Source organism: Vibrio sp. 1F253 (genome assembly GCF_041439295.1).
GTDB lineage: Bacteria > Pseudomonadota > Gammaproteobacteria > Enterobacterales > Vibrionaceae > Vibrio > Vibrio tasmaniensis_A.
On sequence record NZ_JBGONU010000008.1, the window covers coordinates 1 to 57,671 of the forward strand.

48 protein-coding genes, 1 tRNA gene and 1 pseudogene (1 of these 50 running past the window's edge) are annotated in these 57,671 nt (G+C 44.7%); 31 read left to right on the forward strand and 19 right to left on the reverse strand.

The genetic code is table 11. The annotated features are described in order from the left end of the window. Positions 1–77: 77 nt before the first annotated feature. From ACED28_RS06125 to luxS, 10 genes are all read left to right on the forward strand, one after another. Positions 78–154: transfer RNA gene (locus tag ACED28_RS06125), tRNA-Arg, on the forward strand. A 375-nt stretch (positions 155–529) separates the two neighbouring features. Next, positions 530–787: an oxaloacetate decarboxylase subunit gamma gene (locus ACED28_RS06130; RefSeq protein ID WP_371709495.1), complete on the forward strand. Its 258-nt coding sequence runs from the start codon at positions 530–532 to the stop codon at positions 785–787. Positions 788–818: 31 nt separating this feature from the next. After that, a complete protein-coding gene (oadA, locus tag ACED28_RS06135; protein ID WP_371709496.1) occupies positions 819–2,603 on the forward strand; it encodes a sodium-extruding oxaloacetate decarboxylase subunit alpha in 1,785 nt (594 codons plus the stop codon). 9 nt (positions 2,604–2,612) lie between these two features. Continuing rightward, positions 2,613–3,743 (forward strand): sodium ion-translocating decarboxylase subunit beta, encoded by a 1,131-nt coding sequence (locus ACED28_RS06140; RefSeq protein WP_009847617.1) that lies wholly within the window; start codon positions 2,613–2,615, stop codon positions 3,741–3,743. A gap of 173 nt (positions 3,744–3,916) precedes the next feature. Then, entirely contained in the window at positions 3,917–4,870 is a 954-nt protein-coding gene (locus tag ACED28_RS06145; protein ID WP_371709497.1) for an NADP-dependent oxidoreductase, read from the forward strand. A gap of 6 nt (positions 4,871–4,876) precedes the next feature. Continuing rightward, the gene (locus tag ACED28_RS06150; protein WP_017097357.1) at positions 4,877–5,338 is read left to right on the forward strand and encodes a YqaA family protein; all 462 of its coding nucleotides are present in this window, start codon (positions 4,877–4,879) and stop codon (positions 5,336–5,338) included. 9 nt (positions 5,339–5,347) lie between these two features. Further along, positions 5,348–8,206 carry a M16 family metallopeptidase gene (locus ACED28_RS06155; protein ID WP_371709498.1) on the forward strand — a complete coding sequence of 953 codons (2,859 nt, stop codon included), beginning with the start codon at positions 5,348–5,350 and terminating at the stop codon, positions 8,204–8,206. Between the two features lie 99 nt (positions 8,207–8,305). After that, positions 8,306–9,874, forward strand: a complete 1,569-nt coding sequence (gene gshA / locus ACED28_RS06160; protein WP_371709499.1) for a glutamate--cysteine ligase — start codon at positions 8,306–8,308, stop codon at positions 9,872–9,874. A 10-nt stretch (positions 9,875–9,884) separates the two neighbouring features. Then, positions 9,885–10,535 carry a hypothetical protein gene (locus ACED28_RS06165; protein ID WP_083994557.1) on the forward strand — a complete coding sequence of 217 codons (651 nt, stop codon included), beginning with the start codon at positions 9,885–9,887 and terminating at the stop codon, positions 10,533–10,535. A gap of 24 nt (positions 10,536–10,559) precedes the next feature. Continuing rightward, a complete protein-coding gene (gene luxS, locus ACED28_RS06170) occupies positions 10,560–11,078 on the forward strand; it encodes an S-ribosylhomocysteine lyase (protein ID WP_009847612.1) in 519 nt (172 codons plus the stop codon). A 323-nt stretch (positions 11,079–11,401) separates the two neighbouring features. Here luxS and ACED28_RS06175 read toward each other — a convergent pair whose 3' ends face one another. Both ACED28_RS06175 and ACED28_RS06180 read right to left on the reverse strand, forming a co-directional pair. Further along, entirely contained in the window at positions 11,402–12,673 is a 1,272-nt protein-coding gene (locus ACED28_RS06175) for an HlyC/CorC family transporter (protein WP_371709500.1), read from the reverse strand. 127 nt (positions 12,674–12,800) lie between these two features. Then, a complete protein-coding gene (locus tag ACED28_RS06180; RefSeq protein ID WP_065678058.1) occupies positions 12,801–13,595 on the reverse strand; it encodes an inner membrane protein YpjD in 795 nt (264 codons plus the stop codon). A gap of 200 nt (positions 13,596–13,795) precedes the next feature. Between ACED28_RS06180 and ffh the strand changes: the two genes are divergently transcribed. The 5 genes from ffh (at position 13,796) to rplS (ending at position 17,412) form a co-directional block, all read left to right on the forward strand. After that, a complete protein-coding gene (gene ffh / locus ACED28_RS06185) occupies positions 13,796–15,190 on the forward strand; it encodes a signal recognition particle protein (RefSeq protein ID WP_004735506.1) in 1,395 nt (464 codons plus the stop codon). Positions 15,191–15,402: 212 nt separating this feature from the next. Next, positions 15,403–15,651, forward strand: a complete 249-nt coding sequence (rpsP, locus tag ACED28_RS06190) for a 30S ribosomal protein S16 (RefSeq protein WP_004735508.1) — start codon at positions 15,403–15,405, stop codon at positions 15,649–15,651. Between the two features lie 26 nt (positions 15,652–15,677). Further along, positions 15,678–16,232 carry a ribosome maturation factor RimM gene (rimM, locus tag ACED28_RS06195; protein ID WP_009847609.1) on the forward strand — a complete coding sequence of 185 codons (555 nt, stop codon included), beginning with the start codon at positions 15,678–15,680 and terminating at the stop codon, positions 16,230–16,232. A gap of 26 nt (positions 16,233–16,258) precedes the next feature. After that, on the forward strand, positions 16,259–16,999 hold the full coding sequence (gene trmD, locus ACED28_RS06200; RefSeq protein WP_004735512.1) for a tRNA (guanosine(37)-N1)-methyltransferase TrmD: 741 nt from the start codon (positions 16,259–16,261) through the stop codon (positions 16,997–16,999). 59 nt (positions 17,000–17,058) lie between these two features. After that, the gene (gene rplS / locus ACED28_RS06205; protein ID WP_009847607.1) at positions 17,059–17,412 is read left to right on the forward strand and encodes a 50S ribosomal protein L19; all 354 of its coding nucleotides are present in this window, start codon (positions 17,059–17,061) and stop codon (positions 17,410–17,412) included. Between the two features lie 308 nt (positions 17,413–17,720). On the opposite strand, the gene yacG is transcribed toward rplS, so the two are convergent. The 8 genes from yacG to nadC all read right to left on the reverse strand — a co-directional run bounded on the left by yacG (position 17,721) and on the right by nadC (position 24,968). Next, positions 17,721–17,918, reverse strand: a complete 198-nt coding sequence (yacG, locus tag ACED28_RS06210) for a DNA gyrase inhibitor YacG (protein ID WP_017056605.1) — start codon at positions 17,916–17,918, stop codon at positions 17,721–17,723. 244 nt (positions 17,919–18,162) lie between these two features. Continuing rightward, positions 18,163–18,903: a cell division protein ZapD gene (zapD, locus tag ACED28_RS06215; protein WP_371709501.1), complete on the reverse strand. Its 741-nt coding sequence runs from the start codon at positions 18,901–18,903 to the stop codon at positions 18,163–18,165. Positions 18,904–18,929: 26 nt separating this feature from the next. After that, positions 18,930–19,544 carry a dephospho-CoA kinase gene (coaE, locus tag ACED28_RS06220; protein ID WP_371709502.1) on the reverse strand — a complete coding sequence of 205 codons (615 nt, stop codon included), beginning with the start codon at positions 19,542–19,544 and terminating at the stop codon, positions 18,930–18,932. A gap of 2 nt (positions 19,545–19,546) precedes the next feature. Further along, positions 19,547–20,416: an A24 family peptidase gene (locus ACED28_RS06225; RefSeq protein ID WP_086048774.1), complete on the reverse strand. Its 870-nt coding sequence runs from the start codon at positions 20,414–20,416 to the stop codon at positions 19,547–19,549. A 68-nt stretch (positions 20,417–20,484) separates the two neighbouring features. Then, positions 20,485–21,711 carry a type II secretion system F family protein gene (locus ACED28_RS06230; RefSeq protein ID WP_017097337.1) on the reverse strand — a complete coding sequence of 409 codons (1,227 nt, stop codon included), beginning with the start codon at positions 21,709–21,711 and terminating at the stop codon, positions 20,485–20,487. Positions 21,712–21,726: 15 nt separating this feature from the next. Then, entirely contained in the window at positions 21,727–23,412 is a 1,686-nt protein-coding gene (pilB, locus tag ACED28_RS06235) for a type IV-A pilus assembly ATPase PilB (protein WP_371709503.1), read from the reverse strand. 5 nt (positions 23,413–23,417) lie between these two features. After that, entirely contained in the window at positions 23,418–23,822 is a 405-nt protein-coding gene (locus ACED28_RS06240; RefSeq protein WP_371709504.1) for a pilin, read from the reverse strand. Positions 23,823–24,077: 255 nt separating this feature from the next. Further along, complete coding sequence (gene nadC, locus ACED28_RS06245) at positions 24,078–24,968, reverse strand: carboxylating nicotinate-nucleotide diphosphorylase (RefSeq protein WP_371709505.1); 891 nt, start codon at positions 24,966–24,968, stop codon at positions 24,078–24,080. Positions 24,969–25,051: 83 nt separating this feature from the next. Here nadC and ampD point away from each other — a divergent pair. The 5 genes and pseudogenes from ampD (at position 25,052) to lpdA (ending at position 33,216) form a co-directional block, all read left to right on the forward strand. Continuing rightward, a pseudogene (gene ampD, locus ACED28_RS06250) lies at positions 25,052–25,652 on the forward strand (1,6-anhydro-N-acetylmuramyl-L-alanine amidase AmpD). A gap of 481 nt (positions 25,653–26,133) precedes the next feature. Further along, complete coding sequence (gene pdhR / locus ACED28_RS06255) at positions 26,134–26,895, forward strand: pyruvate dehydrogenase complex transcriptional repressor PdhR (protein ID WP_029225519.1); 762 nt, start codon at positions 26,134–26,136, stop codon at positions 26,893–26,895. Positions 26,896–26,957: 62 nt separating this feature from the next. Then, positions 26,958–29,621, forward strand: a complete 2,664-nt coding sequence (gene aceE, locus ACED28_RS06260; protein ID WP_017101226.1) for a pyruvate dehydrogenase (acetyl-transferring), homodimeric type — start codon at positions 26,958–26,960, stop codon at positions 29,619–29,621. A 26-nt stretch (positions 29,622–29,647) separates the two neighbouring features. After that, positions 29,648–31,546: a pyruvate dehydrogenase complex dihydrolipoyllysine-residue acetyltransferase gene (gene aceF / locus ACED28_RS06265; RefSeq protein WP_371709506.1), complete on the forward strand. Its 1,899-nt coding sequence runs from the start codon at positions 29,648–29,650 to the stop codon at positions 31,544–31,546. A 242-nt stretch (positions 31,547–31,788) separates the two neighbouring features. After that, a complete protein-coding gene (gene lpdA / locus ACED28_RS06270; RefSeq protein WP_017106891.1) occupies positions 31,789–33,216 on the forward strand; it encodes a dihydrolipoyl dehydrogenase in 1,428 nt (475 codons plus the stop codon). A 437-nt stretch (positions 33,217–33,653) separates the two neighbouring features. Here the strand turns inward: lpdA and ACED28_RS06275 are convergent, their stop codons facing one another. Continuing rightward, positions 33,654–34,259 carry a LuxR/HapR/OpaR family quorum-sensing transcriptional regulator gene (locus tag ACED28_RS06275; RefSeq protein ID WP_012604737.1) on the reverse strand — a complete coding sequence of 202 codons (606 nt, stop codon included), beginning with the start codon at positions 34,257–34,259 and terminating at the stop codon, positions 33,654–33,656. A 337-nt stretch (positions 34,260–34,596) separates the two neighbouring features. Here ACED28_RS06275 and hpt point away from each other — a divergent pair, with 337 nt between their 5' ends. Beyond that, positions 34,597–35,127 (forward strand): hypoxanthine phosphoribosyltransferase, encoded by a 531-nt coding sequence (gene hpt, locus ACED28_RS06280; protein WP_009847591.1) that lies wholly within the window; start codon positions 34,597–34,599, stop codon positions 35,125–35,127. A gap of 95 nt (positions 35,128–35,222) precedes the next feature. Here the strand turns inward: hpt and can are convergent, their stop codons facing one another. Beyond that, a complete protein-coding gene (gene can / locus ACED28_RS06285; protein ID WP_009847590.1) occupies positions 35,223–35,882 on the reverse strand; it encodes a carbonate dehydratase in 660 nt (219 codons plus the stop codon). Positions 35,883–36,168: 286 nt separating this feature from the next. Between can and ACED28_RS06290 the strand changes: the two genes are divergently transcribed. The 3 genes from ACED28_RS06290 to ACED28_RS06300 all read left to right on the forward strand — a co-directional run bounded on the left by ACED28_RS06290 (position 36,169) and on the right by ACED28_RS06300 (position 39,812). Then, the gene (locus ACED28_RS06290; RefSeq protein WP_029223085.1) at positions 36,169–37,800 is read left to right on the forward strand and encodes a SulP family inorganic anion transporter; all 1,632 of its coding nucleotides are present in this window, start codon (positions 36,169–36,171) and stop codon (positions 37,798–37,800) included. Positions 37,801–38,122: 322 nt separating this feature from the next. Further along, a complete protein-coding gene (locus ACED28_RS06295) occupies positions 38,123–39,040 on the forward strand; it encodes an ABC transporter ATP-binding protein (protein ID WP_009847588.1) in 918 nt (305 codons plus the stop codon). A gap of 1 nt (position 39,041) precedes the next feature. Continuing rightward, positions 39,042–39,812 (forward strand): ABC transporter permease, encoded by a 771-nt coding sequence (locus tag ACED28_RS06300; protein WP_009847587.1) that lies wholly within the window; start codon positions 39,042–39,044, stop codon positions 39,810–39,812. Positions 39,813–39,982: 170 nt separating this feature from the next. Here ACED28_RS06300 and panC read toward each other — a convergent pair whose 3' ends face one another. The 7 genes from panC to sfsA all read right to left on the reverse strand — a co-directional run bounded on the left by panC (position 39,983) and on the right by sfsA (position 46,084). Continuing rightward, positions 39,983–40,873 (reverse strand): pantoate--beta-alanine ligase, encoded by an 891-nt coding sequence (panC, locus tag ACED28_RS06305; protein WP_009847586.1) that lies wholly within the window; start codon positions 40,871–40,873, stop codon positions 39,983–39,985. 8 nt (positions 40,874–40,881) lie between these two features. Next, on the reverse strand, positions 40,882–41,676 hold the full coding sequence (gene panB, locus ACED28_RS06310) for a 3-methyl-2-oxobutanoate hydroxymethyltransferase (RefSeq protein ID WP_009847585.1): 795 nt from the start codon (positions 41,674–41,676) through the stop codon (positions 40,882–40,884). Positions 41,677–41,698: 22 nt separating this feature from the next. Further along, entirely contained in the window at positions 41,699–42,184 is a 486-nt protein-coding gene (gene folK, locus ACED28_RS06315) for a 2-amino-4-hydroxy-6-hydroxymethyldihydropteridine diphosphokinase (RefSeq protein ID WP_009847584.1), read from the reverse strand. Then, positions 42,181–43,536, reverse strand: a complete 1,356-nt coding sequence (pcnB, locus tag ACED28_RS06320; protein WP_371709507.1) for a polynucleotide adenylyltransferase PcnB — start codon at positions 43,534–43,536, stop codon at positions 42,181–42,183. The genes folK and pcnB overlap by 4 nt, the downstream gene beginning before the upstream one ends. Positions 43,537–43,692: 156 nt before the next feature. After that, on the reverse strand, positions 43,693–44,595 hold the full coding sequence (gluQRS, locus tag ACED28_RS06325; protein ID WP_009847582.1) for a tRNA glutamyl-Q(34) synthetase GluQRS: 903 nt from the start codon (positions 44,593–44,595) through the stop codon (positions 43,693–43,695). A gap of 148 nt (positions 44,596–44,743) precedes the next feature. After that, a complete protein-coding gene (gene dksA, locus ACED28_RS06330) occupies positions 44,744–45,190 on the reverse strand; it encodes an RNA polymerase-binding protein DksA (protein WP_009847581.1) in 447 nt (148 codons plus the stop codon). Positions 45,191–45,325: 135 nt separating this feature from the next. Beyond that, positions 45,326–46,084, reverse strand: coding sequence for a DNA/RNA nuclease SfsA (sfsA, locus tag ACED28_RS06335; protein WP_009847580.1), 759 nt, complete (start codon positions 46,082–46,084; stop codon positions 45,326–45,328). Positions 46,085–46,178: 94 nt separating this feature from the next. On the opposite strand from sfsA, the gene hrpB reads away from it, so the two are divergent. From hrpB to ACED28_RS06370, 7 genes are all read left to right on the forward strand, one after another. Further along, positions 46,179–48,617, forward strand: coding sequence for an ATP-dependent helicase HrpB (hrpB, locus tag ACED28_RS06340; RefSeq protein ID WP_371709532.1), 2,439 nt, complete (start codon positions 46,179–46,181; stop codon positions 48,615–48,617). Next, a complete protein-coding gene (gene mrcB, locus ACED28_RS06345; RefSeq protein WP_371709508.1) occupies positions 48,614–51,013 on the forward strand; it encodes a penicillin-binding protein 1B in 2,400 nt (799 codons plus the stop codon). Before hrpB ends, mrcB begins: the two co-directional genes overlap by 4 nt. A 38-nt stretch (positions 51,014–51,051) precedes the next feature. Then, entirely contained in the window at positions 51,052–53,391 is a 2,340-nt protein-coding gene (locus tag ACED28_RS06350) for a patatin-like phospholipase family protein (protein ID WP_371709509.1), read from the forward strand. A 272-nt stretch (positions 53,392–53,663) separates the two neighbouring features. Beyond that, entirely contained in the window at positions 53,664–56,252 is a 2,589-nt protein-coding gene (acnB, locus tag ACED28_RS06355) for a bifunctional aconitate hydratase 2/2-methylisocitrate dehydratase (protein WP_029223086.1), read from the forward strand. A gap of 282 nt (positions 56,253–56,534) precedes the next feature. Beyond that, on the forward strand, positions 56,535–56,903 hold the full coding sequence (locus ACED28_RS06360) for a YacL family protein (RefSeq protein WP_371709510.1): 369 nt from the start codon (positions 56,535–56,537) through the stop codon (positions 56,901–56,903). Positions 56,904–57,142: 239 nt separating this feature from the next. Then, positions 57,143–57,481 carry a P-II family nitrogen regulator gene (glnK, locus tag ACED28_RS06365; RefSeq protein WP_004738200.1) on the forward strand — a complete coding sequence of 113 codons (339 nt, stop codon included), beginning with the start codon at positions 57,143–57,145 and terminating at the stop codon, positions 57,479–57,481. 27 nt (positions 57,482–57,508) lie between these two features. Further along, positions 57,509–57,671, forward strand: the 5' end (the start) of a protein-coding gene (locus ACED28_RS06370; RefSeq protein WP_122045983.1) for an ammonium transporter. Its footprint extends 1,067 nt past the window's final position; the window shows 163 of its 1,230 coding nt (coding positions 1–163); its start codon is at positions 57,509–57,511; its stop codon lies off the right edge, out of view.

The window sequence follows — 57,671 nt, forward strand, 5'->3', positions numbered from 1 at the left end:
CGCACCACTATTTAGGGTTTTCATTAATCCTGATGTTGAATGTTTAGTTTTAACTTATGCTCAATATCAAAACCGTTGCGCCCTTAGCTCAGCTGGATAGAGTACCTGGCTACGAACCAGGCGGTCGGAGGTTCGAATCCTCCAGGGCGCACCACATTATTAGAGAAAGCCTCGTTTTTACGAGGCTTTTTTTATGTTTGCTATAAGTTTGTTGCAACAATGTTAAGTTTGTGGTGTTTTTAACTTGTTGTATTTAAAGTAATTCTTGATTGCTTCTTTGTTATTCCACCTTTCTCATATCTATTCTCAGAAAAGCCCCGTTTAAGTCACAGTTTAAATATCTAAAAATGACTCATTTGACAGATTTATGTGATCTGATAGGCGAATAATTAACCTTATGTGTGCGTTATCCGTAACAGAACCTTAAACAAAATTGACAAACTTTTACCAATCGAGATAATCCATGGGTCGGGATCACTATTCGCTGAAATCCTGTACGTATGTCAGGATGACGAAGAAAGGAAGCAACATGACTAATATTGGAAGCCTGCTAGGAGATGCGGCGACTCTAATGATAACGGGGATGTCCGTTGTCTTTATTTTCTTAACTATTCTAGTTTACCTCGTTCGGTTGATGTCAAAACTGGTACCAGAAGAAGTACCGGAGCCGATCGCAGCACCTAAAAAAATTCAAAAATCACAAGCAAACCCTTCAGCTGTTAGTCCACAGGTAGTGGCAGCAATTTCGGCCGCGGTTCATCAATACCGTGCGTCTACTGCTAAGTAGCATTTAAAGGATTAAAAAGGAGTTTATGAGCATGTCTAAACCACTAGCTATCACAGATGTGGTACTTCGTGACGCGCACCAGTCACTATTTGCTACTCGTATGCGTATCGAAGATATGCTGCCAATTGCGGCAGAACTGGATAAAGTCGGTTACTGGTCACTTGAGACTTGGGGCGGCGCAACGTTTGATTCGTGCATCCGTTTTCTTGGAGAAGATCCGTGGGAACGTTTACGAGAGCTGAAAAAAGCGATGCCCAACACACCAATGCAGATGCTACTGCGTGGTCAAAATTTATTGGGTTACCGTCACTACGCGGATGATGTAGTAGAAAAGTTTGTTGAACGTGCCCATAGTAACGGCATGGACGTATTCCGTATTTTTGATGCGATGAATGACGTACGTAACTTTGAAACCGCAGTGAAAGCAACGATTGATGTTGGCGGCCACGCTCAAGGTACGTTGTCTTACACAACCAGTCCGGTTCACAACTCAGATACGTGGGTTGATTTGGCTAAGCGCCTAGAGGATCTAGGTTGTCATTCACTATGCATCAAAGATATGTCAGGTTTATTAAAGCCCTATGAAGCGGAAGAGCTAATCACTCGCATCAAAGCGTCTTGTGATGTGCCTCTAGCGCTGCATAGCCACGCGACAACGGGTCTATCAACCGCTACAGCCGTTAAAGCTGTTGAAGCGGGTATTGATATTCTAGACACCGCAATCTCTTCTATGAGCTGTACTTACGGCCATACACCAACCGAAACGGTTGTTGCTATGCTAGAAGGCACAGAGCGCGACACGAATCTCAAACTAGACCAAATCGAACCAATCGCGGCTTACTTCCGTGATGTACGTAAAAAGTATGCGAAATGGGAAGGCCAGCTAAAAGGTGTCGACTCTCGAATCTTGATCGCTCAAGTTCCTGGCGGCATGTTAACCAACATGGAAGGCCAGCTTAAAGAGCAAGGCGCTGCCGATCGCATGGATGAAGTTCTAGAAGAGATCCCACGCGTACGTAAAGAGTTGGGTTACATTCCTTTGGTAACACCTACTTCTCAGATTGTCGGTACTCAAGCGGTTATCAACGTTCTAACGGGTGAGCGCTACAAGAGCATCACTAAAGAGACTGCGGGTCTACTGAAAGGCGAATACGGTCAAGCTCCTGCTGAGGTTGATGCTGAACTGCAAGCGAAAGTGTTAGATGGTGCTGAGCCAATCACGTGTCGTCCTGCTGATTTACTTAAGTCTGAAATGGATACGTTAACGACTGACCTTTTAGAAAAAGCGAAATCAGATGGTATTTCACTCGCTGAAGATACCGTTGATGATGTACTGACGTACGCACTATTCCCACAAGTGGGTCTTAAGTTCCTTAAAAACCGTCACAACCCTGAAGCGTTTGAACCTGTACCAACGGCTGAAGCTGCAACTCCTGTTACGGCTGCACCACAACCTGCTGCTGGCGGCATTGAGAGCTACAGCGTGAAGGTTGATGGTCAAGTTTATGATGTTGAAGTTGGCCCTCAAGGTGAACTGACATCGGTATCTCCATCAGCGAAACCAGCACAAGCGGCTCAAGCAGCACCTGCTGCGGCTTCTGATGCAGAAGCGATTCCAGCTCCATTAGCCGGCAACATCTTTAAAGTCATCGTTCAGGCGGGTGCTGAAGTGGCCGAAGGTGATGTTCTGCTGATCCTAGAAGCGATGAAAATGGAAACGGAAGTACGAGCTGCTCGCAGTGGTATCGTTCAAGAATTGAATGTTAAAGAAGGCGATGCAGTTACTGTTGGCGCTCCACTACTAAGCTTAGCGTAAGGGAGTACCATGGAAGGATTGATGACCTTATGGTCTGAAACAGGGATTGCTAACTTTGAGTTCGGCCAGATCTGTATGATGTTGGTTGGTTGCTCACTGTTGTTTTTGGCAATTCGCAAAGGGTTTGAACCTTTACTGCTGTTACCTATTGGTTTTGGTGCTGTATTAGCCAATATTCCAAATGCTGGATTCACGGATCCCGGCGGTTTGCTTTACTACGTTTACTACATTGGTATTGAAACTGGCATTTTCCCACTGCTGATCTTTATGGGTGTTGGAGCGATGACGGACTTTGGTGCGTTGATTGCTAACCCTAAAACACTGTGGCTCGGGGCTGCTGCTCAGTTTGGTATATTCGCAACGCTATTTGGCGCGATCTTGCTGAACTATGTACCAGGAATGGAGTTCTCAATGGCAGATGCTTCGTCAATTGCGATCATTGGTGGTGCCGATGGCCCAACCGCGATCTTTTTGGCGAGTAAGTTATCTCCTGATCTATTAGGTGCGATTGCGGTAGCGGCGTATAGCTACATGGCTTTAGTTCCTATTATTCAGCCACCAATCATGAAAGCGTTAACGTCTCCTGAAGAGCGCCAAATTAAGATGGCTCAACTTCGTCATGTAAGCAAAGCTGAGAAGATCCTTTTCCCGCTAGCTGTACTGCTGATGACGATTTTGTTCCTACCTTCAGCAACCCCTCTAGTAGGTATGTTCTGTTTGGGTAACTTAATGCGCGAAGCGGGTGTGGTTGATCGTCTTTCAAAAACAGCCCAAAACGAACTGATTAACGTTGTGACTATTTTCCTTGGCCTAGGTGTTGGCTCTAAGCTTCAAGCAGACACGTTCTTGAACTTAGAGACGTTAGGTATCCTTGGGTTAGGTGCGGTGGCGTTTAGTATTGGTACGGCTGGTGGTGTATTGATGGCGAAGCTGCTGAACCGCTTCTCGAAAGAAGACATTAACCCACTGATTGGCGCCGCTGGTGTATCAGCGGTTCCGATGGCGGCTCGTGTTGTGAATAAGGTTGGACTTGAGGCAAACCCTCAGAACTTCCTGTTGATGCATGCGATGGGTCCGAACGTAGCGGGTGTACTTGGTAGTGCCGTTGCTGCGGGTATCCTATTAGCTCTCGTAGGTTAATGAGTTACTTGGCTATGCTGCTCGTTACGTTAATTGGTCGTCAATTTACGCATGAGCGGTTAACTTCGCCTTATTAAATGGTTTATAGTCAAAGGGATGCTTTCGCATCCCTTTCTTTTTATTAATTAGGGTGCTTATTCATCAGGGCTTCTATCAATCAAGGAAATGTGGAAATGGAAAATAAACAGATTGCGATTACTCAATTCGGCGGCGTCGAAAACCTCAGTATTCAAACCAGTACTATTCCTGAGCCTAAGGCCGGAGAAGTGGTGGTTAAAGTTTCCTTTTCAGGCGTTAATCCTATTGATGTGAAAACCCGTGCTGGCCTTGGTTGGGCGGCAGCACAAAACAAAGACAACCTTCCTTGGGTTCCTGGTTACGATATTTCAGGGCAAATTGTCACGCTAGGCGAACAGGCAGAGCGTTTTACTGTTGGTGATAACGTAGCCGGCTTTATTGGTTTTCCACTGCAAGGTGGCGGTTATAGCCAGTATGTGTGTGTTCCAGAGGTCGCATTAAGTATGGTCCCAGACTCGGTTGCGTTAGAAGCGGCTGCAGCTTTACCACTCGCTAGCCAAACCGCAGCACAAGCGCTTAACAAAGCGGAAGTGAAAGAGAGCGATCGCGTACTCATCTTAGCGGGTGCTGGCGGCGTTGGTCATCTTGCGGTTCAAATCGCAGTGGCTGCAAAAGCTGAGGTCTACACGACCTGCAGCGAGGCCAACCTTGATTACCTTGCTACGTTAGGCGCTCATGCGATTAACTATAAATTTGCGCCAGCATCGGAAAGAGTCTCTGATGTTGATGTACTGATTGATTTAGTGGGGGGTGATACCGCGCTTGATGCGTTGAAGTGTTTGAAAGATGGTGCGAGAGTGGTAACGGTGCCTACGCTGTCTGCTGAATTAATTTGCGAGAAAGCGACATTATTGGGTTTCACTGCTTCAGGTATGCTCGTTGAGCCAAATCCAGAGCAAATGGACACTATGCTTTACATGGTTAGCGTAGGATTGCTCAAAACAGAAATTCAAACTATCTACCCGTTAGATGAAGCACAGTCGGCGCATCTACAAGTAGAAACCGGACACACCAGAGGCAAGGTACTACTTAAAATGCAAGAAGGTTAATATGCAGTGCTAGAGTTCTTTAATTCTCTTTTTGAAAACATAGCGTTGTGGTTTTCTGACTCGGCGCTGTGGGTGCTCTTCATTAGTGGCTTCTTGAGTGCCACATTGTTACCAGGGGGCTCAGAAGCAAGCCTTGTGGCAGCATTGAGCTTAGAACAGTTCTCAACATCATCAATCATTCTTCTGGCGACACTCGGTAATACTTTAGGCGGGCTGACCAACTATTGGATTGGTTTGTGGCTGCCTAATCGAACTCAATCTGAAAAGCATGGTCATAAGGCTATGGCTTGGCTGAGCCGCTATGGCTATTGGACACTGCTATTCAGTTGGTTGCCGATCATTGGTGACCCTTTGTGCTTAGCCGCGGGTTGGTTAAGAATGAAATTTATTCCTAGCGTTATTTTGATAGCGATTGGCAAAGCCGCTCGCTACAGCTTACTTGCTGCTATCTACTTCGGTTTTTTCTAAGGAGAACCTATGAAAAAGGTTTTACTTGGTACATTTTCTCTTATCGCCATTGCAGGCTGTTCTTACAATGTACCTAGCTCTACACCCTTCTTTTCCTCGTTACCTGAAGGTGTCACTCTGTTAGAAGAGGTTAAGCCTTCTAAAGATAAAGTGGTGATCCCTTACACCAAATATCAGCTTGAAAACGGCCTGACAGTTATTCTTTCCCCTGATGATTCTGATCCTCTTGTACATGTGGATGTTACCTATCATGTCGGCTCAGCTCGTGAAGAAATAGGCAAATCGGGCTTTGCTCATTTCTTCGAACACATGATGTTCCAAGGCTCTGAGAACGTCGGTGACCAGCAGCACTTTAAGATCATTACCGAGGCGGGTGGCTCGTTAAACGGCACGACTAACCGTGATCGTACTAACTACTTTGAAACCGTTCCATCTAACCAACTTGAGAAAATGTTGTGGTTAGAATCAGACCGAATGGGTTTTTTATTGGATGCGGTTTCTCAGAAGAAATTCGAAGTTCAAAGAGGCACGGTTAAAAACGAACGTGCTCAAAGTTATGAAAACCGTCCTTATGGCTTGATGTGGGAACGCATGGGTGAAGCGCTTTACCCTGAAGGTCACCCTTACTCATGGCAACCAATCGGTTATGTGGAAGATCTAGACCGTGTTGATGTGAATGACCTTAAGGCGTTCTTCCTACGTTGGTACGGCCCAAATAATGCGGTACTGACTATCGGTGGTGATATCGACGTTGATGACACGCTAGAGTGGGTTAATCAGTACTTTGGCCCAATCCCTCAAGGTCCGGAAGTTAAGGCTGCTGAGAAGCAACCAGCTGTTCTAACAGAAGATAAGTACATCACCTTAGAAGACAACGTTCGTCAGCCGATGGTGCTTGTTGGTTGGCCAACAACCTACCGCGGTGAAGATACGCAAGCTTCACTGAATGCGCTGTCTAACGTGTTAGGTTCAGGGACCAACAGTTATCTGTACCAAAACCTCGTAAAAACGCAAAAAGCGGTGAGTGCAGGCTCTTTCCACGATTGTGCAGAGCTCGCTTGTACTATGTATGTCTATGCGATGGGTGACTCAGGTGAAAAGGGGGATTTGACGGTTCTAAATAAAGAACTGATGGGAACCCTAGAACAATTTTCGAAAGGCGGTGTGGAACAAGATCGTCTAGATCAAATTACCGGCATGGCTGAAGCGAATGCGGTGTTTGCACTGCAAAGTGTTAGAGGCAAGGTTTCACAGCTCGCGTCAAATCAAACCTTCTATGGCCAGCCTGATCGTATTGAATCACAACTCGATCAAATCCGAGCTGTTACCCCTGAAAGCGTAAGCAAGGCGTATCAAGATTTTATCGAAGGTAAGCACAAGGTTACCTTGAGTGTGGTTCCTAAGAAAAAACTCGACTTAGCGGTTCGCGAGGCTACATTTAGCACTCCTGCTCGTACCCTTCCTGAATACAGCAAAGTGACAGAAGAACAATTGGATTTCAGAAAGGCACCGAACACATTTGATCGCAGCGTGATGCCTGAAGTGAACTTTGGTGTTGAAGCGACCATGCCTGAGCTGTATCGCATGCATTTTGCTAATGGTACTGACTTGATTGGTACTGTGACTAGCGAAACGCCGACAGTGCAGCTACAAATTCAACTCCCTGCGGGTGAGCGCTATGTTGGTAAAGGTCAAGAGGGTTTGGCGAACCTAACTGCATCGATGATGGAAGAAGGTTCGACTAAACGAACGGTTGAAGAGTTGCAGGCTACCTTAGATAAGCTTGGTAGTAGCGTTAGCATTAGTGCTGGCAGCTATACCACAGATATTTCAGTCTCGACGTTAGAGAAAAACCTGCCTCAAACCTTAGCGATCGTGCAAGAAGTTCTATTCGAGCCTAAGTTTGATGTTCAAGATTTCGAACGCGTTAAGAGTCAGATGTTAGAAGGCGTAGTGTATCAGCATCAACAACCGAGTTGGATGGCTTCTCAAGCAACCCGAGAGGTGTTGTTCGGTAGCAGTATTTTTGGTCGAGCGAGTGATGGCACCAAGGATTCTCTAGAATCGTTAACTCTAGACGATGTAAAACTGTTTTACAGTCAGCACTATACTCCTGAGGGAGCTAATATTGTTATTGTAGGGGACATCACGAAGGAGGAGGTTGGAAAGCAGCTTCAGTTCTTTGAAGAATGGCAAGGTGACGCTGCACCACTCACTCGTCCACAGATCATCAAGGAGCTTTCGGGCCAGAACTTGTACTTAGTGGATAAGCCGGGAGCACCACAAAGTATTGTACGCTTAGTTCGTAAAGGGTTACCGTTTGATGCGACCGGTGAATTGTATTTAAGTCAATTGGCTAACTTTAATTTAGCCGGTAACTTCAATAGCCGCATCAACCAGAACCTGCGTGAAGACAAAGCCTACACTTACGGTGCAAGCGGTTACTTTGCGAGTACGCGTGAAACTGGTGCGGTAGTGTTTAGTGCTCAAGTTAGAGCCAATGCGACGGTTCCATCAATTCAAGAGTTTATTGCTGAGCTAAATGAATTTAGTCAGAGTGGATTAACTGACGAAGAGGTGAAATTTATGCGCCTTGCCGTCGGTCAACAAGATGCGCTTAAATACGAAACACCAAGTCAAAAGGCTGGATTGTTGAGTAATATTGTTACGCTGAGCCTTGATGAAGACTACCTACAGCAGCGCAACCAGATAGTAGAAACGGTTTCAAAAGAGACTTTAAATGAGCTATCGAAGAAATGGTTTGACCCGAATGATTATCAAATAATTGTTGTTGGTGACGCGACTTCGCTGCGCCCTCAATTAGAAAAGTTAGATATTCCAATAGAAGAGCTTGAAATCATTCGTTAGAGTACACATTAAAGGGGGAGGGAAGAGATTCTACTTTTCTCCTCCAACCTAATTTATGATAGTTCTAATAAGAACAATATAAGATAAGTGAACAGAATTTTGACTGATTTTGCTGCGCGACTAAAGCAAGTTGCAACCAACCCTAAGACCTTCTCTCAATTTGGTCGTGGTGTTGAAAGGGAAACATTGCGCTACACGGAAGATGGGCATCTTGCTACTGGGCCGCACCCTAAGGCTTTAGGATCTGCGTTGATGAACGAATGGGTAACGACCGATTTCTCTGAGTCGCTACTGGAGTTTATCACGCCTGTTTTTAACGACGTTCCGACGCTTTTGAATCAGTTGTCTGATATCCATCACTTCACTCAAACCAAGTTAGACGGCGAAAAGCTGTGGCCACTCTCTATGCCTTGTTATGTGGGGAGTGAAGATTACATTCAGCTTGCGCAATACGGTACTTCTAACAACGGTAAGATGAAGACGCTATATCGTGAAGGCCTAAAGCGTCGCTACGGTAGTCTGATGCAGATTATTTCGGGTGTTCATTTCAACTTCTCTTTCCCAGAAAGCTTTTGGGACAGTCTGTTTGGAGAGCAAACCGAAGAAGCGCGTTGCGAAGCTAAATCAGATGCGTACTTCGGTTTGATTCGTAATTACTACCGCTTTGGTTGGTTAATCCCATACTTCTTCGGTGCTTCACCTGCGCTATGTTCTTCTTTTATCAAAGGAAGAGAAACCAACCTACCTTTTGAAAAGGTTGGAGAAACACTGTATCTACCCAAAGCAACGGCATTGCGCTTGAGTGACCTTGGTTACACCAACAGTGCGCAAAGTGTACTGAAGATTGGCTTCAACAGCCTAGACCAATACCTTGAAGGTTTGAACCAAGCGATTCGTACGCCATCGGAAGAGTTTGCTGAGATTGGCACTAAGGTTGATGGGGAATACCGTCAGCTAAATAGCAACGTACTGCAAATTGAGAATGAGCTTTATGCTCCAATCCGTCCTAAGCGTGTGGCGAAAAGTGGCGAGAAACCATCTGAAGCACTGGCTCGTGCTGGCGTTGAGTACATCGAGGTTCGCTCTTTAGACGTAAACCCATTCAGTTCAATTGGTATCAATGAACAGCAAGTTCGCTTCTTAGATTTATTCCTAACGTGGAGCGTGTTATCAGACTCTGCTGAAATGGATAACTGCGAGCTTGAATGCTGGCGCGATAACTGGAATAAGGTGATCTTAGAAGGTCGTCAGGTTGGTTTAGAGCTCAAGATTGGTTGTGATGGCGAAAGACTGTCCCTGCAAGACTGGGCTAAAAATGTATTCAAAGATCTTCGAGTTATCGCTGAGTTGATGGATGCTGAGCAAGGTGGTCGTGCATACCAAGAAACGTGCGATACGCTTGAAGCCTGGATTGATAACCCAGAGTTGACCATTTCTGGCCAGTTATTAGAAGAGACCAAGAAATTGGGTGGTTTGGGTAAAGTGGGTTGTGCGTTAGGAAAAACGTATGCTCAACAACACAAGGCACACCAATATAAAGTTTATTCTGCTGAGTTAATGGAAGCGGAAGTTCAACGCTCTGTCATTGCTCAACAGCAAAGTGAAGAAGCGAGCACTCAAGATTTTGATAGTTTCTTAACGGACTATTTTTCATATTTAAAAGCATAGCGAGACTTTGGTGGAAAGGAAGCAAACCTTATTAGGTCAGTCTACTCATGTGGGTGGAAAATGGTTACCTGTCGTGACTGTTGGTATTGTCTCTAGCCTATTGGTTGGATGTGCGACGCCTCCTCCTAAGCAGCAAAATAATATATGCAGCATCTTCAGAGAGCACCCTTCTTGGTATGAAGATGCGGTCGATATGCAAGATGAGTGGGGCACACCGATTAACGTCGCGATGGCTTTTGTTAAACAAGAGAGCAGCTTTCGACATGATGCGCGTCCACCAAAAGATTATATTCTTGGCTTTATACCGTGGGGAAGAGTCAGTAGTGCCTACGGCTATGCACAAGCTCAAGACCCTGCTTGGGAAGACTTTCAAAAAGCGACCAATAATGGTGGTTCGAGAACCAATTTTGATGATGCATTGATGTTCATTGGTTGGTACACCAGCGAGACGCGCCGTCAGTTAGGGATCTCATTATGGGACCCGTATAACCAATATCTGGCTTATCATGAAGGTCGTGGTGGCTATAAACGCAAATCATACAACAGCAAACCATCGTTGATTAAGGTGGCTCGCAAAGTCGAACAGCAAGCAAAAGATTATGGATGGCAACTTAAACAGTGCCGAAAAGAACTAGAAGACAATCGAAGTTGGTTTTTTTAAAGCCAATCGTCATGGAGAATAGCAATGCCTTTATTAGATAGTTTTACTGTTGATCATACGCGCATGAACGCACCTGCAGTTCGTGTTGCTAAAACAATGCAAACCCCAAAAGGGGATACCATTACGGTATTTGACCTGCGTTTTACTGCGCCAAACAAAGATATCCTATCTGAGAGAGGTATTCATACTCTCGAGCACCTATACGCTGGGTTCATGCGTGCTCACCTCAATGGCTCTGCGGTTGAGATCATTGATATTTCGCCTATGGGTTGTCGTACCGGTTTCTATATGAGCTTGATTGGTACGCCTTCAGAGCAGCAAGTGGCTGAAGCTTGGTTAGCGGCTATGCAAGACGTACTGAAAGTTGAGAACCAGAATAAGATCCCTGAGTTGAACGAATACCAGTGTGGTACTGCGGCAATGCATTCCTTAGATGAAGCTAAAGAGATTGCGAATGCAATCATCGCTACCGGTATTTCAGTAAACAAAAATGATGAACTGGCATTGCCAGAGTCGATGCTTCAAGAGCTTAAAATCGACTAATCACTTTTCTTTACTTTAGATGCGCTTCACTCTAGATACATTTCAATCTAGAGGCAGAGCGAGTTAGATACTAAAAGGCCCGGTTCAATGAGCCGGGCCTTTTGTTGTAGAGGGACTTAGTTGGTAACTCAGTTGGTTATACCAATCGTAGTAAATAACTGGTCACCCTAGCTTGCTAAAACGCTCGATAACTACGTTAGAATTTTTGATTGTAGAATAACTACTTATCGAAAAATTCTGCCTTGTTCTCAAGCCTTTTCCCTACGCTATTTTTGATCACTTACTTACTGTGATTGGTATTACTCTCATCTAATGAGTCGCCTCTATCCGGTTACGATCTGCGGAAACACACGCACCAGCTTGATGCGATTCTCTTCGAGCTCAACAATTTCCATTGGATGGCTGGCAACCTGAACACTCAGGTGACTCTCTGGAATATCTTCAAGATGCTCCAGTATCAAACCATTAAGTGTTCTTGGTCCATCGGTAGGCAGTGCCCACTGCAAACCTTTGTTGATATCTCGGATATTAGCGCTGCCTTCAATCAAGAAGCTACCATCGCTTTGCGGTGTGATCTCTTCAGATAAACTTGGTGCGATTGAAGTCGTAAATTCGCCCACGATCTCTTCGAGAATATCTTCGAGGGTAACCAAACCGTTAATATCGCCATACTCATCAACAATCAAACCGATACGCTGTTTGTTGCGTTGGAATTTAAGCAGTTGGGTGTTAAGCGGTGTCGCTTCCGGAATAAAGTAGATCTCATCTGCAGCACGCAGCAGGGTCTCTTTATTGAATTCGTTCTTTTCGAGCATCAAGCGATAAGCTTCACGTAGCCTCAGCATGCCAACTACTTCATCTATCTGATCACGGTACAACACGATGCGACCATGAGGTGAATGAGTGAGCTGACGCACGATCGATTTCCAATCATCATTGATGTCGATGCCGGTGATCTCGTTACGTGGCACCATTATGTCATTCACGGTGACGTGTTCTAAATCGAGAATAGACACCAACATATCTTGGTGACGCTGTGGTATTAGGCTACCCGCTTCATTTACTACGGTTCTGAGTTCTTCTGAGCTTAGATGATCGGTTGCATCATGGTTAGCTTTAACGCCTAAGATACGAATGAAGCCATTGGTAATAAAGTTGACCAAGATAACCAATGGAGATAGCACCTTCATCAGTATTATTAATAGAATACTGCTGGCGTAAGAAACTCGTTCAGGGAAAAGAGAAGCGATGGTTTTTGGTGTAACCTCAGCAAACACGAGGATCACTAGGGTCAGGGCTCCGGTTGCGATTGCAACACCGATATCGCCGTAGATACGCATACCAAGAATAGTCGCGATCGCGGATGCAAGAATATTGACGAGATTGTTGCCGATGAGAATAAGGCCAATCAATCTGTCTGGGCGACTTAGAAGTTTTTCTACGCGTTTGGCACCTTTATGACCCGTATTGGCCAAGTGCTTTAAACGGTAGCGGTTCAAGGACATCATGCCCGTTTCGGAACCAGAGAAATAACCAGAAATTACAATGAGACACGCGAGTAGCGCAAATAAGATACCCGTTGATATGTCGTCCAAAACTATTCTTTTCCTTTTTGTGTATCTTGATTAATTTATGACCGAACATGGTCGAGATGTCAATTGAATGTATCGTACTCAATATTTTAAAGGCAAGGTGTGTGAGACCTTGCCTTCATTATACAGACTAATTCAGGATTATTTCCTGAACGAAGCGGCTACCGAAGTAAGCTAATGTGAGCATGGTGGCACCCGCAAGGGCAAACCATGTGACTTTTTGCCCACGCCAACCTTTCTGATAGTGACCCCAAAGAAGGATGGAATAGATAACCCAAGCTATAAAAGACAATACTGCTTTATGTGCTTTACCTTGAGCAAACATATCTTGTACGAAGATAAGTCCAGTTAATAAAGTACCTGTTAACAAACCATTACCGATTAAAATGATCTTGAAAAGCTGTCTTTCCACCATCATTAAAGGAGGTAGGTTAGGGTTTATCACTAACGCTTTTTTCTTTTTAAGTTTGTGATCTAGCCACGCGAGTTGCATAGCGTATAGCGCACCGATGGTAAGTGTCGCGTATGAGAACAGAGCTAAAGATATGTGTAGCAACAGCTTTGGGTCATTCTCTAAGTGTTTGATGAAGGTGCTAGGAAGAAAAGTGGCAGCCATTAGATTTAGAGCAGCGAAGCTATAAACAACAGGTAAGATGAACCACAAACGTGTTTTGAGCATAGCACCGCTCATGACCACAGATATGATTAAACTGATTAAAGAAGCAACGTTTAAGATACTGAGGTTTTGACCACTGGCATTAAAGATTAAATCGCCAAGCAACCAAGCATGGAAAGCTAAAGCAAGTAATGCGCTGATAAACACCGTTTTTACACGGATTCCTGTTTGGTGCACGAGACCTGGAATGATCGTGAAAATCGCCATTGTATAAAGAAAGGCTGCTGCGATCGCAATAAGACTGTCCATGGTATCCATTTAAATGATTACTAATTGGCGAATTATACCTCGCATCGCTCTTTGGGGCTATGGTGAACCTCATTCAATTCCAAGTGAATAATGTCTCACATCACATGCGTGGATGATTAACGCTCCACAACGGGTATGACTCTAATCCGCGCTAATGTATACTCACAGTAATAGTCGCAGTTTTGAGCGAAGAGAAAACTATGTTTGATAATTTAACGGATCGTCTATCCAAAACGCTGAAAAACATCAGCGGTAAAGGTCGCCTGACCGAAGACAATATTAAAGAGACGCTGCGTGAAGTACGTATGGCGCTACTTGAAGCCGACGTTGCACTGCCAGTTGTCCGCGATTTTGTTAAGCGCGTAAAAGAAGGCGCTGTGGGTGTCGAGGTTTCTAAATCTCTAACACCTGGTCAAGAATTCATTAAGATCGTTCAAGCTGAACTTGAAGCTGTGATGGGAGAGTCTAACGAGGCTCTTGACCTAGCAGCACAACCGCCAGCAGTTATCTTAATGGCAGGTCTACAAGGTGCGGGTAAAACCACATCGGTAGGTAAGCTATCTAAGCTCCTGACTGAGCGTGATAAGAAGAAAGTTTTGGTTGTGTCTGCCGACGTTTACCGTCCGGCCGCGATCAAACAGCTTGAAACCTTAGCAAGCGATGTGGGTGTCGACTTCTTCCCATCTTCAGCTGACCAAAAGCCTCTTGATATTGCAAACGCTGCAATCGACCACGCGAAGAAGAAATTCTACGATGTGCTAATTGTCGATACTGCCGGTCGTTTGGCTATCGATGAAGAGATGATGGGTGAAATCAAAGAGCTTCATACTGCCATTAAACCAGTAGAGACGCTGTTCGTTGTTGATGCTATGACAGGTCAAGATGCTGCGAATACTGCAAAAGCCTTTGGCGATACGCTACCACTAACCGGTGTTATCTTAACGAAAGTGGATGGTGACGCGCGTGGTGGTGCTGCACTGTCTGTTCGTCACATCACAGGTAAGCCGATTAAATTCTTAGGTGTTGGTGAAAAGACTGACGCATTAGAACCATTCCACCCAGATCGTGTTGCTTCTCGCATCCTAGGTATGGGCGACGTACTGTCGCTTATTGAAGATCTACAGAAAAACGTTGATACCGAAAAAGCAGAGAAGCTGGCTAAGAAGTTCAAAGAGAAGAAAGGCTTTGACCTTGAAGACTTCCGTGAGCAACTTGGTCAGATGAAAAACATGGGCGGCATGATGGGCATGATGGATAAGCTTCCAGGCATGTCTCAACTACCAGACAACGTTAAAGATAAAGTTGATGACAAGATGTTCAAGCAAATGGAAGCGATCATCAACTCTATGACAATGAAAGAGCGTCAGCGCCCAGACCTAATCAAAGGCTCACGCAAAAAGCGTATTGCTGCAGGTTCTGGTACGCAAGTACAAGATGTAAACCGTATGCTTAAACAGTTCACTCAAATGCAGAAGATGATGAAGAAAATGCAGAAAGGTGGAATGAAAGGCATGATGCGCAACATGCAAGGCATGATGGGCGGCGGTGGAGGTATGGGCGGAATGGGTGGTGGTTTTAACCCGTTTGGCCGATAATCTACAAATGTAAGCTTTAGCTACGTTACTTTTCATAGTGTTAGCCGTGTCACAGAAAGTGAGCGGTGGCTATGTTGGTGAAAAAATAGCTAAAGCCCTTGCATTGCCCCGGAATAAGAGTAAAATTCCGGGGCTTTAATTTGGCACGAGACCCCAAGCTATTTACTTATACTTGGGGTTAATTATTTTATTAAGAAAGCAAAGAGGACGACATGGTAACCATTCGTTTGGCACGTCACGGTGCAAAGAAGCGCCCATTTTATCAAATCGTAGTTGCGGATAGCCGTAACTCTGTAACTGGCCGTTTCATCGAGAAAGTAGGTTTCTTTAACCCTACTGCTCAAGGTCAAGAAGAAGGTCTACGTCTAGACCTAGATCGTGTTAACCACTGGGTTGGTCAAGGCGCATCTCTATCTGACCGCGTAGCTAAGCTAGTTAAAGACGCTCAAAAAGCGGCTTAATTCTTTTTTAAAAAGAGAAATAGCTTATGTCGATGAAGGGTAAAGAAACGATGAGCGAGCAAAACGAAAGAATTGTTATGGGTAAACTTGGGTCTACCTATGGTATTCGTGGCTGGCTTAAAGTGTTCTCCTACACAGACAATGCTGAAAGCATATTTGATTACAGTCCTTGGTATTTAAAGCTAAAGGGCGAGTGGGTTGAGTATAAAGTTGAAAGCTGGAAACGTCATGGTCAAGGCTATGTATGTAAGCTAGCGGGATTAGATGTACGTGAAGACGCGCAACTGATGACCAACTTTGAAATTGCTATTGACCCTGCTTCATTACCTGAATTGTCAGAAGATGAATTCTACTGGCGCGAATTGTTCGGTATGCAAGTTTTTACCACTAAAGGTTACAACCTTGGTGAGGTCACTGACCTATTAGAAACTGGCTCGAACGATGTTCTAGTAATCAAAGCAAATCTTAAAGATGCTTTTGGCCAAAAGGAACGGTTAATCCCGTACCTTGAAGAGCAAGTGATCAAGAAAGTTGATCGCGAAGCTCGCCGGATCGAAGTTGACTGGGATCCTGGATTCTAACTCCAAATTACAGAGCGAGAGAACACATGTGGGTTGGCATTATTAGCCTTTTTCCTGAAATGTTCCGTTCTGTTACTGATTTTGGAGTAACAGGTCAAGCGGTTAAAAAAGGTCTTTTATCTATTGAGACATGGAATCCTCGCGATTTCACTCATGATAAACATCGCACTGTTGATGATAGACCTTACGGTGGTGGTCCTGGCATGTTAATGATGGTTCAGCCTTTGCGCGATGCTATCCAAACAGCCAAGCAAGCAGCACCGGGAAAGACGAAAGTAATCTATCTTTCACCTCAAGGTCGTAAACTCGACCAGAAAGGTGTTGAAGAGTTGGCAACAAACGAGAACTTGCTTCTTATTTGTGGCCGCTATGAAGGGGTAGATGAGCGCATTATTCAATCTGAAGTCGACGAAGAATGGTCGATTGGCGATTTTGTGATGACGGGTGGCGAACTGCCAGCCATGACGTTGATTGATTCAGTCTCTCGGTTTGTTCCGGGTGTACTTGGAGATTTCGCATCAGCAGAAGAAGATTCTTTTGCAAATGGTTTGCTAGATTGTCCCCATTATACGCGCCCTGAGGTGCTAGACGATAAAGATGTGCCATCGGTACTCAAGTCTGGAAACCATAAGGACATTCGTCGCTGGCGATTGAAACAATCGTTGGGCCGAACTTGGCTAAGAAGACCAGAACTCCTGGAAAACCTAGCTCTGACTGACGAACAGGAACAATTACTGGCTGAATTCATTAAAGAGCAACGCTCTTAACGAAAAGCAAGCAGTAACCTATTAAATTTAGTATCAGTTTATTCTAGGAATTTATACAAATGAGCAACATCATCAAGGCTCTTGAAGAAGAGCAACTAAAATCAGACCTTCCTAAATTCGCACCAGGTGACACTGTTGTAGTTAAGGTTAAGGTAAAAGAAGGTGACCGTGAGCGTCTACAGGCTTTCGAAGGCGTTGTAATCGCTATTCGTAACCGTGGTCTACACTCTGCATTCACAGTTCGTAAGATCTCGAACGGTGAAGGCGTAGAGCGTGCGTTCCAAACTCACTCTCCAATGGTTGATAGCATCGAAGTTAAACGCCGTGGTGCAGTACGTCGTGCCAAGTTGTACTACCTACGTGAGCGTTCTGGTAAGTCAGCTCGTATTAAAGAGAAGCTTACTAAGAAGTAATTCTTTTTGCATTCTATCGATAAAAGCGGAGCCATTTGGCTCCGCTTTTTTGTGTCTGCTATTTAGAGTCTCACAGGTAAGAGATCTCCAACTTGCTCGTTCCTCACTCTTGAGGATGACGAATGACAAGCCTTGATAGGCAGTCGAACCACTGGGGAGTTTTTTGTTACGGGCAACCAGAGCTGTCATTCCCTAGACTGACGAAGGAAGGAGTAGGAAATCTCTACTCATACCATTTTACCGGCAATAAAAAAGGATTGCCGTAAACGCCAACCCTTCAAAATTTACTCGCTACTCGCTACTCGCGCCTAGTGTGGGTCTTCCGACCAACCATCGCTATCCGACATGTCTGGAGCACCAGCGATGCTGTTCTCTTCGTCAGCCCATTCCCCGAAATCAATCATCTGACATTGCTTGCTGCAAAACGGGCGGTGCGGGCTTTGTTCGCCCCATTCAACGTCAGTGTTACATTGAGGGCATTTAACGATGGTGATTTTCTTCGACATAGTGATTCTTAATTTGAAGGTGTAGTAATACCAATCGTAGCAAATAACTGGTCATCCTAGCTTGTTAAAACGCTCGATAACTTCGTTAGAAATTTTGATTGTAGAATAACTACTTATCGAAAATTTCTGTCTTGTTCTCAAGCATTTTTCCTACGCTATTTATGAACACTTACTTACTGTGATTGGCATAAGAAATAGTTTAGGCTCGAGTGAAGGCTTAAGCCAAACTATAAAAGGAAATTAATTAGCTGCAGACAGCCAATTCAAATTCGATGTCTTGTGTGCAGGCTTGCCCAGTTTCAAAGCTCATAAACTTAATGGCGAAGCGATTTTTATGCCCTGAGATCATGGGGTAGGCGCCATATTGCATCGGGATTGAAAGACGAAGGATATTTGCTTCTTCAGCATCACTCTGGAAGAAACCTGTACGAGCGATCTGATCCTTAAAGTGACCTGTCTCTCTGGTGAGCTTCAACCATAGTGTTAGTGCTTCATACAGAGGCTGTAGGCTATCCATCCATGTCTTAGCATCTCTAACTCTCTTATCAAGAGGAAGATGAAGCCAATAATGTAGAGCCGGTAAATCAAAGCAACATGAGCCACCTGGCAAGTTAAAGCGTTGACGAATAGCGCTAAGGAAGCGGTCCTCTTTTAATGATTGCCCAAAACGTTCCGCCTGCATCAGTTCACGATAGATATGACTAATATCATTGAGCAATGATGTCAGCATCTCTTGATCGACACCTTCAACATCTAACCAACTTTTATAGGTTACACGCTGTTTTTCAATATCTTTTGCGAGTTCGCTCTTAAGTTGTATCTGTTCGAATATTTCAATCAGATCAAAGATAGAACGGAAAAAGAGTTGATACTGTTGAGCATCGGAAAATGCAGAAGACAGGTGTAACTGCCTCAAGAGTGATTCAACTCTTAAGTAGATGCGTGTTTTCTCATTTAGAGGATGTTCAAATTTGTGGGTGATCATCGAGCAAACCTTCATTCAACATTGTTCTATTCTGACCCATCTACTGCACTGATTGCCAGATACTTTTGATGTAAATCTGTGATTTGAGGCAAAAGTTCTTGGTTTTTAGTATGGTTTTTAATCACGTCATCTGCAACTGCTAAGCGCTGTTCTCTTGATGCCTGTGATTTTAAAATTGATTTAACTTGTTCCCTAGGAACATTATCGCGACTCATCGTACGTTCTATTTGCACTTCTACCGGCACATCAACGATTAATACGCGATCGGTCATGCCTTGCATTTGGTTTTCAACCAATAGCGGTGCGACTAATAAAGCATAAGGGGATGTGACTTTAGACAGGTCACTGTCAATTTTGTCGCGGATCATAGGGTGAAGCAGTTCATTGAGCCATTGTTTCTCTGTGGGATCAGAAAAGATCACTTCGCGCAGTTTAGCTCGGTTTAGCGCCCCATCTTCGAGCAATACCTCTTCACCAAAATGAGTCGCAATCTGTTTTAGACCTTCACTGCCCAACGCCACCACTTCACGTGCCACGATATCAGCATCGACAATATCAATGTGAAAATGTTCGCTGAAGAGATTAGCTACCGTCGTTTTACCACTGGCGATCCCACCGCTTAATCCGATAATGATTGCCATGATTAAATCCCTAGTACAGAAGTGAAATACCAACCCATGATGTCATTGCCCCACATCAAACTTACCCAACCCGCAATCGCAAGGTATGGGCCAAACGGGAAGGCTTTATCTATGCCTTGCTGTTTCAAGCGAAGTTGAATCAAGCCGAAAACCAAACCGACAAGCGAAGATAAAAGGATGATCATCGGCAGATGTTGCCACCCCAGCCATGCACCTAATGCGGCTAGGAGTTTGAAGTCTCCATATCCCATGCCTTCTTTGCCTGTTAGTAGCTTGAACAACCAATAAACAGACCACAAAGCTAGATAGCCAGCCATTGCGCCAACGACGGAATCTTGAAGCGATACAGGACTGATGTTAAACAGTGCCAAAGCGATACCAGACCAAACTAAAGGTAAGGTGATTTGATCAGGTAACAGCATGGTATCTAGGTCGATAAAGGTTGCGGCAATCAATGCAAAGGTGAAAAAAATCAAAGCAATGGCGTAGTAACTGAAACCAAAGTGGCTAGCCACTACGGTGCATAGTATTGCAGTCAGCAGTTCGACCAATGGATAGCGAGCACTGATTGGGTTAGCACAGCTATGACACTTACCTTTCAAGAACAACCAGCTTAATACTGGAACATTGTCGACGATTCTTAATTGGGTTTTACATTTCGGGCAAGCCGAACGAGGGATACTGAGATTGAACTTCCCCTCTGGCGCTGGAATTTTATATTGAGAGAAATACTCCGAGCACTCTTGTTGCCACTCTCGTTCCATCATAATCGGTAAACGGTGTATGACTACGTTGAGGAAACTGCCAATAAGAAGGCTAAAAATGAAAGCTAATACGGGGAATAGCCAAGGATAGTAGTGAAATACTTCCATAGTGTCCTTTACCACTTAATCAATACAAGCAGTGGTTCTCTGCTTGAGGGGTGTTTGGTTGCTTTTAGCTATCCTAACACACTCATAAGATTAAAGATCGGTAAGTACATCGCGACAACCAGTCCACCAATAGCGGTGCCTAAAAATACGATGATAAGAGGTTCTAAAATCTTACCTAAATTATCGACGGTGTTGTCGACTTCAAATTCATAAATAGATGCGATTTTATTGAGCATGTCATCAAGGTTGCCAGACTCTTCTCCTATCATGACCATCTGTAAAACCATCTCAGGAAAAGCATCGGTATTGCGCATCGCGATATACATCGGCATGCCAGCGGCAGTTTCACGGTGAACCTCGATGATGGCCGATTCATAATGCAGGTTACCTGCGGTTTTGGCTGTGGTCTTCAGGCTGGTTAAAATAGGAATCCCTGAACTAAAACTGGTTGATAAGGTTCGGCTGAATTTGGCGATTGAGGCTTTGGCCAATACTCCGCCAAGAATAGGGAATCGCAAACCTAGACGGCTGAATGATAAACGAATGGAATAAGACCGTTGACGCAGTTGGTAGGTAAATAATGTGACTAACCCTATGCCAACGGCAGCATAAAGACTGTAAGCCTGTACCCAATGTGAAAGGGAGAGTACTTGTTGAGTAAACCAAGGGAGGTCTGCCCCGAAGCTTGAAAACATAGATTCAAATTCAGGAATGACCATGGTGAGCATTAAGTAAGAGACAGTCAGCGCGACAGCGACCACCATTGTGGGGTAAATCAGTGCTTTTATGACCTTAGACTTTAGCTGCTCACTCTTTTCTCTATAGGTTGCCAAGCGTTCAAAGACTTGCGCTAGGTTTCCGGAAAGCTCGCCAGTAGCGACCAAATCGGTGTACAGGTCGTCAAAGTGAGTGCTTGCCGTCCGCATCGCTTTTGATATAGGGGTTCCCGCTTCGACACCTCGGCAGATATGCAATAGAATTGATTTCATTTCAGCTTTACGGTGATTGTCTGATACTAGCTTAATGGCCTGAACGATAGGCACGCCAGTGGCAAGCATGGTCGCAAGTTGTCGAGTCAAAATGGTGATGTCTTTGGCTTTTACTCGGTGTGTTAAACGAGTGACTGCTGAGATGCTTTTCTTTTTGATTTTCTTAATCTGAATATGCTGCTCTTTGAGCTTTTCTCGTACTTCTAATTCGGCGAGTGCCAAGGTTTGACCGGACACCTTTTTGCCTGAGCTGTTTATGCCTTTCCAGTGGTAGTTTTTTAATTGTGACTGCAGTTTAGTGCTCATGAGTGCTCCGATGGATTATAGATACAGAACACGTTGCAGTTCTTGATAGCTGGTGGTGCCTTCAAGCAACTTATCGATACCGGATTCTTGCAGTGTTCTCATTCCTTCTCTACGCGCGAGATCTTCAATCTCTAACGCGTTAGGTTTATTGATCAGACTATTTTTTAGTTTGTCGGTGAACGGCATTACTTCGTAGATACCTACTCGACCGGAGTAACCCTGATTACACTCATTGCATCCTTGTGGGGTGGCTTTGTAGATATTTTGGCTGTTAGGAATAGAGTGACGTAGAAATATGTCCGGCGAGTTGTCAGCTGTTTTACAGTGGTTGCACAGTCGCCTTGCCAGTCGCTGCGCGATAATCAGGCTTAATGACGAGGCGAGGTTAAATGGTTCAATCCCCATATGGGCGAGTCGAGTCACGGTTTCCGAAGCTGAGTTAGTATGGAGTGTCGAGAGGACTAAGTGACCCGTTTGCGACGCTTTGATCGCGATCTCTGCGGTTTCTAAATCACGGATCTCACCGACCATCACTACATCAGGGTCTTGTCGCAAGAACGATCGTAGTGCTTCGGCAAACCCAAAACCGATCTTTGGCGTCACCTGTACCTGATTGATACCACACAGGTTGATCTCCACCGGATCTTCAGCTGTTGAGATATTACGCTCTGAGGTGTTAAGCATGCGAAGTCCAGTGTAAAGAGATACCGTTTTGCCACTGCCTGTGGGCCCAGTCATTAAGATCATCCCTTGGGGGCGTTTTAGGGCATTGAGATAGAGCGCTTTTTGATCCTCGCTGTAACCTAATTTATCGATATCTAAATTGGCTGCGCTGCTGTCTAGAAGACGCAGTACGATCTTTTCTCCCCACAATGTCGGTAGAGTCGACACACGCATATCGATCGCCAGCTCGTCGTTCAAACGCAGCTTAATACGGCCGTCTTGAGGTAAGCGACGTTCAGCGATATCAAGTTTGGCGAGAATCTTTAAACGAGCGGATAACCGACGGCTTAAATGAGACGCGGGCTGTTGGACCTCAACAAGAATGCCATCGCAACGCAGACGCACTCGGTAGTTTTCTTCATAAGGTTCGAAGTGGATGTCTGATGCGCCTTTACGCACCGCATCAACCAGTATCTGATTGATAAATCGACTGACAGGGGAATCGTCTTGACTGAGATCTTCAATTGAACTCATTTCATCGTCAGAGACTTCAACAAGATTGGCGAGCTCATCTTGGGTGATCTCTTTGCGTTTGGAGTCTTGCCCGGAAATAGAGCGACCATACAGCTTTCGTATGGCGCCTTCTAATTCTGAATAGTTAGCGATAACGAGTTCTATCTGCAATCCAGTCGCGAATCTAAAATCGTCTTCAGCTTGCAAGTCGGTTGGATCGGCAGAGGCGAGCGTGAGAGTAGAGTGAGAGAGGCCAACTGGGATAGCACGATACTTAGTGATCAATTCACGAAGTCCCAATTGGTCACACAAGATTTCATAGTCAGTATTGGCCAGTTGCACTAACGGCAAACCGAAAATGGTTTTGATGTTATTGGCGAGGCTCTCGTCAGAGAGGATGTCTAGAACAAGCAAAGCTTCAGGTGCAGAAATACCTGAAGCTTGTACATGTTCCGCAACGGCCTGTTCTTGAGTCAGGCTAAGTAAGTTAGCCTGACGGAGAACTGTTGGGAGGTTGGTTAGCATTAAATTTAGCTACAACCTTCAATTGACGGTACGCCAGAGTCTGGGGTGCATGACCAACCAGTGTTATCATCTCTTTTCATAGTCAATTTCTTGTTTTTGAGGCTTCCATCATTGAATTTGAACTCAATCGACTTCTTATCTGTACCAATAGATAAAGTACCTAAAGTGTTAGAACCTGCAGAGACTCCGAGTAGCGTTATCGCACCACTGATAGTGCCTTCTTCTTGAATGATTAGTTCAGCTGGAGTGACAAGTGATTTAACTGTCGCTAGCGCAGATGAAACCTGACTTTTTGTTACATAATCTTTGTATGCAGGCACAGCAATTGCCGATAGCACACCAATAATCGCAACCACAATCATCAATTCAATCAGCGTAAAGCCTTTCTGGTTTTTTCTTTTGTTTTTCATTGTTCTATTCCATTCGTTTAGTTTGTTTCAGTGCAAGCACCGGTTGATGGAGAGAATAGAAGTTGAGATCGAGAAGTGGAATGGTGTTCAGGTGTGGGCGCGAGTGGTTTTGTATTTATTAGTGTGTTGTTTCGTATAGGGCGCAAAATTATGCGATCAGCTTAGTTAACTGGTTGATATACTGATAATAAAAGCAATAAAAAGGCATGGCTGATTGCCATGCCTAGAAGTTAAGTAATTGATAGAACCATGAGATTAAGCTTTGAATCGCATTGAAAGGTCCATTGCTTTTAGATGCTTAGTCAGTGCACCCACAGAGATGTAATCGACACCTGTTTCAGCGAACTCTGCAATCGTATCTAAAGTCACGTTACCTGAGTTTTCTAGTGCTGCACGACCTGCGTTGATTTTAACCGCTTCACGCATCATGTCTGTGGTGAAGTTGTCTAGCATGATGATGTCTGCACCGGCGCTGATTGCTTGCTCTAGCTCTGCTAGGCTTTCGGTTTCAACTTCTACAGGCTTACCCGGGTTAAGCTCTTTTGCTGTCGAGATCGCTTTCTCAATGCCACCACATGCGATGATGTGGTTTTCTTTGATTAGGTAGGCATCGAAAACACCAATACGGTGGTTGAAGCCACCACCACAAGCCACAGCGTATTTTAGTGCGCTACGTAGGCCAGGAATCGTTTTGCGAGTGTCTAACAGGCGGCATTCTGTGTGTTTGATTTTGTCAGCGTAGATTGCTGTCGCCGTCGCACAACCAGATAGTGTTTGAATGAAGTTCATTGCGTTACGCTCACCGGTTAAAAGTGCGCGAGCAGGGCCTGTTAGCGTGCAAAGTGTTTGGTTTGGTTCAACTTTGTCACCGTCTTCTACATTCCACTCGATAGTGACTTCACCGCCCAATTGCTTAAACACTTCATCAGCCCAAGCTTTACCACAGAACACACCGTACTCACGGGTAATGATGGTTGCGCTGTTGATTGCGTCTGCAGGGATTAGACTTGCCGTAATATCAGCCGCTGGATCTAACGTTCCACCTAGATCTTCTTTGATGGTCTCAGCGACTGCGCGAGTGATCTCTAGCGGCAGTTGCTCTTTTAAGTAATCAAGGCGTTGGTGGCTGTTATGTGTGTTTTTCATCGCAAATCTAATCTTGAAAGGGAGTGGGAATGGAATGATACTCTTGCTTAACTTCAAATTAAAGAGGCTAGCGCGACTGCTCTATGGGCAAAGTCACAATCTTATTGCGCTAGTAGAAAAGAAAGCGAGACTAAGATGACGATGAGCTTCAACGGATGGTACGACAATGCTCGGCATGTTCCTTCTCCGTATTTTGATGCTAGACCCAGCACCGACGATATCTCTCTGCTGGTGGTCCATAACATTAGTTTACCACCTGGCCAATTTGGCGGCCCTTACATTGAACAGTTTTTCACGGGCAAACTTGATCCGACAGATCATCCATTTTTTAAAGTGATTCATCAAATGGGCGTTTCGGCACATTGCTTGATTCGCCGTGATGGTGAGGTGGTACAGTTTGTGTCATTTCTTGACCGAGCTTGGCACGCAGGCCAGTCGAGCTTTGCGGGGCGTAAAAGGTGTAATGATTACTCGATTGGTATTGAGCTGGAAGGAAGCGACTTTATCGCTTATACAGAGCAGCAGTACCAAGCGCTTACTCGATTAACAGAAACGATCGTATCGACTTTCCCTCAAATAACCACCGAACGTATCACCGGTCATCAATATATAGCCCCGCTACGCAAAACTGACCCTGGCTTGGTTTTCGACTGGCAGAAGTTTAAAGGCGAGCTCAAGGTTTAAGCCTCATTATTGAAGGTGCTCTATTGTTGCTGGTGGTTGAATAGTCAACGCCTGGCATAATCACTTGTGAATTTTTGTTGTTGCGATGTAAATAAAGTGGTTAGGGGGAGGGCGTCAATAAATCGAGAGTGTGACGAGCTTATCAAACGATCTAATATTAAAACTTATGAACAGGATTTCTACCTCTAATGTGCGCTTGGTTTGATTTTTAATCAAGTGGCACTCATCTTTCTGAAACAATCCATTTTTATCCTGAAACTTTCTAGCACGGATACTCCCCAAAAGTATTACCCCTGTAAATGGTAAGACCAAATTGGTTGCTGTTTTAAATTTCATTTGTTAAATCATGGTTAATTCGTGCTGTGTTCTATGATTCAGGTCAATTTTAGTCTGGACAGTGGCGTTTTAATTATGTTAATTTCTGCCCAACTTAAAATTGGTAATACCAATTGTCAGCGAAGAAAAAGAAGAACAACAAACTATGGCTTATCAAAGGATTCGTCAGCCAAAACTCTCGGACGTTATCGAACAAGAGTTAGAAAGGTTGATAGTGGAAGGAACACTGGCTCCAGGGCAGCAACTGCCGCCTGAGCGTGAACTGGCGAAACAGTTCGATGTGTCTCGTCCTTCAATCCGAGAAGCGATACAACGTTTAGAAGCAAAACGCTTGCTTACTCGCCGTCAAGGTGGAGGTACGTTTGTTAGCGAAAATATCTGGAAAAGCTTTTCAGATCCTTTGCTTAATTTGTTGTCCTCCCATTCTGAAACCCAACTAGACTTGTTGGAATCGCGTCATGCGATGGAAGGGATTTCGGCTTACTTCGCGGCATTACGTGGTACTGATGAAGACTTTGCTCGAATTCAAGCATGCCAAGAAAAAATTCGCGGTGCGCAAGATAAGGGTGATATTGAAGCCGAGTCTGCAGCTGTGATGGCTTTTCTTATTGCTTTAACAGAGGCAGCACACAATGTGGTGTTATTGCACATTGTTCGTAGCTTGGCTCCGTTACTCGAACAAAATGTCTTAGAAAATTTAAAGCTGTTGCATCGTCGTAAAGACGTTGTGGAGAAAGTGAGTATACATCGAGCTAACATTGTAGATGCGATCGTTTCAGGGCAGCCAGAACAGGCGCGTGAAATGTCACATTCTCATTTAGCTTACATCGAAGAAACATTGCTGGATTTGACCAAAGAAGAGTCGCGCCGCGAACGTTCTTTACGTCGAATTCAACAGGGTAAATAGCCGTAATACTTCGGCTTTTTACGTGTTTAGTAGAATCCAACTAACAAAAAGGATAGATCGCCATGTCTAACATGAAGCATGACGTTGATGCTCTGGAAACTCAAGATTGGTTAGAAGCTCTTGAGTCAGTAGTACGTGAAGAAGGTGTAGAACGTGCACAGTTTTTACTAGAACAAGTTCTAGATAAAGCGCGTTTAGATGGTGTTGATATGGCTACAGGCATCAACACAAACTACATCAACACAATTCCAGCAGCACAAGAGCCAGCTTACCCTGGTGACGTAACTCTTGAGCGTCGTATTCGTTCGATTATTCGCTGGAACGCAATCATGATCGTATTGCGTGCTTCTAAGAAAGACCTAGACCTTGGTGGTCACATGGCTTCTTACCAGTCAGCTGCAGCGTTCTACGAAGTATGTTTCAACCACTTCTTCCGTGCTCCAAATGAGACGGACGGTGGCGATCTAGTTTATTACCAAGGTCACATCTCTCCAGGTATCTACTCTCGAGCATTCGTTGAAGGTCGTCTAACTGAAGATCAGCTAGATAACTTCCGTCAAGAAGTTGATGGTAAAGGTATCCCTTCTTACCCGCATCCTAAACTGATGCCTGAGTTCTGGCAGTTCCCGACAGTATCTATGGGTCTAGGCCCTATCTCTGCTATCTACCAAGCGCGCTTCCTTAAGTACCTTGAAGGTCGTGGCATGAAAGATACTTCAGGTCAGCGTGTATACGCGTTCCTAGGTGACGGTGAGATGGATGAGCCAGAATCACGTGGTGCTATCTCTTTCGCTGCGCGTGAGAAGCTAGACAACCTATGTTTCCTAATCAACTGTAACCTACAGCGTCTAGACGGCCCTGTAATGGGTAACGGTAGCATCATCCAAGAACTTGAAGGCCTATTTAAAGGCGCCGGTTGGAACGTTGTTAAAGTTATCTGGGGTAGCAACTGGGATTCTCTGCTAGCTAAAGACACGACTGGTAAGCTTCTTCAACTAATGAACGAAACTATCGATGGTGACTACCAGACATTCAAATCTAAAGATGGCGCATACGTACGTGAGCACTTCTTTGGTAAGTACCCAGAAACAGCTGCACTAGTTGCAGACATGACTGATGACGAAATCTTCGCTCTTAAGCGTGGTGGTCACGAGTCTTCTAAGCTGTACGCAGCTTACACAAATGCAGCAGAAACTAAAGGTCGTCCGACAGTAATCCTAGCGAAGACTGTTAAAGGTTACGGCATGGGTGAAGCGGCTGAAGGTAAGAACATAGCGCACCAAGTTAAGAAGATGGACATGACTCACGTACTACACCTACGTGATCGCCTAGGTCTTCAAGATATCTTAACTGACGAAGCAGTAAAAGAACTTCCATACCTGAAGCTTGAAGAAGGTTCAGCTGAGTATGAATACCTACATGCACGTCGTAAAGACCTAAAAGGTTACACGCCACAGCGTTTACCTAAGTTCACTCAAGAATTCAAAACCCCTGAGCTAGAAGAGTTCGCACCTCTACTAGGTGAGCAGAAGCGTGATATCTCTACAACTATGGCTTACGTACGTACGCTAAACATCTTGCTTAAGAACAAGAACATTGGTAAGAATATCGTTCCTATCATCTGTGACGAAGCTCGTACGTTCGGTATGGAAGGTCTATTCCGTCAGATTGGTATCTACAACCCACACGGTCAAGAATACACGCCAGAAGATAAAGGCATTGTTTCTTACTACAAAGAAGCGACTTCAGGTCAGGTTCTACAAGAAGGCATCAACGAGCTAGGTTCAATGGCTTCTTGGGTTGCAGCTGCAACATCATACAGCACGAACGATCTCCCAATGATCCCGTTCTACATCTACTACTCAATGTTTGGTTTCCAACGTGTAGGCGATATGGCGTGGATGGCTGGTGACCAACAAGCTCGTGGCTTCCTACTAGGTGCTACTGCAGGTCGTACAACACTGAATGGTGAAGGTCTACAGCACGAAGATGGTCACTCGCACATTCAAGCGAACACGATCCCTAACTGTATCTCTTACGATCCAACGTTTGCTTACGAGCTAGCGGTTATCATGCAAGACGGTATCCGTCGCATGTACGGTGAGAACCAAGAGAACGTTTACTACTACCTAACAGTAATGAACGAGAACTACGCAATGCCAGCTATGCCAGAAGGCGCTGAAGAAGGCATTCGTAAGGGTATCTACAAGCTTGAGTCTCACGCTGGTGCTAAGGGCAAAGTTCAACTAATGAGCTCTGGTACTATCATGAACGAAGCGCGTAAAGCCGCTGAAATTCTAAGCGAAGAGTACGGCGTAGCATCTGACGTATTCTCTGTAACGTCGTTCAACGAACTAACTCGTGACGGCCAAGCGGTAGAGCGTGACAACATGCTTCACCCAGAAGCTGAAGAGAAAGTACCGTACATCACGACTGTTCTTGGTAAAGAACCTGCAATCGCAGTGACTGACTACATGAAGAACTACGCTGAGCAAGTACGTGCGTACATGCCAACTGAGTCTTACAAAGTACTTGGTACAGATGGTTTCGGCCGTTCTGACAGCCGTGCAAACCTACGTCGTCACTTCGAAGTTAACGCTGGCTACATCGTAGTTGCAGCTCTAACTGAACTGGCTAAACGTGGTGATATCGAGAAGTCTGTTGTTGCTGAAGCAATTGCTAAGTTCGATATCGACACTGAAAAAACTAACCCGCAATACGCATAAGACTGGCATTAAGGTAGGTAAATACAATGACAATCGAAATTAATGTACCAGACATCGGTGCTGACGAGGTTGAAGTAACTGAGATTCTTGTAAACGTTGGCGACAAGGTTGAAGAAGAGCAGTCACTGATCACTGTTGAAGGCGACAAAGCTTCAATGGAAGTTCCTGCGTCTCAAGCGGGTATCGTTAAAGAAATCAAGATTTCAGAAGGTGATTCTGTTTCTACTGGTTCTCTTATCATGATCTTCGAAGCGGAAGGTGCTGCAGCAGCACCGGCTGCTCCAGCAGTTGAAGCGGCGGCACCAGTTGCAGCTGCTCCTGCAGCAGCTGAGCTTAAAGAAGTTCACGTTCCTGATATCGGCGGTGATGAAGTTGAAGTAACTGAAATCATGGTAGCTATCGGCGACGCAGTAGAAGAAGAGCAATCTCTTCTTACTGTTGAAGGTGACAAGGCTTCAATGGAAGTACCTGCACCATTCGCTGGTATCGTTAAAGAAATCAAGATCGCTTCTGGTGATTCAGTATCTACTGGTTCTCTAGTGATGGTATTTGAAGTGGCAGGTTCTGACGCTCCAGTTGCAGCAGCTCCTGCTCCAGCGGCGGCACCAGTTGCAGCGGCTCCAGCAGCATCTGCTGAGAAAGAAGTGAACGTTCCTGATATCGGTGGCGACGAAGTAGAAGTTACTGAAATCATGGTAGCGGTTGGCGATACAGTAGAAGAAGAGCAATCTCTAATTACTGTTGAAGGCGACAAAGCTTCAATGGAAGTGCCTGCACCATTCGCTGGTACAGTAAAAGAGATCAAGATTGCAGCTGGCGACAAAGTGTCAACAGGCTCTTCAATCATGACTTTCGTTGTGGCCGGCACTCCGGTTGAAGGCGCAGCTCCAGTAGCGGCTCCAGCTCCAGCACAAGCAGCAGCTCCGGCAGCAGCACCTGCACCTAAAGCTGAAGCAGTAGCTCCAGCAGCTGGCGACTTCCAAGAGAACGGCGAGTACGCTCACGCATCTCCAGTTGTTCGTCGTCTAGCTCGTGAATTCGGTGTGAACCTAGCGAAAGTTAAAGGTACTGGTCGTAAGAGTCGTGTACTTAAAGAAGACGTTCAGTCTTACGTTAAAGATGCACTTAAGCGTCTTGAGTCTGGTGCAGCAGCATCTGGCAAAGGCGGCGATGGTTCTGCTCTTGGTCTACTACCATGGCCAAAAGTTGACTTCAGCAAGTTCGGCGAAACGGAAGTTCAGAAGCTTTCTAAGATTAAGAAGATCTCTGGCGCTAACCTGCACCGTAACTGGGTAATGATCCCTCACGTTACACAGTGGGACAACGCAGATATCACTGAGCTAGAAGCATTCCGTAAAGAACAGAACGCAATCGAAGCGAAGAAAGACACTGGCATGAAGATCACTCCACTTGTGTTCATCATGAAAGCTGTTGCTAAAGCGTTAGAAGCATTCCCAGCATTTAACTCTTCTCTTTCTGAAGATGGCGAAAGCATCATTCTTAAGAAGTACGTAAACGTGGGTATCGCTGTTGATACACCAAACGGCCTAGTTGTTCCTGTCTTCAAAGACGTGAACAAGAAAGGCATTTACGAGCTATCTGAAGAGCTAATGGCTGTTTCTAAGAAAGCACGCTCTGGTAAGCTAACAGCGGCAGACATGCAAGGCGGTTGTTTCACAATCTCTAGCCTTGGTGGTATTGGCGGTACTGCATTTACACCAATCGTAAATGCTCCAGAAGTAGGTATCCTAGGTGTATCTAAGTCTGAGATTAAGCCAGTTTGGAATGGCAAAGAGTTCCAACCACGTCTACAGCTTCCACTGTCTCTATCATACGATCACCGTGTGATCGATGGTGCTGAAGGTGCACGCTTCATTACTTTCCTAAACAGCGCACTATCTGACATTCGTCGTCTAGTACTGTAATTGAGAAAGTAATTATTAAGGTGACTTTCGGGTCACCTTAATTCTTTATATAAAGACTATTTTTAGAGAACAGTTTCCGGCATTTCTCATAAACTGCGGGGGAATTGTTGTCTAGCTCACAGGCTAACTTAAAGCTACTTTCACACTGTTAACATCTCTGTAAAATGTTTCCTGTTTGAAAGCCCAATAATTTTAAGAACATCTACTCAGCCTGTTAGGGATAATGACTACAAGAGGTCACAATGAGCAAAGAAATTAAAGCCCAAGTTGTTGTACTTGGTTCAGGTCCTGCTGGCTACTCAGCGGCATTCCGTTGTGCGGATTTAGGTCTAGAAACAGTACTAGTTGAACGTTACAGCACTCTTGGTGGTGTATGTCTAAACGTTGGTTGTATTCCATCAAAAGCACTTCTTCACGTATCTAAAGTAATTGAAGAAGCAAAAGCGATGGCAGAGCACGGCGTTGTATTCGGCGAGCCACAAACGGACATCAACAAAGTTCGTATCTGGAAAGACAAAGTAGTTGATCAACTGACTGGCGGTCTTGGCGGTATGGCTAAGATGCGTAATGTTACTGTTGTTAACGGTTTCGGTAAGTTTACTGGTCCTAACAGCATCGAAGTTGTTGGCGAAGAAACGACAACAATTAACTTTGATAATGCAATCATTGCAGCGGGTTCTCGCCCAATCAAACTTCCGTTCATCCCACATGAAGACCCACGCATTTGGGATTCTACGGATGCACTAGAACTAAACGAAGTACCAGAAAAACTGCTTATCATGGGCGGCGGTATCATCGGTCTTGAGATGGGTACGGTTTACCACTCTCTAGGTTCTAAAGTTGAAGTTGTTGAGATGTTCGATCAAGTTATCCCAGCTGCGGATAAAGACATCGTTAAAGTCTTCACTAAACGCATCAAGAACAAGTTCAAGCTAATGCTTGAAACTAAAGTTACTGCTGTTGAAGCGAAAGAAGATGGTATCTACGTTTCAATGGAAGGCAAAAAAGCACCAGCTGAAGCTGAGCGCTACGATGCTGTTCTTGTTGCTATCGGTCGTGTTCCAAACGGTGCACTTATCGACGCTGAAAAAGCGGGTATCGAAGTTGATGAGCGTGGTTTCATCAATGTTGATAAGCAAATGCGTACTAACGTTCCTCACATCCACGCGATCGGTGACGTTGTTGGTCAACCAATGCTTGCTCACAAAGGTGTGCATGAAGGTCACGTAGCTGCTGAAGTTATCTCTGGTAAGAAGCACTACTTCGATCCTAAAGTAATCCCATCAATTGCGTACACTGAGCCAGAAGTAGCTTGGGTAGGTAAGACTGAGAAAGAAGCGAAAGCGGAAGGCCTGAACTACGAAGTTGCTACTTTCCCTTGGGCTGCTTCTGGTCGTGCAATCGCTTCAGACTGTGCTGACGGTATGACTAAGATGATCTTCGATAAAGAGACTCATCGCGTAATCGGTGGTGCTGTTGTTGGTACTAACGGTGGTGAACTTCTTGGCGAAATCGGCCTAGCAATCGAAATGGGTTGTGATGCAGAAGATATCGCACTGACTATCCACGCTCACCCAACTCTACACGAGTCTGTTGGTCTTGCTGCGGAAGTATTCGAAGGTTCAATCACTGACCTTCCAAATAAGAAAGCAGTGAAAAAGAAAAAGTAAATACTCTTCATACTTGAAGCCGCAGCGTTGTTAACTGCGTAAGTTCACCCTAATCACATAGTAAATCTATGCTCATAGGGCTGAACTTCAGTCACTTAACAAAGAAAGGGTCACCTAGCTGCAACTCCAATTATTTTGAGTATATCTAGATTATAAAAGCCGCTGATTCGTCAGCGGCTTTTTTATGTCTGAAGAAAGATGGCTGCCTGCCTGTAAGAGATCCCCAACTCGCTCGTCCCTCGCTCTTGAGGATGACGAAGTGAAGTGTTGAAGCTTATGCTTTGATGATATCACTAGCGTAAAGGTGAGAACTGTAGCTCTATACTCCTGTCATTCTCTAGACTGACGAAGGAAGGAATAGGGAATTGATTAGGTGAGAGGAAATAAAAAAGGGTTAGCGTAAAAGCCAACCCTTTAGTTTTGTTCGAAGATCGAATCTACTTATAAATGCACAGCATGTTCAAGTAGCTATCCGTCAAGGTCGAAAGTTCTTCTTGCGTATCTACACGTTTCGCTTGGATGAATAGCGAGTAGCAAATGCCGTGGAATAGATTTGCTAGATGTTTAGGATCGTGATCGTCACAGACTTCGCCGCGTTCAATCGCCTTGCTAAACATGTTTTGTACCAACATCTGGTTAGTGCGGTTAGTGGTTACAAACAGAGGCCATACTTCATCACGAGTCGAAGCGCTCCATTCAAACCATACATTTAACCAATTGCTATCTTGAGCCACTAACGTCACCATTTCAGTCGCAATATTATGTAGATTTTCTTTTGCGTGAATATCTAGGTCAATGTTGTCTGAAAGGAAGTTCGAGAATTGACGAACAACGTGGTTAAGTACTTCATCAACCAGATCTTCACGGGTAGGGAAGTAGTTAAATACTGTTGCTACTGACACCTGAGCGATGTCGGCAATGTCAGCGTGTCCACCGCGGCCAATGCCACGGCGAGAGAATACTTCAAGTGCGATTTCCATCAATTGAAGTTTTCTTTTTAAGGGTGAAAGCCTAGTTCTAGGTCTCTTCGTTATTGAGTCCATATTGTTTTTCCTTGCCAACGAATTTTTATATTAATGATTTTATTATTATTTAAGCCAAGATGAGTGTAATGGTGCATATGTGAATGGTCAATCCCTTGTGCTTGTTTTATAGACAGTTACATCAAACTTGATACATAAAGCGTGATCAGTGTTGATGTGAAAGGATGCGAGTATTGGATAACGCACCAATGCACATTTCATTGAGAATCTAACAGTAAATTCGAACCATAAGGTGGTGTGGGTATTTGAGCAGTGCTAGACTTACGCACAAAATTGAGCGACACAACTGACGAAAGTGTCAACATTCGTCGCAATCACCAAATAAAATGAGAGCAGTATGAAGCATACAGTTGAAGTCATGATCTCTGAGCAAGAAGTTCAGGATCGAGTGAACGAACTAGGCAAGCAGATCACGGAGCACTACCAAGGTAGCGAAGATCTAGTTTTAGTTGGCTTATTGCGCGGATCTTTTGTCTTTATGGCGGATCTTGCTCGTGCTATCGATTTAACTCACCAAGTGGATTTCATGACAGCCTCTAGCTACGGCAACGGCATGGAAAGCTCACGTGATGTTCGTATTTTGAAAGACCTTGATGATGACATCCAAGGTAAAGATGTTCTACTTGTAGAAGACATTATCGATACTGGTAACACGCTGACTAAAGTAAAAGAAATTCTGAGCCTGCGTGGTCCTAAATCTATCGAAATTTGTACGTTATTAGACAAGCCTTCTCGTCGTGAAGTCATTGTAGACACAAAGTGGATTGGTTTTGAAATCCCAGATGAATTCGTTGTTGGTGTGGGTATCGACTACGCACAAAAATATCGTCACCTACCGTACATCGGTAAAGTTGTACCTCAAGAGTAATAACGGCTCTGTTGAACACAAACAAAAAAGGCTCGCACAATGCGAGCCTTTCTTATATCTATTCTTTCTTATATCTATTGGTTAGACGTTAAGAATTAACCTAGGATTGGAGACGATAGGATTTTATCAAGTGCCGCTAAATGGCTGTTTTCTAAAGTGTCATTACTTGAGCAACGAACACCAAGATCTTGCAGTTTGCCATTACCAATACCATAAACCACACCGTGGATTTCAATATCTTGTCCACGTTCCCATGCGCTTTGCATGATGGTCGAGTTACCAAGATTGTAGACTTGTTCTGCAACGTTAATTTCGCATAACTTGTCACCCCATTGTTCACGAGGCAGAGATTCAATTTGCTTACGGTACTTAAGATAGTTATCGCGTATGTGGAGTAGCCAGTTGTTGATAAGACCCAGTTTAGGGTTATCTATCGCTGCGTTAACACCGCCACAGCCGTAGTGACCACAAACAATAACGTGTTTCACTTTGAGTACATCGACAGCGTATTGCACTACTGATAAGCAGTTTAGGTCGGTATGAACTACTTGATTAGCGACATTTCGGTGAACAAACAGTTCGCCAGAATACAAACCAGTGAGACGCTCGGCTGGAACGCGGCTATCTGAGCAGCCTATCCATAGAAAACCAGGGCTTTGACCCTCTTCAAGCGTTGTAAAATACTCTGGTCGTTGAGAGCGAATTTCTTCTGACCATTTAGAGTTGTTTTCAAAAAGCTGTTTAATCTCTGGCATTTTGCGTCTTACATCCCTTAATTAAGAACTCTAACTATACACAATGTTACAAATTCAATCTTGTAAAAACTGTGTCAAATAGTACTCATCTGACGTGTACTAGTCGTTAAAATCATTAACTTAGCGTAAAAGGCATAATCCGAATATAAGAGACGAATAGTGTGATTAAATTAACACTTTCTGAACCGTTGATACATTTGTTAAAGTGATAAGGTTTGTCATTTCATCATCAGGAAGGTGTGTTTTGTTTGGAAGTCGTTTTACGGATATCAATCTCAAAGGAGATATGTTTGGCGGTGTAACTACAGCCATCATCTCATTGCCTTTAGCGTTGGCATTTGGTGTCGCTTCTGGTGCGGGCGCGGAAGCTGGCCTTTGGGGCGCCATCATGGTGGGCCTATTTGCGGCATTGTTTGGTGGCTCAAGCAGCTTGATATCAGAGCCTACCGGGCCGATGACAGTGATCATGACGGCAGTAATGACCAGCATGGTGGCCAAGTACCCTGAAACCGGGATGGCAATGACCTTTACCGTGGTAATGATGGCGGGTGCTTTTCAGATATTACTCGGTACATTAAAGCTAGGAAAGTACGTCACTTTGATGCCATATAGCGTGATATCTGGCTTTATGTCCGGTATCGGCGTGATTCTTGTCATTCTGCAACTTTCTCCTTTGCTAGGGCACGCAGCCCCTTCTGGCGGAGTGATGGGCACACTTTCGGCACTTCCTGATACGCTAGCTAATCTGAAAGTCAGCGAGCTGTTTTTAGGGGTATTAACGCTTGGTATCCTTTTCGGTTTCCCAGCTAAATATCGTAAGTATGTGCCCGCTCAATTGGTCGCTTTAGTGGCTGTAACGCTCTTATCCGTTATTATCTTTGATACCGACTCTATTCGCCGTATTGGTGAAATTCCCGCAGGCTTACCTTCTCTTGTTATTCCGACTATCAGTTCTGAGCAATTCACCACAATGGTGATCGATGCTTTGGTGCTAGGTACTCTTGGTTGTATTGATACGCTTTTGACTGCGGTTATCGGAGATTCATTGACTCGTAAAGAGCATGATTCAGACAAAGAACTTCGTGGCCAAGGCATTGCGAATATGATTTCTGGTCTGTTTGGTGCGCTACCCGGTGCGGGCGCAACCATGGGCACCGTGACCAACATTCAGGTAGGGGCTCGTTCTCCGCTTTCTGGTGTTATTCGTGCTTTGGTGCTTGCGCTAGTGGTATTGGTTGCGGGAGGCTTAACAGAACCGATCCCTATGGCTGTGTTGGCTGGTATCGCGATGTATGTCGGTTTCAACATCCTTGATTGGAGTTTTATTCAGCGCGCACACAAGGTGAGTTATGCCGGCATGGGTGTCATGTACGGTGTGATGTTATTAACCGTATTCGTTGATCTAATTATTGCGGTCGGGCTGGGCGTTTTTATCTCAAACATTCTGATCATTGAAAGGCTGAGTCGAGAGCAAGCTAGACAAGTTAAGGCGATCAGTGATGGCGATGATGAAGACGATATCCCATTGACTGACAGTGAACGTCAGTTACTGGATAGTGCCAATGGTAAAGTGCTGTTCTTCTACCTTTCTGGGCCGATGATATTCAGTGTTTCAAAAGCGATCTCACGTCAACACTCGAGCATTTCTGATTATGAAGCGATGATCTTAGACCTAACTGATGTGCCTATGATTGATGTTACCGTTGGCTTAGCGCTAGAAAATGCGATTAAAGATGCCCTAGATGCGCAGTGTGAAGTGTACTTATTGTGTCCTAATGAGAATACTCGTCAGCAATTAGAAAAATTCCATGTGATTGACCTTGTACCTGAATCCAATACTTATCGATTCAGATATGAAGCCCTGACAGCTGCAACAAGCTATGTTGATAGAGATGAACATCAATTTGACTCGGTTTAATCTTCAGCAATAATTTCACATGAATCAGTTATAGACGGCAAATATAGTATTGGTGATTAATGCCGTTAAGTTAATAACTTAACGGCATTTTTTATGTTTACTGAACACTGAATTGCTCTTTACGTACCTAATATTCTTGTTCGCTTTCGAAAGAAAGCCTCACTCGGTATTTGTGTTAATCGTTAATCAACGATAAACTTGTTTGCAAAATGGCCGAGTAAACAAGTTTGAGTTAGTTTTCTGCTAGCTCGTATTAAGCATTACTCTCTTCCTCAAATTCGGCCATCAACATCTTATCTATAGCAAATGGCAGTCTATCTCTATGTATGCATTAGAAATTGAGCAACTAAGAAAAACTTATGCAGGGGGCTTTGAGGCTCTTAAGGGCGTGAGTTTACAAGTAGAAAAAGGCGACTTTTACGCACTACTTGGCCCAAATGGTGCGGGTAAATCCACCACCATTGGTGTTATCTCTTCACTGGTTAATAAAACGTCAGGCAAGGTGAAAGTGTTTGGCTACGACATTGATACCGATCTGGAGCTAGCGAAGTTGAACTTAGGTTTAGTCCCGCAAGAGTTTAACTTTAACCCGTTCGAAACGGTTGAGCAGATCGTGCTACAACAAGCCGGTTACTACGGTGTACCGAAAGCTCTTGCTAAAGAACGCGCTAAAAAGTACTTATCTCAGCTCGATTTGTGGGAAAAGCGTGGCGAACGTGCGCGTAACTTATCTGGTGGTATGAAGCGTCGTTTGATGATCGCGCGTGCACTGATGCATGAGCCTCATTTGTTGATTCTTGATGAACCAACGGCGGGTGTTGATATTGAATTGCGTCGTTCAATGTGGGAATTCCTCAAGGAGATCAACGAGAAGCAGGGCATCACCATTATTTTAACTACGCACTATCTAGAAGAAGCGGAAATGCTGTGTCGTAACATTGGTATCATCAATCGTGGTGAGTTGATTGAGAACACCACAATGAAGTCGCTGTTGGGTAAGTTGAGTGCCGAGACCTTTATTCTTGATCTTGAAGAGGGTGCGACTGAACCTAAACTTGAAGGTGTGAATAGCCAAGTGATGGTTAATGGCTCGCTAGAAATCGAAATCGACAAGAATCGAGGTTTGAATACCATCTTTGATCAATTGAGTGAGCAGCAGGTAAAAGTTCTCTCTATGCGTAACAAAGCAAACCGCCTAGAAGAGCTATTTGTGAGTATCGTCCGTGAGGGGAATAAATAATATGTACAGCCTATATTGGACCGCTTTCTGCAGCTTGTTGACCAAAGAGATCAATCGCTTCACGCGTATCTGGGTGCAAACTCTGGTGCCGCCAGCGATTACCATGACGCTTTACTTCATCATCTTCGGTAACCTGATTGGTGCGCGTATTGGTGAAATGAATGGCTTTAGCTACATGGAATACATTGTGCCCGGTCTGATCATGATGTCGGTGATCACCAACTCATATTCCAACGTTGCTTCATCGTTCTTTAGTGCCAAATTCCAGAAGAACATTGAAGAGCTGCTTGTAGCACCTGTTCCTAACTACGTGATTATCGCCGGCTTCGTAATGGGCGGCGTGGTGCGTGGCTTGTTAGTGGGCACTATCGTCACCTTTGTATCGCTGTTCTTTGTTGACCTTCAAGTCGACCACTGGGGCGTGATCATTGCGACGGTATTTCTCACGTCGGTTGTGTTTGCTCTGGGTGGCTTGATCAACGCGGTATTCGCACGCACGTTTGATGATATTTCTATTATCCCAACCTTCATTTTAACGCCGCTGACGTATCTCGGTGGTGTGTTCTACTCGATCAGTCTATTGCCTGAATTCTGGCAAGGTGTATCGAAGTTGAACCCTATCGTGTATATGGTAAACGCGTTTAGATATGGTTTTTTGGGTGTGTCTGATGTGGGTATTGTGACGTCGTTTGGCGTACTAGGTGTGTTTATTGTCGTGCTGTATGGCATTGCACATTACTTAGTTACAAAGGGGATCGGCTTACGTAGTTAACTTTTAGTTATCCAAGAGCTATTAGTTATCCAGGATCTATTAGTTATCTAGGAGCTATTAATTATCCTGAATCGCAGGCAAAGAAAAAGGTCGATATTACATCGACCTTTTTTATGTTTTTCATTTGTGCTTTGCGGTATAACCTGGTTTACGTAAAGAGAAGAAAGCGATTACTCAGCAGTTTCTTCTTTCACTTCTTCTTTCGTTTCCGTGACCAAATCTAAAACTTGGTTGTCGATAAGACGAGTCTTACCTAGGAAAGCCGACATTAGAATCACTGCTTGAGTCGATTCTGAAGTGATCGCTTGTAACGTTTTTACATCACAAATGAATATTTCATCCGGTTGTAGGTCTGCTGCGCGTAGTTGGTCTGTTGCATCTTCAATGACAGACGCGTAATCATCACGACCACCACGAATAGCACTGCTGATCCAACGCATAGTGCGCGCTAGAACTGGAGCTCGCTGACGTTCATCAATCGTTAGGTTGCTATTGCGAGAGCTCATGGCTAAACCATCCATTTCACGAACAGTCGCTACGCCCACAACTTCAATGTCTAGCGCTAAGTCAGTTGTCATCTGGCGAATCACAGCAAGTTGTTGGAAATCTTTCTCACCGAAGCATGCAAAGTCTGGCTGAACGATATTAAACAGTTTCGTGACAATTGTTGATACACCGCGGAAATGACCTGGGCGAGAGGCACCTTCAAGCATATGAGATATACCAGGGACTTCAACAAACGTCTGTTTGTCCAATCCATCTGGGTACATAACCTCTGGTGTTGGCGTAAAGACTAACTCAACACCTTCGCCTGTTAGTTTGTTTAAATCGGCTTCTAACGTACGAGGGTAGTTATTTAGGTCGTCGGCGCGATCAAACTGCATTGGGTTAACAAAAATGCTTACAACAACAATGTCAGCCAGTTCACGAGCTTTCTTGACCAGAGTTAGGTGACCTTCATGTAGGTTTCCCATTGTTGGGACAAAAGCAACCGTACGTCCATCACGCTTAAACTGTTTAATCTGCTCACGAAGAGCCGCTATTTCAGCAAAAGTTTGCATAGTTACTCCTAAGCGATTGTATGAGCATCATCAGGGAAACGTGCGCTCTCTACTTCTTCTTTGTATAGAGCGACGGCTTTACGCATATCACCTGTTTCAGCTAGGAAATTCTTAGAGAATTTCGGCATGTAGTTCGCAGAAATACCGAACATGTCATGCATAACCAAGATCTGACCATCGGTAACATTACCTGCGCCGATGCCGATAACCGGTACGTCACAAGCTTCTGTAATTCTTTTTGCTAATGAAGCTGGTACACATTCAAGAAGAACGATTTGAGCACCTGCATTTTGTAGTGCTAGCGCATCAGCAACCATTTTATCGGCTTGCTCGTTGTCACGACCTTGAACTTTGTAACCACCAAAAATGTTTACCGATTGAGGCGTTAAGCCTAAGTGTGCACATACTGGTACAGCACGTTCTGTTAGCATCTTCACAGTTTCAATCAACCAGCTTCCGCCTTCGATTTTCACCATATTCGCACCAGCGCGCATTAAGGTTGCTGCGTTCTCACAGGCTTGCTCTGGTGTGGCGTAACTCATGAATGGCATGTCAGCCATAAGAAGACAGTTTGGGCTACCGGCACGCACTGAGCGAGTATGGTAAGCAATATCTTCAACGGTTACTGGTAATGTATCGTTACGACCTTGTAGAACCATGCCAAGTGAGTCACCGACAAGTAGAACTGGCATATCTTGGCTTTCGAATAATTGAGCAAAACTCGCATCATAAGCTGTCGACGTCGCGAATTTACGGCCTTCTTGTTTGCACTTGATTAGGTCGTTAATGGTTACTTTTTTCATTGATTTTCCTTAATGCGCTTGGCTATTGCTGCCAAACATTGAGCCCGTTCTTATCTACTATTTTTAGTAGTTCTGTCAGCTCAGTCCCATCAGGGAGTTGTAAACTTGGTGCGATTTCAGCAAGCGGGTAGAGCACAAACTCTCTTTCTTTCATTCCGTAATGAGGAACGGTTAAGCGCTCTGAATCGATCACCTCATTGCCGTATAACACGATATCGAGATCCAAGGTTCTTGGACCCCAACGCTCGTCTTTACGGACGCGCCCTTGCTCTTGCTCGATCTTTTGAGTGCAATCAAGCAGTTCAATTGGCGTTAATTCTGTTTTAATTGCTACTACCGCGTTGATGTAGTCGGGTTGGTTTTGCGGCCCCATTGGAGTGCTACTATATAGCTGTGAGGTCGCAACAAACGTTGTTCGCGGAAGATTCTTTAGCGTTTCGATAGCCAAGTTTGCTTGGCTAACAGGGTCGGCAAGATTACTGCCGACCGCAATGTAAGCCGTTATCATTTTGATTGCTTACTCTTTTTGTTCCTGTAAGTCTTACGGCGGCGATGACCCGACTTTGATGGTGCTGCTACGTCATTAGCCATCGCTTGACGCATATTGCGTCCTGCTGTCTGATAACGCTCCCACCATTTTGCTAGTTCTTTGGTTTCGCCACCTTCAATTTCGCCACGCATTTCTAGGAAATCGTAGCCAGCACGGAACTTATTGAGTTCCATCAGGCGAACGGCACGTTTACCGTTGCGGCGAGGCAGTCGTAGTTGCAGTTGCCAAACTTCGCGAATGGTTGCGGTATGGCGACGAGGAATCGCAATTGATTTTACTTGTCGATCAAGAATGATGTTACTTGCTTCCATGATCGCATCGTAGTGCGCCATACCCTGTTCAGCGACAAGCTTGTCTGCCAACTTGTTCATTGGGTACCAAAGCATTGCAGCAAACATAAACGCGGGGTTTACTCGCTTGCCATCTTCGATGCGAAGGTCAGTCGAGTCGAGTACCAAATCAAGCATCTGCTCGGTATGTGAGTCGTAGCCTTCTGTGAAGTGTTCCGCTACTGAAGGGAACATCTGCTGGAACAGGTTGTACTCACGCATCAAGTGGTAGGTTTCTAAACCGTGACCTGATTGCAGTAATTTTAGAGACTCTTCGTAAAGGCGCGCTGCTGGGATATCTTTTAGAAGGTGTGCTAACTCTTCAATTGGGTCGGCTGTATCTTCCTCAATATCAAAATCCAGTTTAGCGGCGAAGCGCATTGCACGTAGCATGCGTACTGGGTCTTCGCGGTAACGCGTTTCTGGATCGCCAATCAGGCGGATCAGCTTATCTTCTAAATCTTCTACACCACCCGCGTAATCGTGGATGCTATAGTCTGCAATGTTGTAGTACATCGCATTGATTGTGAAGTCACGACGTTCTGCATCTTCATCAACATTGCCGTACACGTTATCGCGTAGCAACATACCTTCTTCAGATTGCGCAGAAACGTTTTTCGATGGCTCTTGGTGGTGGCCACGGAAAGTTGCTACTTCAATGATGTCACGACCAAACATGATATGTGCCAAGCGAAAACGTCGACCGATAAGGCGACAGTTTCTGAATAGGTGCTTGATTTGCTCTGGCGTTGCGTTGGTCGCGATATCAAAATCTTTTGGCTGAGAGCCCAATAAGATGTCGCGTACACCACCACCGACTAGAAATGCGTCAAAACCCGCACCATTCAGGCGATATAACACTTTAAGTGCATTGTCGCTGATCTGCTTGCGTGAAATATTGTGCTCTTGACGAGTATAAATATTCAGAGCTAATTCGTGGAATCCGCGTTGTTCGCTTGGGGTATTGTCGTTTGTATTCATTAGTTTATAACAAAGTAGGTATCGCCAGCTTTGTTTTTCTCTTAGTCCAAAGTGGTAGTGCAGAGTTTAATTGCGGCTAATAATAGCTTAGCGCGAGCCATTTGAGAACATCGTCTGCTTAGTCACAGGTATTTGTTACGGTATTTTTATGTATCGTTATTGCGATTTGCCGTTAGTTTCGAACTCATTGCTGTGCTCTTTTTGTAAACTATCAGGTAACTGATAGACGTTCCATTGCTGGCAGCCCCACAATAAAATTTCATCTATTGACGCCTCGAAAAGAGCATTCGGGATATTAAAACCTAAGAATCGCATCGCATTGATTAACGTCGGTTTTGGGTTGTCGAGATCTATCGCGGTGGCATGATTTTGTTTTGACAGTTTATTCCCCAAGCCATCGGTTGCCAATGGTAAGTGCAAGTAGCTCACGTTTTTTTGCTTGAGCGTCTTATACAAACTGATTTGTCGACCTGTTGGTTCTATCAGATCTGCACCTCTAACGACTTCTGTTACCCCTTGTTCGATGTCATCAAGGACAACTGCCAAGTTATAGGCAAACAACCCATCTCTGCGCTTGATAATAAAATCTTCTTCAGCCAATGCTTTGGGAATTTGAATCGTGCCGTGACGAACATCGTCAAAGGACTCGATGGGAAAGTCCATACACAAGCGCACCGCCTGTTCGCCTGAATCAACCAAACCTTTGTCTCGGCAGTGGCCACTATAAAACCCACCCAAGGACTTTATTTGCTTACGGGTACATTGACAGTAGTAGGCCTGATTGTCAGTGACCCATTGATCAATTTGAGCTTGATATAGGTCATGACGCTGGCTTTGATAAACGACTTCACCGTCCCAATACAGGTGGTAAGCCTCAAGCGTCTTAAGAATGAGGTCTGCAGCGCCAGCCATTTCTCTTGGCGGATCGAGGTCTTCCATACGAACTAACCATTGTCCTTGGTTAGATTTCGCTTGAAAGTAGCTACCAAGAGCAGCAACCAGTGAGCCAAAATGAAGAGGACCTGACGGTGATGGTGCAAAGCGTCCGATATAATTCATGAGTGAGAAACCTAATCTTGATGGTACCGCAGTAGCCGATTCTTAAGACGTTTGGTGATTAGTTTATCGCTATCAACAACGATATAAACCACTTTTTAAAACAAACAAAAAAGGGAGCCAAAGCTCCCTTTCTTTACATCCGCAAGAATTAACCTTGCATCTGTTTCTCTTTGATCTCTGCAAGTGTTTTACAGTCAATACAAAGGTCAGCAGTTGGACGAGCTTCAAGACGACGAATACCAATCTCGACACCGCAAGAGTCGCAGAAGCCGAAATCGTCTTCTTCGATCTTATCTAGTGTCTTCTCAATTTTCTTGATAAGACGGCGCTCACGGTCACGGTTACGTAACTCTAGGCTGAATTCTTCTTCTTGAGAAGCTCGGTCAACAGGATCTGGAAAATTCGCTGCTTCGTCCTGCATGTGGTGCACAGTACGATCAACTTCTTCCCTGAGCTGGTTGCGCCAAGCTGATAAAATTTTTGTAAAATGTTCCGTTTGCTCAGGTGACATGTACTCTTCACCTGTCTTTGCTTGGTACGGTTCAACACCTGCGATGGCTAGGATGCCTAGCGCTTTTTTCTTAGATTCTGGCATACAGCATCTCCTATTTACACCTAGTCAACTGCAAAGCAGCTAATTTTAAGGCGGGTATCTATAGCAGAAAGAACGAATGGTGGCAAATACTCTTGTTAAAACTTGCAATCAATGTGAATAGTTCAGCATTTTTGCTTAGCTATTGATAAATTCAACGGCTTGTTTTAGTTGTATTTGAGTACTGCTGAGCTCTGCTTTATAGCAAAGCACTTCAACTCCAGCGTCTTGTGCTTGTTTTAGTAATAACGAATATTTGGCGTCTATATGGTGTGCCGCAGACACTTTTTCAATGCCTGAATGTAAAACAGTGAATAAAAGGACGGCTCTACTTCCAGATTCGACCATTTCTGTGAGTTCTCGCAGGTGTTTTTGGCCTCTAGTTGTCACTGCATCAGGGAAAAAACCTTGCCCTTCGGTCGACGCTTGTTGTTTAGTTGATATTTGTTGCTTAGTTGACACTTCTTCGTCGAGCAAAGTGACGCTTTTTACTTCGATATAGCAAGGCGGCTTTTCGTTATCTTCAAGCAGAATATCAATGCGACTATTCTCACTGCCATATTTCACTTCGGTTCGTAACGCGTTATAACCTAAGAGTTCAACTATAGTCCCATTTTCAATTGCTTCCACCGCTAGCTGGTTTGCCCGCGCAGTATTTACACAAATACGGTGACCTTTGTCTGTTTCTGAGATCTCCCAGCTGTTTGGGTACTTTCTTTTTGCATTGTCTGACGTTGAGTACCACACCGTATTGCCAGGAGTCGCACATCCTGTCATCGCTCCGGTGTTAGCGCAGTGGATAGTACGCTCGCTGCCGTCTGGAAGTTGGATGTCAGTGAGAAAGCGTTTATAGCGTTTAATAAGAGTCGCTGGCTCTAATGGAGGATTGAAGTGCATATTACTTATTTAGAGAGGTAGGTTTTTATGTACAATGTTGCCAACATTACACCACAAGGTTCACCCATTGCCACAACTGCCCATAGAAGCTGTGATGCCAGATCTGCTCGCTGGCGTACAAACACACACTCAACTTATTCTAAAGGCCGCTCCCGGTGCCGGTAAGTCAACATTCTTCCCTTTACAGTTGGTTAAGGCTAATGCCGTTCAAGGCAAAATCATTATGCTTGAACCAAGGCGTTTGGCTGCAAGGAATATTGCTACTTACTTAGCGAGCCAACTAGGAGAGAAAGTGGGAGAGAGCACAGGTTTTAGGGTTCGTGGTGAATCTAAAACCAGTAGTGCGACTCGCTTGGAAATCGTGACTGAAGGGATCATGACGAGAATGATCCAAACCGACCCTGAATTGACTGGGGTTGATATGGTGATCTTTGATGAATTTCATGAACGCAGCATTCACGCAGATACTGCATTGGCGTTCAGCTTGGAGATCCAAGATGCGCTGCGTGACGATCTAAAAGTGGTGGTGATGTCGGCAACCTTAGATCAACACGCTCTGCAATCTTTGTTACCTGATGCCAAGTATGTTGAATCGCAAGGCCGAACTTTCCCTGTCGACTTCTACTATCAGCCATTAGGCTCGAATGAATATTTAGCACCTAAAATGGCTAAGGTGATTCAATCTCTGATGGAGAAAGAATCGGGTTCACTTTTGGCTTTCTTACCGGGTGTCTCGGCGATAAAACAAGTGGAATCACAACTTGGGCAACTTGTCAGTGATATTGACGTGTGTCCGTTGTATGGCCAATTGAGTTTTGAACAGCAGCAGAGAGCGATCGCGCCATCGGTGAAAGGGCGTCGAAAAGTGGTATTGGCCACTAACATTGCGGAAACCTCTTTGACGATTGAGGGGATTCGTTTAGTGGTTGATTCGGGGTTAGAACGAGTTGCAAAGTTTGATTTGAAAACCGGTATTACCAAGCTTGAACAAGTGAAAATTTCGCAGTCTTCTGCTGAGCAAAGAGCGGGTCGAGCAGGGCGAATCGAAGAGGGCTTGTGTGTTCGCTTGTACAGCGAAACACAGCTTATGCAGCAACCTGCTGTACCAGAACCTGAAATTCTTCATTCTGATTTGTCTTCGTTGGTGTCTGAATTGACGCAATGGGGCGCTGCGAGTGCTGAGGAACTGCAATGGTTAGACGTTCCACCAAAAGCTTCAACAGAACAAGGTAAGCAACTCTTACAAAATCTGGAACTGTTAGACGCTAATGGGCAGTTCACTTCGATCGGTAAGCAAGCCCAGCGCCTAGGCATTGAGCCGCGTATCGCTAGTATGCTGATCAAAGCGCAACAAAACAGCCAAGCCTTGTTGAATGTCGCGATTGTCGCTGCCGCTTTACTCGAAGATCCGGAACGCAATGTGACGGATATTCAACACTCGCTACATCGACTTAAGCAAAGAAAGCACTCGAAAAACAGTGTTGTGATGCAGCGAGCGAAAAGTCTCGCCAGCAAACTCAATCATCACTTAGATTTGTCACAAGTTGACGAATCATTGCTACCATTAGTGCTTTGTTTTGCATTCCCAGACCGAATTGCACAAGCGAGAAGTGCGAGCAGCTGTGCTTTTCTTCTGGCGAATGGTCACGGTGCTGAAGTTCGTGATGATGATCCATTGGCGAATAATGACTATATCGTTGTGATTGATTTGATGCGCAGCACAGGGCGAGCCAGTCAAGTTTTCTTAGCTACCGCGGTTGATATTGCGCAGCTAGAAGTTGAATTTCCAAAACTGTTTGTGTGTTCCGATTACGCCGATTGGGATGAGAAACGTGGTCGCTTAGTGGCAGAGCAGCGAGTGTCTTTGGGGAAGTTGATTATCAGCACCAAAGCTTTACCAGAACCCGATGCGAATCAGGCGAGCCAAGCGCTACTCAATTATATCGCTCGCTGCGGACTGGAGCGCTTACATTGGACGTCTTCAGCTAAACAGCTCGTTGAGCGTGTACGCTGCGCACTGCTTTGGATGCCAGAGCATGATTGGCCAGCGATGGATGATGCGAGTTTGATTGAACATCTTGATGAGTGGCTATCACCCTATCTGAATGGCATTAAGTCAGCCAAAGGGCTGTCGAATGTATCGATTGAACAAGCATTGTCGGCTTATCTTGGCTGGCCTCTGAATCAAGAAATAGATCAATGGCTACCGACTAATTACCTGATGCCAACGGGCAGTAAGAAGTCGATTCGTTATCAATATAAATCTGAGCCAATGATCTCTGTTCGAATGCAGGAAGTCTTTGGTGAGCAAGATTCCCCCTTGATTGCCCAAGGGCGTAAAAAGGTGGTGCTTGAGTTGCTTTCTCCTGCGCAACGACCACTGCAAATTACTCAGGATTTAGCCGGCTTTTGGGCTGGCGCGTACAAAGAAGTACAAAAAGAGATGAAAGGCCGTTACCCAAAACATCCTTGGCCGGATGACCCTGCTAATCATGTAGCAACCACTAAAACCAAACGACAGTTGAACCGATGATGACCAAAATGTTAACGCCAAAAAAGGCACCACCTAAAAAAGCGCCAGCAAAGAAGTCACCAGCGACCAAAGGCAAGCCTAGAAAGCCAAGATCAGCAGCGAAAAAGACTAAACCTAAGGCTAAGCCGTCTGGCAAGAGAGGTTGGTTGAAGATTCTGTGGGGCATTTCTTGGAAAGCTGGCTTAGCACTTGCCGCATTGCTGTTGTTCGTCGGTATTTATCTGGATTCAGTGGTTAAGCAGCGTTTTGAAGGTCAGCTTTTTGATCTGCCAACCGTTGTTTATGCTCGTGTGTTGGATCTGTCTCCGGGGACTGCGGTGAGTGTGGTACAGGTTAAGAATGAACTGGATGTACTTAATTACCGTAAAGTGAATTCTCCTCGTCACCCAGGTGAGTACTCTTCTTCTTCAACCAAGATTGAAATGATTCGTCGTCCGTTCGAGTTTGTCGATGGACCTGAAGCGGATCGTCATGTAATGCTGCATTTCAACGGTAACGAGTTAACTCGTATACAGTCGCTAGAGAAGAAAGGCGACATGGGCTATCTACGTGTTGAGCCGAAAATGTTGGGTATGCTTGAAAAAAGTAACGATGAGCAACGCCTGTTCTTAAAACGTAATCAGTTCCCAGAAGTGATGGTTGATGCCTTATTAGCAACTGAAGACCGAAGCTTCTATCAACACGATGGGGTATCGCCATTAGCAATCGCTCGTGCAATGGTCGTTAACGTCAAAGCTGGGCGAACGGTACAGGGGGGTAGTACGCTGACACAACAGCTGGCAAAAAACCTGTTCTTGTCCAGTGAACGTACATTGTGGCGTAAGGTTCGTGAAGCCTACATTGCGCTTATCTTGGACCATCGTTACAGCAAAGACCGTATTCTAGAGGCTTACTTAAACGAGGTTTACCTTGGGCAAAATGGTGGGCAAGCGATTCATGGTTTCGGCTTGGCATCTCGTTTGTATTTCGGTCAACCTATTCAAGAGCTCCGCATCGATCAACTAGCATTGCTGGTGGGTATGGTGAAAGGCCCTTCGTATTACAATCCGGTTCGTTACCCTGAGCGTGCTAAGACTCGACGCGATCTGGTTCTTCGCTTATTGATGCAGCAAGACATATTAACTCCGCGACAATACGAAGAAGCGGCGAGTCGTGATTTGGATATTCAAGACAATCCACGTATTGCTAGTCGTCAGCCAGCTTACTTCCAGCAAGTAAACATTGAGCTTAAGAAGTATGTAGGCGATCGATTTGAAGCGAAAAAAGGGATTCGAGTCTTTACCTCTCTGGATCCCGTTTCCCAAGACAAGTTAGAAAAGTCGATTGCTCGTAAAGTGCCTGATTTATCGAAAACGGCAGGTAACAAACTGGAAGCCGCAGCGATTGCCGTGGATCGCAATACTGGTGAAATCCGAGCGATGGTTGGTGGTAAACGTACCGGTTACGATGGTTTTAACCGTGCTTTGAATGCGAGTCGCCCTATTGGTTCTTTGGTTAAGCCTGCCATCTACTTAACCGCATTGGAACAACCTCAGAAGTATACGTTGGCGACAACATTGAAGGACACCCCACTGAGCTTGAAAGGTAGTAAGGGCAGCGTATGGAGCCCAAGAAACTTCGATCGTAAGTTCCGTGGCGATGTGCCCTTGTATGTGGCGCTTTCTAAGTCTTATAACGTACCTACCGTTCGTTTAGGCATGCAGTTAGGCATTGATAGCGTCTCGGACACCATTGGTAAGCTGGGTGTCGATAAAAATGAGATTCGCCCAGTACCGTCGATGTTTTTGGGTTCGTTCTCACTGACTCCGTTCCAAGTTGCTCAGATGTACCAAACCATTACCAACTCTGGTCGCATTGCGCCTTTGTCTGCACTTCGTTCTGTTGTTGATAATGATGGCGAAGTTCTGTATCAATCGATTCCTCGTGTATCGCAAAGCGTTGACCAGCAGGCAGCTTGGTTAACAACCTATGCGATGAAGCGGGGTGTATCGGAAGGTACAGGTCGTTTCTTACAAGGTCAGTTTGCATGGGCTGGGTTAGCTGGTAAAACGGGCACAAGTAATGACAGCCGTGACAGTTGGTTCGTGGGTGTTGATGGTCGTGAAGTCACGACGATTTGGTTAGGCCGAGATGATAATAAACCGACTAAACTAACCGGTTCTAGCGGTGCGTTGCGTGTCTATGCCGATTATCTGAAGCAAAGAACGCCTGAACAACTATTACTGCCTTGGCCAACAGGAATTGCGACCGCTAGCTTTACTCGAACTTCTGAAGGGGCGTTAGAGTTTGACTGTGGTGGTACAGTCAAATTGCCGGTCTGGGATGAAAGTGGCAGCATTAAAAAGGGCTGTGAAAGTCAACCAAAACAGTGGCTAAAGAAGCTTTTTCAGTGGTAAAGTCATAACAGAAAAGAATGACAAGGATAGTTTAGATAATGATTTCTCGTTGGTTAGTGAGTAGCTTGGGTATTGTCGGTACTGTGATCAGTTTTCAACTGTTTGCCGCTACTGCAGCACAGGTTGATTCATCAGAACATGTTGAACTTAAACAAGCTCATAAAAGGCCAACCGTTGCTGTCGTTCTTGCTGGTGGTGGGTCAAAAGGTGCAGCTCACATCGGTGTGCTTAAAGCCCTAGAAGAGATGCAAATTCCGGTTGATTACATTACCGGTACCAGCATGGGCGCATACGTTGGTGGTCTTTATGCGACAGGGATGAGCGCTGATGAGATCGAGAGCTTTATTTATACGGTTGATTGGAATCGTGGTTATCGCGATCGCGTTAACCGTAGTGATCGCCGTGTGCGAGACAAAGAATATGAAGACCGTTATCAACTGAATACCGATCTCGGTTTAGGTTGGGGCGAAATCAAAGCCAGAAAAGGTGTGGTTCAAGGTCAGAATATGTTGCGTATTCTGCGCGAGACCACTGGTAATTTATCTCCCCTCGATTCTTTCGACAGCCTCGCTATTCCATATCGCTCTGTCGCAACCGATATTATCGACCTTGAAGAAGTCGTGATCGATCATGGTCACCTTGTTGATGCGATGATGGCGAGTATGTCAGTACCTGGAGCACTTCCTCCTTATGAAGTTGATGGGCGAATGTTGGTCGATGGTGGTGTCACCAATAACATGCCTGTTGATGTTGCTAGAGCGATGGGGGCTGACATAGTTATTGCGATTGATATCAGTACTAACTACAAAAGCAAAGAAGACTTCACTAACTTTTTAGCCGCAGCAGACCAACTCTCTAATTACCTTGTTCAACGCAGCACTCAAGAGCAAGCCGCGACGTTAACAGACGATGATTTTTTCCTACGTCCTGATGTTGGGCAAATGGAGACCACCGAGTTCGATAAAATGCCGACGGCTTATCATGCTGGATACGAAGCAACAAGGCAGTATACGGATCAGCTTTCTAAGTTGGCGCTCTCTAACGCAGACTATCAAAAGTATATTGATCAGAAACAGCAAGCTCGAAAGCAGCTAAAACATGGCGACCAGACTGTCGTTGATAGAGTTATTATTAACAACAACACCCACTATTCAGATAAGTTAATCGAAAATCGTTTAAACCTCGATTCTGGTCAGGTTATTAAAACCAGTGAAATCGAATCTAAAGTGAAAGATCTTTATGCCTTAGATCGGTTCGAGTTGGTTACTTATGAATTTGAAAATGTTGATGGTGAGGATCAACTGCTGGTCGATGTGAACGAAAAATCTTGGGGTCCAAACTACCTCAATTTTCGATTCTTTCTTGAAGATGATTTCTCTACAACCAGCCAGTACTCGCTCGGTGTCTCTGCCAACTTTACCGATATTAATAAGCATGGTGCAGAACTAAGAACTAATATCGAGATGGGAACGGACAAACGCATTGAGGCGGAACTCTTCTCACCATTCTTTTCGAGTCAAAAGTTGTTCACATCTGTGTCTATTGCTTACAGCAACCAGAATCGAAACCTGCCAGCAGGAATCGGCGAGATTGGAGAACCTACACTGGATGCAACCAAAGACTACTTACCAATGTCTTATCAAGAGTATCTGAGTGAATTTGCATTGGGCTATCAACCGACATTGTGGCAAGAGCTGAAATTTGGTGCACGTTATACCGATGGCAGTATTGAGGTGGCATCATTACCTTCACTAGGAAGTGGTGGCTATAAACGTATTGGTGCCTTTGCCAGTTATAGATTGGATACTTTGGATAACTTCAGTCTTCCTACCGAAGGTTATTTTGTCGATTTAGAATACCTTATCTCTCATGACGATTTTGAGAATGAGAGCTCTAATGGTGGTTCAGATTTCTCTTCTGAGAGTGATACAGTCTTTGAACTTTCGGCCAATTTTATGGCAGCACAAAGCATTGAAAAGCATACTTTAGTCGCAAAGGTTGATTACGGCATCGTAGAAAGTAAAAACTCAGTCTTTCCGATTGATCCGAAAGAGTTAGGAGGGTTCCTCAATCTATCCGGTATTCCAAGAAATAGTTTGATCGGTCAGAACTTAGCTTACACCAGTTTGATCTACCGTTATAAGTGGTTTGAAAATGACTTCGGCCTCTTTGAATCACCGTTCTACGTGGGTGCCTCTATTGAACATGGTGGTGTTTGGTCGAACAATGACTTAAAACTGGATGAAGCTCCAATGTATACTGCAGGCTCTGTTTTTGCGGGTGTCGACTCACCCATCGGGCCGATCATATTAGCTTATGGTCGAACCGAAGATAACTTTGATTCGGTGTATCTGATTGTCGGTACTTCCTACAAATAATCATGCGTAGAGTCACCGTTTAACTGCGTAAATAGGCAAAAATAGTGGGACTTTCGTCTTAACTTGCTATGTTGGTCAAAATGATAAGATTTTAATTTAACGTTAAATTTGCTATTCTACCGCCCACAGTTTGGCCTCTATGATGCCGCTCATCAATACAAATTGAATGACAAAAATGGCAATGGAGAGCCAAGTTTCCAAGGATGTTCGCTTCTTTATTTTACTAATAATTATGAAGGTAAGAAGTGAACCGCAATGAGAGGAAAAAAGTCGTGCTTGAAGCCTACCGTAAACACGTCGAAGAACGTGCTGCCGAGGGAGTTGTCCCAAGACCACTAGATGCTGAGCAAGTCGCTGGCCTAGTTGAACTTCTAAAGAATCCACCTCAAGGTGAAGAAGAAATCATTCTTGACCTACTAGAAAATCGCATTCCACCGGGTGTAGATGAAGCTGCTTACGTAAAAGCTGGCTTCCTTACGGCTATCACTAAAGGTGAAGTAGCTTCTCCACTAGTAAGCAAAGCAAAAGCTGCACAACTGCTTGGTACTATGCAAGGTGGTTACAACATCGAGTCTCTAGTGTCTCTGTTAGACGATGCTGAGCTTGCTCCAATCGCAGTTAAAGCCCTGTCTCATACTCTACTGATGTTCGATGCGTTTTACGATGTAGAAGATAAAGCGAAAGCAGGTAATGCTTCAGCACAACAAGTACTTCAATCTTGGGCTGATGCTGAATGGTTTACAGCGAAAAACAAAGTAGCGGAAAAGATCACCGTTAAAGTATTTAAAGTTACCGGTGAAACTAACACTGATGACTTATCACCAGCGCCTGATGCATGGTCACGTCCTGATATCCCAGTGCACGCGAAAGCGATGCTGAAGATGGAACGTGATGGCATTACTCCTGATGAACAGGGTAGCGTTGGTCCAATCAATCAAATTGAAGAAATGCAAAAAGACGGCATTCCACTGGCTTACGTTGGTGATGTTGTTGGTACAGGTTCTTCACGTAAATCGGCAACAAACTCAGTACTTTGGTTTATGGGTGAAGATATCCCATTCGTACCAAACAAGCGTACTGGCGGTGTTTGTCTGGGTGGTAAAATTGCACCAATCTTCTACAACACAATGGAAGATTCAGGCGCACTACCCATTGAACTGAACGTACAAGACATGAACATGGGCGATGTCATTGATATCTACCCGTACGAAGGTGTTGTTCACAAGAACGGTTCTGTGATTTCAAACTTTGAGCTAAGCAAAGTACTTCTTGATGAAGTGCGTGCTGGTGGCCGTATTCCACTGATCATTGGTCGTGGCCTAACGGGTCGTGCTCGTGATGCTCTAGGCCTAGCTGAAACCGATCTGTTTGCTAAACCAATCGATCCTTCTGCTTCTGATAAAGGCTACACATTAGCTCAGAAGATGGTAGGTAAAGCGTGTGGCGTTGAAGGTGTGCGTGCGGGTCAGTACTGCGAACCTAAAATGACGACAGTGGGTTCTCAAGATACTACGGGTCCTATGACGCGTGATGAGCTGAAAGATCTGGCTTGTCTTGGCTTCTCTGCGGATCTTGTGATGCAGTCTTTCTGTCACACATCTGCATACCCGAAACCAGTTGATGTAAACACTCACCATACACTGCCTGATTTCATCATGAACCGTGCAGGTGTTTCACTTCGTCCGGGTGATGGTGTTATCCACTCATGGTTAAACCGTATGCTTCTTCCTGATACTGTAGGTACAGGTGGTGACTCGCATACTCGTTTCCCTCTAGGTATTTCATTCCCTGCGGGTTCTGGCTTAGTAGCATTTGCTGCAGCAACAGGTGTTATGCCTCTTGATATGCCTGAATCAATCTTGGTTCGCTTTAAAGGTGAAATGCAGCCAGGTATCACGCTACGTGACCTAGTACATGCAATTCCGCTTTACGGTATCAAGCAAGGTCTACTAACGGTAGAGAAAGCAGGAAAGATCAATGAGTTCTCTGGTCGTGTACTAGAAATCGAAGGTGTTGAGCACCTATCTGTTGAGCAAGCATTTGAACTTTCAGATGCATCAGCAGAGCGTTCTGCGGCAGGTTGTACGGTTAAGCTATCTCAAGAGTCTATCGATGAGTACCTGAACTCGAATATCGTTATGCTTAAGTGGATGATCGCTGAAGGTTACGGTGATGTTCGTACGATTGAGCGTCGTATCACGGCAATGGAAGAGTGGTTAGCGAACCCTGAGTTGCTATCTGCTGATTCAGATGCGGAATACGCGCACGTTATCGAGATTGATCTTGCTGACATCGATCAACCAATCCTATGTGCGCCAAACGATCCAGATGATGCTCGTCTTCTTTCTGACGTTCAAGGCACTGAGATTCAAGAAGTGTTCATCGGTTCTTGTATGACCAACATCGGTCACTTCCGTGCTGCAGGTAAGATGCTAGAAGAGTTTAATGGCTCTTTAAATACTCGCCTATGGGTTGCTCCGCCAACTAAGATGGATAAAGACCAACTGACAGAAGAAGGCTACTACGGCATCTTCGGTCGTGCTGGGGTTCGTATTGAAACTCCGGGTTGTTCATTATGTATGGGTAACCAAGCTCGTGTTGCTGATGCTTCGACGGTTATGTCTACGTCTACTCGTAACTTCCCGAACCGTTTAGGTAATGGTGCGAACGTTTATCTAGCTTCTGCTGAACTTTCTGCTGTTGGTGCGATTCTTGGTCGTATCCCAACTAAAGAAGAGTACTTAGCGTACGCTGAGAAGATCAATGCAACCGCTGCCGATACTTACCGTTACTTGAACTTCCATAAAATGGGTCAGTACACGGATAAAGCAGACACAGTTATCTTCCAAGAACCAGCTTAGTTCCTCGTTATATTTGTAGCTGCAGCGTTGTTGACTGCGTACGTTCACCGGAGCGCCGGCCGCCCTAGTCACATAGAGCTTCTATGCTCATAGGGATGAACGTACTTGTCGCCTAGCTGCAACTCCAACTATTTAGAGGAACCCAAATGATAGAGCGTCTACTTCGGTAGGCGTTTTTTTATGTCTGAATGTTAGTTTACGAGCGACTCGATCTCTTGATGACTTCGCTATATACTCTCGCCTCATTTTTTACCCTATCTGTCATTAGTGCACGGAGCCTTTATGGAATTTGAATTTACACGAAACACTTTAATGGGCGAGTACTATGTAAAGTGCAGCATGGGTCATGAAATTGTTGGCCGCTGGCTTCAAGAAGAGATCGGGAAAGATAAGCAGAAACTGGATCATGTGATGGCGTTGATTGAGCAATCTCGACAAGATCTGAGCAATGAAGTGATGCTACTAGGCAAAGAGATCAGCCTAGCGATCAATGAAGACGACGTAACGATTCAAGAAAATGTGCTAGGGCACGAACAAGAGATGGAAGAGGGTAGTGAGTTCGATTTCTATAATTGTGAAAGCGAAGCAAGCTGCGGAATTGACGATTTCGAGTTGCTCATCGAACGTTGGATTGATTTTTTAGGTTACTAGTCCTGACACCTATTTATTAGTCATTCAGAGCTTTGAAGGCTCCGTTGCCCAAAACTAGAGCAACGACAATGCAGCGCATTAAGATAGTGAAAAGGCCGCACCATATTGGTGCGGCCTTTTTCTTTTCTAAAACGGTATCATTTCCATTTCATTTGAAATCAATAACTTAACTTTTTGGCACGCTACTTGGATTGTAATAAGAGTATTAACGGATTAAGTGAAGAATTTAAGGAAAGAATATGAAATTAATAAATGCCATTGTAAAGCCGTTCAAATTAGACGATGTACGCGAAGCGCTCTCTGATGTTGGTATTGAAGGTATGACCGTTTCTGAAGTGAAAGGCTTTGGTCGTCAGAAGGGGCACACTGAATTGTATCGTGGTGCAGAGTACCAAGTGGACTTCCTACCAAAGGTAAAGTTAGAGATTGCAACCCAAGCTGAAAATGTTGACCGAGTTGTTGAAGCGATTAGCCAAGCGGCACACACCGGAAAAATCGGCGATGGCAAAATTTTTGTGTATGACCTAAGCCAAGCCGTACGAATTCGTACCGGTGAAATGGATGCTGAAGCACTTTAAAGAATTACAAGGACTGGAGACTTTAATATGGAACTTACAACAACAGTAATGGAACTACGTTACGCACTAGACACTTTTTTCTTCCTCATTTCAGGTGCGTTGGTCATGTGGATGGCTGCAGGCTTCGCGATGTTAGAAGCTGGTCTCGTTCGTTCGAAGAACACCACAGAAATTTTAACTAAGAACATTT

Excerpts from the sequence above, each read along its gene's own strand:
- luxS (WP_009847612.1), top strand. The coding sequence starts at position 10,560 with ATGCCTTTATTAGATAGTTTTACTGTTGATCATACGCGCATGAACGCA.
- ACED28_RS06130 (WP_371709495.1), top strand. The coding sequence starts at position 530 with ATGACTAATATTGGAAGCCTGCTAGGAGATGCGGCGACTCTAATGATA.
- ACED28_RS06295 (WP_009847588.1), top strand. The coding sequence starts at position 38,123 with ATGTATGCATTAGAAATTGAGCAACTAAGAAAAACTTATGCAGGGGGC.
- ACED28_RS06180 (WP_065678058.1), bottom strand. The coding sequence starts at position 13,595 with ATGGACAGTCTTATTGCGATCGCAGCAGCCTTTCTTTATACAATGGCG.
- trmD (WP_004735512.1), top strand. The coding sequence starts at position 16,259 with ATGTGGGTTGGCATTATTAGCCTTTTTCCTGAAATGTTCCGTTCTGTT.
- zapD (WP_371709501.1), bottom strand. The coding sequence starts at position 18,903 with ATGATCACCCACAAATTTGAACATCCTCTAAATGAGAAAACACGCATC.
- rpsP (WP_004735508.1), top strand. The coding sequence starts at position 15,403 with ATGGTAACCATTCGTTTGGCACGTCACGGTGCAAAGAAGCGCCCATTT.
- ACED28_RS06360 (WP_371709510.1), top strand. The coding sequence starts at position 56,535 with ATGGAATTTGAATTTACACGAAACACTTTAATGGGCGAGTACTATGTA.
- dksA (WP_009847581.1), bottom strand. The coding sequence starts at position 45,190 with ATGCCAGAATCTAAGAAAAAAGCGCTAGGCATCCTAGCCATCGCAGGT.
- ACED28_RS06145 (WP_371709497.1), top strand. The coding sequence starts at position 3,917 with ATGGAAAATAAACAGATTGCGATTACTCAATTCGGCGGCGTCGAAAAC.
- can (WP_009847590.1), bottom strand. The coding sequence starts at position 35,882 with ATGCCAGAGATTAAACAGCTTTTTGAAAACAACTCTAAATGGTCAGAA.
- pilB (WP_371709503.1), bottom strand. The coding sequence starts at position 23,412 with ATGCTAACCAACCTCCCAACAGTTCTCCGTCAGGCTAACTTACTTAGC.
- nadC (WP_371709505.1), bottom strand. The coding sequence starts at position 24,968 with ATGAAAAACACACATAACAGCCACCAACGCCTTGATTACTTAAAAGAG.
- ffh (WP_004735506.1), top strand. The coding sequence starts at position 13,796 with ATGTTTGATAATTTAACGGATCGTCTATCCAAAACGCTGAAAAACATC.
- ACED28_RS06300 (WP_009847587.1), top strand. The coding sequence starts at position 39,042 with ATGTACAGCCTATATTGGACCGCTTTCTGCAGCTTGTTGACCAAAGAG.
- lpdA (WP_017106891.1), top strand. The coding sequence starts at position 31,789 with ATGAGCAAAGAAATTAAAGCCCAAGTTGTTGTACTTGGTTCAGGTCCT.
- mrcB (WP_371709508.1), top strand. The coding sequence starts at position 48,614 with ATGATGACCAAAATGTTAACGCCAAAAAAGGCACCACCTAAAAAAGCG.
- sfsA (WP_009847580.1), bottom strand. The coding sequence starts at position 46,084 with ATGCACTTCAATCCTCCATTAGAGCCAGCGACTCTTATTAAACGCTAT.
- ACED28_RS06350 (WP_371709509.1), top strand. The coding sequence starts at position 51,052 with ATGATTTCTCGTTGGTTAGTGAGTAGCTTGGGTATTGTCGGTACTGTG.
- ACED28_RS06225 (WP_086048774.1), bottom strand. The coding sequence starts at position 20,416 with ATGGAAGTATTTCACTACTATCCTTGGCTATTCCCCGTATTAGCTTTC.
- ACED28_RS06230 (WP_017097337.1), bottom strand. The coding sequence starts at position 21,711 with ATGAGCACTAAACTGCAGTCACAATTAAAAAACTACCACTGGAAAGGC.
- rplS (WP_009847607.1), top strand. The coding sequence starts at position 17,059 with ATGAGCAACATCATCAAGGCTCTTGAAGAAGAGCAACTAAAATCAGAC.
- panB (WP_009847585.1), bottom strand. The coding sequence starts at position 41,676 with ATGAAAAAAGTAACCATTAACGACCTAATCAAGTGCAAACAAGAAGGC.
- hrpB (WP_371709532.1), top strand. The coding sequence starts at position 46,179 with ATGCCAGATCTGCTCGCTGGCGTACAAACACACACTCAACTTATTCTA.
- ACED28_RS06275 (WP_012604737.1), bottom strand. The coding sequence starts at position 34,259 with ATGGACTCAATAACGAAGAGACCTAGAACTAGGCTTTCACCCTTAAAA.
- aceF (WP_371709506.1), top strand. The coding sequence starts at position 29,648 with ATGACAATCGAAATTAATGTACCAGACATCGGTGCTGACGAGGTTGAA.
- gluQRS (WP_009847582.1), bottom strand. The coding sequence starts at position 44,595 with ATGAATTATATCGGACGCTTTGCACCATCACCGTCAGGTCCTCTTCAT.
- ACED28_RS06290 (WP_029223085.1), top strand. The coding sequence starts at position 36,169 with ATGTTTGGCGGTGTAACTACAGCCATCATCTCATTGCCTTTAGCGTTG.
- rimM (WP_009847609.1), top strand. The coding sequence starts at position 15,678 with ATGTCGATGAAGGGTAAAGAAACGATGAGCGAGCAAAACGAAAGAATT.
- glnK (WP_004738200.1), top strand. The coding sequence starts at position 57,143 with ATGAAATTAATAAATGCCATTGTAAAGCCGTTCAAATTAGACGATGTA.
- ACED28_RS06240 (WP_371709504.1), bottom strand. The coding sequence starts at position 23,822 with ATGAAAAACAAAAGAAAAAACCAGAAAGGCTTTACGCTGATTGAATTG.
- hpt (WP_009847591.1), top strand. The coding sequence starts at position 34,597 with ATGAAGCATACAGTTGAAGTCATGATCTCTGAGCAAGAAGTTCAGGAT.
- aceE (WP_017101226.1), top strand. The coding sequence starts at position 26,958 with ATGTCTAACATGAAGCATGACGTTGATGCTCTGGAAACTCAAGATTGG.
- pcnB (WP_371709507.1), bottom strand. The coding sequence starts at position 43,536 with ATGAATACAAACGACAATACCCCAAGCGAACAACGCGGATTCCACGAA.
- oadA (WP_371709496.1), top strand. The coding sequence starts at position 819 with ATGTCTAAACCACTAGCTATCACAGATGTGGTACTTCGTGACGCGCAC.
- ACED28_RS06155 (WP_371709498.1), top strand. The coding sequence starts at position 5,348 with ATGAAAAAGGTTTTACTTGGTACATTTTCTCTTATCGCCATTGCAGGC.
- yacG (WP_017056605.1), bottom strand. The coding sequence starts at position 17,918 with ATGTCGAAGAAAATCACCATCGTTAAATGCCCTCAATGTAACACTGAC.
- pdhR (WP_029225519.1), top strand. The coding sequence starts at position 26,134 with ATGGCTTATCAAAGGATTCGTCAGCCAAAACTCTCGGACGTTATCGAA.
- panC (WP_009847586.1), bottom strand. The coding sequence starts at position 40,873 with ATGCAAACTTTTGCTGAAATAGCGGCTCTTCGTGAGCAGATTAAACAG.
- coaE (WP_371709502.1), bottom strand. The coding sequence starts at position 19,544 with ATGGCAATCATTATCGGATTAAGCGGTGGGATCGCCAGTGGTAAAACG.
- folK (WP_009847584.1), bottom strand. The coding sequence starts at position 42,184 with ATGATAACGGCTTACATTGCGGTCGGCAGTAATCTTGCCGACCCTGTT.
- ACED28_RS06140 (WP_009847617.1), top strand. The coding sequence starts at position 2,613 with ATGGAAGGATTGATGACCTTATGGTCTGAAACAGGGATTGCTAACTTT.